Annotated in this window: 37 protein-coding genes; 28 read left to right on the top strand and 9 right to left on the bottom strand. The window is 55.7% G+C overall.

Going from position 1 to position 42,543, the window contains the following annotated elements:
• Positions 1 to 1,697 (top strand): glycosyl hydrolase family 65 protein (locus VGJ94_14405; protein HEY3277806.1); only part of this gene is annotated, 1,697 nt, incomplete at its 5' end.
• A 49-nt stretch (positions 1,698 to 1,746) separates the two neighbouring features.
• On the opposite strand, the gene VGJ94_14400 is transcribed toward VGJ94_14405, so the two are convergent.
• Together VGJ94_14400 and VGJ94_14395 are read right to left on the bottom strand one after the other, a co-directional pair.
• Positions 1,747 to 2,889: an acyl-CoA desaturase gene (locus VGJ94_14400; GenBank protein ID HEY3277805.1), complete on the bottom strand. Its 1,143-nt coding sequence runs from the start codon at positions 2,887 to 2,889 to the stop codon at positions 1,747 to 1,749.
• Positions 2,890 to 3,031: 142 nt separating this feature from the next.
• A complete protein-coding gene (locus tag VGJ94_14395; protein ID HEY3277804.1) occupies positions 3,032 to 3,247 on the bottom strand; it encodes a hypothetical protein in 216 nt (71 codons plus the stop codon).
• Between the two features lie 362 nt (positions 3,248 to 3,609).
• On the opposite strand from VGJ94_14395, the gene VGJ94_14390 reads away from it, so the two are divergent.
• The 8 genes from VGJ94_14390 (at position 3,610) to VGJ94_14355 (ending at position 12,766) form a co-directional block, all read left to right on the top strand.
• Entirely contained in the window at positions 3,610 to 4,161 is a 552-nt protein-coding gene (locus VGJ94_14390; protein HEY3277803.1) for a 4Fe-4S dicluster domain-containing protein, read from the top strand.
• A complete protein-coding gene (locus VGJ94_14385; protein ID HEY3277802.1) occupies positions 4,158 to 5,045 on the top strand; it encodes a CoB--CoM heterodisulfide reductase iron-sulfur subunit B family protein in 888 nt (295 codons plus the stop codon). Before VGJ94_14390 ends, VGJ94_14385 begins: the two co-directional genes overlap by 4 nt.
• A 42-nt stretch (positions 5,046 to 5,087) precedes the next feature.
• Positions 5,088 to 5,444, top strand: coding sequence for a hypothetical protein (locus VGJ94_14380; protein ID HEY3277801.1), 357 nt, complete (start codon positions 5,088 to 5,090; stop codon positions 5,442 to 5,444).
• A 54-nt stretch (positions 5,445 to 5,498) separates the two neighbouring features.
• Positions 5,499 to 9,923 (top strand): FAD-dependent oxidoreductase, encoded by a 4,425-nt coding sequence (locus tag VGJ94_14375; protein HEY3277800.1) that lies wholly within the window; start codon positions 5,499 to 5,501, stop codon positions 9,921 to 9,923.
• An 18-nt stretch (positions 9,924 to 9,941) separates the two neighbouring features.
• A complete protein-coding gene (locus VGJ94_14370; protein ID HEY3277799.1) occupies positions 9,942 to 10,364 on the top strand; it encodes a hydrogenase iron-sulfur subunit in 423 nt (140 codons plus the stop codon).
• Between the two features lie 46 nt (positions 10,365 to 10,410).
• Positions 10,411 to 11,079 (top strand): methylenetetrahydrofolate reductase C-terminal domain-containing protein, encoded by a 669-nt coding sequence (locus tag VGJ94_14365; GenBank protein ID HEY3277798.1) that lies wholly within the window; start codon positions 10,411 to 10,413, stop codon positions 11,077 to 11,079.
• On the top strand, positions 11,076 to 11,996 hold the full coding sequence (locus VGJ94_14360; GenBank protein HEY3277797.1) for a methylenetetrahydrofolate reductase: 921 nt from the start codon (positions 11,076 to 11,078) through the stop codon (positions 11,994 to 11,996). Before VGJ94_14365 ends, VGJ94_14360 begins: the two co-directional genes overlap by 4 nt.
• A 107-nt stretch (positions 11,997 to 12,103) precedes the next feature.
• On the top strand, positions 12,104 to 12,766 hold the full coding sequence (locus VGJ94_14355) for a PilZ domain-containing protein (GenBank protein HEY3277796.1): 663 nt from the start codon (positions 12,104 to 12,106) through the stop codon (positions 12,764 to 12,766).
• A 63-nt stretch (positions 12,767 to 12,829) separates the two neighbouring features.
• Here the strand turns inward: VGJ94_14355 and VGJ94_14350 are convergent, their stop codons facing one another.
• Complete coding sequence (locus tag VGJ94_14350; GenBank protein HEY3277795.1) at positions 12,830 to 13,714, bottom strand: homocysteine S-methyltransferase family protein; 885 nt, start codon at positions 13,712 to 13,714, stop codon at positions 12,830 to 12,832.
• Between the two features lie 241 nt (positions 13,715 to 13,955).
• Between VGJ94_14350 and VGJ94_14345 the strand changes: the two genes are divergently transcribed.
• The 10 genes from VGJ94_14345 (at position 13,956) to VGJ94_14300 (ending at position 29,184) form a co-directional block, all read left to right on the top strand.
• Complete coding sequence (locus VGJ94_14345; protein ID HEY3277794.1) at positions 13,956 to 14,498, top strand: flavodoxin family protein; 543 nt, start codon at positions 13,956 to 13,958, stop codon at positions 14,496 to 14,498.
• Positions 14,495 to 15,256, top strand: coding sequence for an ATP-binding protein (locus tag VGJ94_14340; protein HEY3277793.1), 762 nt, complete (start codon positions 14,495 to 14,497; stop codon positions 15,254 to 15,256). The genes VGJ94_14345 and VGJ94_14340 overlap by 4 nt, the downstream gene beginning before the upstream one ends.
• Before the next feature lie 213 nt (positions 15,257 to 15,469).
• Entirely contained in the window at positions 15,470 to 16,813 is a 1,344-nt protein-coding gene (locus tag VGJ94_14335; protein HEY3277792.1) for a TolC family protein, read from the top strand.
• Positions 16,810 to 17,991 carry an efflux RND transporter periplasmic adaptor subunit gene (locus VGJ94_14330; protein HEY3277791.1) on the top strand — a complete coding sequence of 394 codons (1,182 nt, stop codon included), beginning with the start codon at positions 16,810 to 16,812 and terminating at the stop codon, positions 17,989 to 17,991. Before VGJ94_14335 ends, VGJ94_14330 begins: the two co-directional genes overlap by 4 nt.
• On the top strand, positions 17,992 to 18,711 hold the full coding sequence (locus VGJ94_14325; protein HEY3277790.1) for an ABC transporter ATP-binding protein: 720 nt from the start codon (positions 17,992 to 17,994) through the stop codon (positions 18,709 to 18,711).
• Entirely contained in the window at positions 18,704 to 19,933 is a 1,230-nt protein-coding gene (locus tag VGJ94_14320) for an ABC transporter permease (GenBank protein HEY3277789.1), read from the top strand. Before VGJ94_14325 ends, VGJ94_14320 begins: the two co-directional genes overlap by 8 nt.
• Before the next feature lie 196 nt (positions 19,934 to 20,129).
• A complete protein-coding gene (locus VGJ94_14315; protein ID HEY3277788.1) occupies positions 20,130 to 21,341 on the top strand; it encodes an MdtA/MuxA family multidrug efflux RND transporter periplasmic adaptor subunit in 1,212 nt (403 codons plus the stop codon).
• Positions 21,338 to 24,457, top strand: coding sequence for a multidrug efflux RND transporter permease subunit (locus tag VGJ94_14310; GenBank protein HEY3277787.1), 3,120 nt, complete (start codon positions 21,338 to 21,340; stop codon positions 24,455 to 24,457). The genes VGJ94_14315 and VGJ94_14310 overlap by 4 nt, the downstream gene beginning before the upstream one ends.
• On the top strand, positions 24,454 to 27,573 hold the full coding sequence (locus VGJ94_14305; GenBank protein ID HEY3277786.1) for a multidrug efflux RND transporter permease subunit: 3,120 nt from the start codon (positions 24,454 to 24,456) through the stop codon (positions 27,571 to 27,573). Before VGJ94_14310 ends, VGJ94_14305 begins: the two co-directional genes overlap by 4 nt.
• Before the next feature lie 24 nt (positions 27,574 to 27,597).
• On the top strand, positions 27,598 to 29,184 hold the full coding sequence (locus tag VGJ94_14300; GenBank protein ID HEY3277785.1) for an efflux transporter outer membrane subunit: 1,587 nt from the start codon (positions 27,598 to 27,600) through the stop codon (positions 29,182 to 29,184).
• Between the two features lie 105 nt (positions 29,185 to 29,289).
• Here the strand turns inward: VGJ94_14300 and VGJ94_14295 are convergent, their stop codons facing one another.
• From VGJ94_14295 to VGJ94_14285, 3 genes are read right to left on the bottom strand one after another with little or no spacing between them, the layout of a single operon-like run.
• Positions 29,290 to 29,754, bottom strand: coding sequence for a universal stress protein (locus VGJ94_14295; protein ID HEY3277784.1), 465 nt, complete (start codon positions 29,752 to 29,754; stop codon positions 29,290 to 29,292).
• A gap of 60 nt (positions 29,755 to 29,814) precedes the next feature.
• Positions 29,815 to 31,215 (bottom strand): [FeFe] hydrogenase H-cluster radical SAM maturase HydG, encoded by a 1,401-nt coding sequence (hydG, locus tag VGJ94_14290; protein ID HEY3277783.1) that lies wholly within the window; start codon positions 31,213 to 31,215, stop codon positions 29,815 to 29,817.
• Positions 31,202 to 31,450, bottom strand: a complete 249-nt coding sequence (locus tag VGJ94_14285) for a TM1266 family iron-only hydrogenase system putative regulator (protein HEY3277782.1) — start codon at positions 31,448 to 31,450, stop codon at positions 31,202 to 31,204. Before VGJ94_14285 ends, hydG begins: the two co-directional genes overlap by 14 nt.
• Before the next feature lie 235 nt (positions 31,451 to 31,685).
• Here VGJ94_14285 and VGJ94_14280 point away from each other — a divergent pair, with 235 nt between their 5' ends.
• Both VGJ94_14280 and VGJ94_14275 read left to right on the top strand, forming a co-directional pair.
• Positions 31,686 to 32,825 (top strand): alanine--glyoxylate aminotransferase family protein, encoded by a 1,140-nt coding sequence (locus tag VGJ94_14280; protein ID HEY3277781.1) that lies wholly within the window; start codon positions 31,686 to 31,688, stop codon positions 32,823 to 32,825.
• A 5-nt stretch (positions 32,826 to 32,830) separates the two neighbouring features.
• Positions 32,831 to 33,529, top strand: a complete 699-nt coding sequence (locus VGJ94_14275) for an HAD family hydrolase (GenBank protein HEY3277780.1) — start codon at positions 32,831 to 32,833, stop codon at positions 33,527 to 33,529.
• Positions 33,530 to 33,565: 36 nt separating this feature from the next.
• On the opposite strand, the gene VGJ94_14270 is transcribed toward VGJ94_14275, so the two are convergent.
• The 3 genes from VGJ94_14270 to VGJ94_14260 all read right to left on the bottom strand — a co-directional run bounded on the left by VGJ94_14270 (position 33,566) and on the right by VGJ94_14260 (position 35,173).
• Positions 33,566 to 33,883: an isoamylase early set domain-containing protein gene (locus tag VGJ94_14270; GenBank protein ID HEY3277779.1), complete on the bottom strand. Its 318-nt coding sequence runs from the start codon at positions 33,881 to 33,883 to the stop codon at positions 33,566 to 33,568.
• A gap of 189 nt (positions 33,884 to 34,072) precedes the next feature.
• A complete protein-coding gene (locus tag VGJ94_14265) occupies positions 34,073 to 34,369 on the bottom strand; it encodes a hypothetical protein (protein HEY3277778.1) in 297 nt (98 codons plus the stop codon).
• 210 nt (positions 34,370 to 34,579) lie between these two features.
• Positions 34,580 to 35,173, bottom strand: coding sequence for a hypothetical protein (locus tag VGJ94_14260; protein HEY3277777.1), 594 nt, complete (start codon positions 35,171 to 35,173; stop codon positions 34,580 to 34,582).
• Between the two features lie 184 nt (positions 35,174 to 35,357).
• Between VGJ94_14260 and VGJ94_14255 the strand changes: the two genes are divergently transcribed.
• The 7 genes from VGJ94_14255 to VGJ94_14225 all read left to right on the top strand — a co-directional run.
• On the top strand, positions 35,358 to 36,401 hold the full coding sequence (locus tag VGJ94_14255; GenBank protein HEY3277776.1) for a glycosyltransferase family 2 protein: 1,044 nt from the start codon (positions 35,358 to 35,360) through the stop codon (positions 36,399 to 36,401).
• A gap of 537 nt (positions 36,402 to 36,938) precedes the next feature.
• Entirely contained in the window at positions 36,939 to 38,102 is a 1,164-nt protein-coding gene (gmd, locus tag VGJ94_14250; protein HEY3277775.1) for a GDP-mannose 4,6-dehydratase, read from the top strand.
• Positions 38,103 to 38,156: 54 nt separating this feature from the next.
• On the top strand, positions 38,157 to 39,269 hold the full coding sequence (locus VGJ94_14245; protein ID HEY3277774.1) for a GDP-L-fucose synthase: 1,113 nt from the start codon (positions 38,157 to 38,159) through the stop codon (positions 39,267 to 39,269).
• A 148-nt stretch (positions 39,270 to 39,417) separates the two neighbouring features.
• On the top strand, positions 39,418 to 40,428 hold the full coding sequence (locus tag VGJ94_14240) for an NAD-dependent 4,6-dehydratase LegB (GenBank protein ID HEY3277773.1): 1,011 nt from the start codon (positions 39,418 to 39,420) through the stop codon (positions 40,426 to 40,428).
• On the top strand, positions 40,425 to 41,603 hold the full coding sequence (locus tag VGJ94_14235) for a LegC family aminotransferase (protein ID HEY3277772.1): 1,179 nt from the start codon (positions 40,425 to 40,427) through the stop codon (positions 41,601 to 41,603). The genes VGJ94_14240 and VGJ94_14235 overlap by 4 nt, the downstream gene beginning before the upstream one ends.
• A gap of 131 nt (positions 41,604 to 41,734) precedes the next feature.
• Positions 41,735 to 42,325, top strand: a complete 591-nt coding sequence (locus tag VGJ94_14230; protein ID HEY3277771.1) for a NeuD/PglB/VioB family sugar acetyltransferase — start codon at positions 41,735 to 41,737, stop codon at positions 42,323 to 42,325.
• Between the two features lie 31 nt (positions 42,326 to 42,356).
• A partial coding sequence (locus tag VGJ94_14225) for a WbqC family protein (GenBank protein HEY3277770.1) occupies positions 42,357 to 42,543 on the top strand: 187 nt, incomplete at its 3' end.

The raw sequence follows: 42,543 nt of genomic DNA, 5'->3' as shown, positions 1-42,543 counted from the left end.
CAGGCAGGGTAGGGGCCGGCCTTGACCCGTGCGGGGCTATCCAGACTGCCTTTGAGCTGGCTGACGGGGAAGAGCGCGAGATTGTCTTCACCCTGGGCACGGGGTATGATTCCGACGATACGGGCAATCTGGCGCGCCGTTTTCGTGGACCGGGTGCGGCACGGGAGGCACTGGAAGCGATTTGGCAGTACTGGAACCGCACTCTCGGTGCGGTGCAGGTGGAGACACCGGACCCCTCCATCAACGTTCTGGCAAACGGCTGGCTCTTATATCAGACCCTGGCATGCCGCGTGTGGGGGCGGAGCGGCTTTTATCAATCGGGAGGCGCATTCGGCTTCCGGGACCAATTGCAGGATGTAATGGCCCTCATCCACACCGAGCCGCAACTCGTACGGCAGCACCTCCTTCTCAGTGCGTCGCGGCAGTTTACGGAGGGCGACGTGCAGCACTGGTGGCATCCGCCTGCAGGGCGGGGCGTCCGCACCCATTGCTCAGATGATTTTCTCTGGTTGCCCCTGGCTACCTGCCGCTATGTGCTGGCTACCGGAGACACGGGAGTGCTGGATGAGCCGGTAGGTTTTATCAAGGGGCGTCAGCTGAACGCCGAAGAAGATTCTTATTATGATCTGCCCAGCCCGTCGGAGGAAAAGAGCGGCCTTTACGACCACTGTGTACGGGCAATCCTCAGGGGCCTCAGGTTCGGTGAACACGGCCTTCCCCTCATGGGCTCCGGCGACTGGAATGACGGCATGAATATGGTGGGTAAAGACGGCAAAGGCGAAAGCGTCTGGCTCGCATTTTTCCTCTACGAAGTGCTCGTCAGGTTCAGCGAGCTCGCCCGCGTGCGCGGGGACCTCGCCTTCTCGGAACAGTGCAGGAGAGAAGCGGTCTCCCTCAAGCAGAGTATCGAAAAGAACGGCTGGGATGGCGGGTGGTATCTCCGGGCCTTTTTTGATGACGGCTCTCCCCTGGGTTCAGCACAGAGTCCGGAATGCCGGATCGATTCCATTGCCCAGAGCTGGTCGGTCCTGTCAGGGGCAGGTAGCGCCCCACGGGTGCGGCCGGCAATGGACGCAGTGGATGAGCTCCTCCTGCGCAGGGACCACGGGCTGGTCCAGCTCCTCGATCCGCCCTTCGACAAGTCGGACCTCAATCCGGGCTATATAAAAGGATATGTCCCCGGGGTCCGGGAGAATGGCGGTCAATATACACAGGGCGCAGTCTGGGCTTCCATGGCTTTCGCGGCCATGGGGGACGGAAAGCGTGCGTGGGAAATCCTCGACATGATCAATCCCGTGAATCACGGGGGAACGGTCAAGGGGATCAATACCTACAAAGTGGAGCCCTATGTGGTCGCGGCTGACGTATACGCGGTTCCACCCCACACCGGGCGCGGCGGCTGGACGTGGTACACGGGCTCAGCCGGATGGATGTACCGCTGTATCGTGGAATCCCTTCTCGGATTGAAACCGGAAGGGGACAAGCTGTATGTAAGGCCCTGCCTTCCCGCCGAGTGGACCGGTTTTTCCGTGCGCTATCGCTATCGGGAGACTCTCTACCGGATCAAGGTTATTCGGGCACCGGCAGGAGACGGCATTGCAAGGATCATTGTAGACGGACTGACGCAGGAGAACTCATGGATAACCATGGTCGACGACCATGAGCAACACTCCGTAGAAGTGACGATGCCGTCATAGGGGTGGACGCCCTCGTCCGTTGTGCCGGATCTCAATCGTAGAATCTCCCTTAGGCGCCCTTATCCGGAGCGCCCATCAGCTTCAGCCACCGGTAATGGGAGGCGATACCCGAGCGGAACGTGGGATGCTCCGCGTATTTTACCCCGTGGTCCCGGCATGTCTGTTCCACGATTTTCGTGAGTGCCGGGTAATGAATGTGACAGATCGTGGGAAGAAGATGGTGCTCGAGATGGAAATTTAACCCCCCGACGGGCCAGCGAACGATTCGGCTGTTGCGGGCGAAGTCGAGGGCGACCCGTGCCTGATGTACCGCCCAGGGGTTTTTCATGCGTCCTGTCTCTTTTTCGGGTTGAGGGAATTCCGACTGGCCCACGCAATGGGGAAGCTGAAAGACGACTGAAAGCATGATACCCAGAACGGAGACGCCCACGCAATAGAAGAGAAGAACGGCGCCCAGGGGGTGGAAAATGAAGGGAATGGCGAAGGCCCACGCGAAGAAGACCACCTTGCCGAAGACGAAAATTACCAGGTCCCATCCTTTGGGGCGTGGAAACCCGTGCCCGCCTATTCGACCCCGTATAACCCTTTTGAAATCGTCGACAAACTGCATCTTGGCCGCAAGAAACCCATAGAGGAGCCAGAGATACAGGTGCTGCCATCGATGAAAAGGGAGCCTGCGGCTATGGGGAGACAACCTGCCGAGAATACCGATGTCGACATCCGTATCGTAACCGGTGATATTGACGTACCGGTGATGGATGACCGAATGTTTCCAGAACCAGACGTAAGAGCTGACACCTGCGAGGTCCATGGTCATTGCCGCCAGTTTGTTGATCACGCGGTTTTTTGAATATGCTCCGTGGCCCCCATCATGGGCAATGTTGAACCCTATCCCCGCCACTGAAAATCCGAGCAGGATCGAGAGCGGAAGTGCCTGCCATATGCTCGAGGCCGTAAAAACAAGGAGGAGATAGAAAGTGATGAGTGAGGCGAGGATGATGCCGGTTTTGAGGTACATCTGCCGGTTGCCTTGCCTTGACTGCCCGATTACATGAGTGAAATATTCATCGACCCGGCGGCGAAGATCATTCTCAAAGGACCTGTCGTCTCCGAATTCCAGCTTCAGTATGGATCGCGTAGCTTGACCGGTCCGTTCAGCGGACGTCTGCCGGGGCCCCTCGGTTCCTGCCATCGCTGCTCCTGCGCATGGTTTCCTGAAAAATGCTGAGGATATATTAAAGGAGTGGCACAGATCTTCTGCCTTGCAAGACACCTGTGCCACCGGCGCATATTCAACGCCTTCCCGAATATTACTGTTTTAGCCGGTCACCGCGTTACTGGCGAGGGCTGCATGTTCCAAGGATATTCTCTTCCTCCAACATTTCCCAAAGTTTGGCGGCGTCATCGCCGGAAAACTTGAGCGTCCTCCACCCCTCCCCCTGGCCTCCGAAACAGACGGTGATAGGGGAGCTCTCTTCTTCACCTATTTCGATGTAGTCAACATTTTCCAAATTGAGGAATTTCTTGCCGATGGAGACGAATTTTGCCATGGTTTCCTCCTTCTTGTGAGATCGTTCTTAATGGGATTTATATATAATATGTGGAGTGAACCCCGGGCTTGTCAAGGCGAGGTCCGGACAAATTGTTCACGAAGGGGTTGAGTCCTGTGTCCGGTCTTCTATGCCTGAACCGGGTCGTGCTCGTCCATGGAGCGTTCATATTTTCAGATCTATTGATAACGGGCCGGCCGCCAGATACTTCCTCGCCGGGGTGTAAAGCTCTCCCGACAGCGGCCTCTTGGGCCCCGTCTATATTGCAAATACCCCCCTTCTCATTGTATAATGTTGCGCACACCTGATTACCAGGACAGCGATATTATTAACTTGTATTTAAGATGGGTAAAGGACATATCATGAAGGATCTTTCTTTTCTTAACGAGATGGAGAATGCCTCCGGGCAGAAGATATCCGGATGTTACCAGTGTTACCGGTGTACGGTCGGCTGCCCGGTGGTGAAAGAGATGGATATTTACCCCCACAGGGTTATACGGTACATCATCCTGGGAGAGAGGGAGCGTGTCCTCGCGTCGAAGACCGTATGGACCTGCCTCCAGTGCGTCACGTGCAGCGTGAGGTGCCCCAATGACATCGATATCGCCCATGTCTTCGATACAATCAGAAAAATTGCCATGAAAGAACGCACAGGGGCCGAGGAAGATACGTGGAAGTTCGATCGGCTTTTCCTGGAGAGTGTGCGTAAGCACGGCAGGCTCCATGAGATCGAGGCGGTCATTAAGTATAAGGTGGACAAGAAGAATTTCTTTGAAGATACGAAGATGGGCGTGGGAATGATGGTCAGGGGAAGGCTCGGGATACTCCCCCACAACATAAAGGACCGCAACGGGTTCAAGGAGATCTTTGCCCGTATAGAAGCCGAAAAGAAAGAGAGGGGTCAGGGCATATGAGGAAACTTACCTATTACCCCGGCTGTTCCATGAAGACTTCGAGCAAGTTTTACGAGCAATCGATCAAGGAGGTATTCTCGCTCTACGGGGTAGAGCTTATCGAGCTTGACGACTGGTCGTGCTGCGGGGCTTCGGCGGCGCCCACCATAGACGACACACTCTCTTATGCCCTTACGGCGCGGAACCTCAGCCTCGCCGAGGGCCTTGACCGGCCTTTCTTTGCCCCCTGCTCGGCCTGCTACAACAAATCGAAGATTACCAACGAAAAACTCCGGACGGACAAAACGCTGAGGGACGAGGTCAACCGCGCCATCGCACCGCTGAAATGCCTGGGCTCCGCAGAGGTTAGGAACATCATGGAGGTTTTCCACGAATATGTGGGTATAGAACGGATTGCCGGAAGCATCGTCTATGACCTGTCGGACCTGAAAGTCGTGCCCTACTACGGGTGCGTGCTTACCCGCATCATGGGAATGGACGCCTTTGACGACAAGGAGAACCCGGAGAGCATGGATACCCTCCTGTGGGCGGCGGGCACGGAGGTAGTGCCCTGGCCCTATAAGATGGAGTGCTGCGGGGCGAGCAAGACCCTCACGAACAAGGATATGACGCTGAGGCTTTCGGGCAAGATTATGGACATGGCGCTCAAGGTCGGCGCGGACGCGGTGGTCACGTCCTGCCCGCTGTGCCAGCTTAACCTCGATATCCTTCCCTACCTCGGGAGGGAGCAAGGGAACCTGCCTGTCCTCTTTCTCTCCGAGATCTTCGAGCTTGCCCTCTTCGGAAGGCTTTCCGGAAAAGGCTCCCATATCATAGCCCCCTCCGGGATCGCGGAGAAGGTGAAGAAAATCGTCCCGGAGGTCTCCCTTCGAACTCCGGCATAAGAACCCGATTTTTTCCGGAAGAAAGAAATAGGATAGTGAGAAATGACGGATATGCAAGAAAAACTTGATTTCATCAAAAAATATGACCCTGAAGGGGCTGACAAGCTGACGAGGCTCCTCGAGAGAAAGACCGCCCTCAAAGAGGGGAACGTCTATGGGGAGAAATTTACGGACAGGCAGTTCTCCCTGGTCTTCGATCCCCTTCTCGCCATGTCGCTGGAGAAGGCGAGAATCCTGGAAGCGCTGCAGGGCGGCGATGATACGGTCAGGGGCTTGTCCGCGAAGCTCGGGCTCAGGGAGGACCTCTGTTTCCGTCACCTGAAGGAACTTATGAGGAGAAACCGGGTCGAGATATCAGGTCACGTGGGAAGAGATGCATCATTCAGAACAAGAGCGTAGGAAGGCGGGAAAACCGGTTGCCTTTCAGGCGCAGGGAGTTTTAGGCAGGAGGATATGGAAAAGGTAGGAAAGGTACTCGTAATCGGCGGCGGCATAGGCGGGATGGAGGCATCCCTCGATCTCGTGGAAGCGGGGTACAAGGTGTATCTCGCCGATGAGAAGCCGAATATCGGCGGTAAGATGTCGCAGCTCGACAAGACGTTCCCCACCAACGATTGCTCCATGTGTATCATGGCGCCCAAACTGGTGGAGGTGGGCCGGAACCCCAATATAGACCTTCTTATGAATACGGATGTGGTGGGTCTTGAAGGTGAGCCGGGTAATTTCAAAGTAACTTTGAGGCGGAGGCCCCGCAGAGTGATGCCGGAGAAGTGTACCTCCTGCTCCCTGTGCGCCCCCCAGTGTCCGATCGACGTGAGCAATGACTATAATGTGGGTCTTTCCAGGAGGACCGGCGCCTATATCAGCTTTCCCCAGGCCATACCCTCGACCTATGCCATCGACAGGGAGATCGCGCCCTGCGTGAACAGGTGCCCCGTAAATCTCAACGCGAGAGATTACGTGGGTCTCATCGCCGAGGGCAGATTTCTTGAAGCCCTCGACCTTATCAGGGAAAGGCTCCCTTTCCCCGGCGTCATAGGCCGCATATGCGCCCACCCCTGCGAGGAAGAGTGTCTGAGGGGACGAAAGGTGGATCAGCCGGTCGCCATATGCGCCCTGAAGCGCTTCGTGGCCGATTACGAGGCGGGCGTGAGGGATATTCCCGTACCCGCGACAGGGCCCGATAAGGGAAAGAAGGTCGCCGTAATCGGCGGAGGGCCCGCGGGACTCGAATGTGCCCTGGAGCTTCGCAAGGCCGGCTATGGCGTGACCGTCTTCGAGGCCCACGACAAGCTGGGCGGCATGCTCTACGTGGGCATTCCCGCCTACAGGCTTCCCAAGGAAGAATTGGCCCGCGAGGTCTCCATCGTCGAGAAGATGGGCATCGAGGTCAAATATAATACACGAGTAGGCAAGGATATAGGGGTCAACGAGATCCACGACTCCTATGATGCGGTCTTTATCGGCGCGGGCGCCCATGGCGGCCGGAGCCTCGGCCTCGATAACGAGGACGCCCGGGGAGTGATCGGAGGCATCGCCTTTCTCCGGTCCGTGGCAACAGGCGAGCCCGTGGAGATGGGGGAGAAGGTCTTCGTCATCGGCGGCGGCAACGTGGCCATAGACGTGGCCCTTACGGCCCGCAGGCTCGGAGCCAAAGAAGTCCATATGGCGTGCCTCGAAACATGGGACCAGATGCCTGCCCACAAGTGGGAGGTCGACCAGGCAGTGGAGGAAGGCGTGAGGGTCCACACGTCGTGGGGCCCGAATGAGATACAGGTGAAGGACGGCGCAGTGAAAGGCGTCGAGTTCAGAAGGTGCACGGATGTATTTGACGAGGCGGGCAGATTCAGCCCCCGCTTCGATGAATCGGTCACCATCGCTTACGACGCGGACACGGTCATACTCGCCATCGGGCAGAGCATGGATACGGGCTTTTTAAAAGACCTGCCGGGTCTTGAGGTCCTGAGGGACGGGCGGGTGAAGGCGGACCCGGTGAGCCTCGAGACCACGGTCGCCGGGGTGTTTGCCGGCGGCGATGTGGTAACAGGGCCGAAGATGGCCATCGACGCCATTGCCCAGGGCAAGGAAGCATCGGAATCGATCATCCGCTTTCTCGAAGGTCGCAACCTCAAAGCGGGCAGAAGGGCGAAAGAGGATAAGCTCGTGGAGGACATTCCATCCTTCATAGAGAAGCGGGCAAGGGTGGCCATACCGTCCTTGCCTGTTCCCGAACGTTCCGGTTTTCAGGAGGTCTTTCACCCCCTGACGGCGGAGGATGCCAGGCGCGAGGCGGAGCGCTGCCTCAACTGTCGGAAATGTCTCGGATGCAGGATCTGTGAAGAGTTCTGCAAGCCCGAAGCGATAAATTATTTCGAGACCCCCACGGAGGAGACCATCGAAGTGGGGAGCATCATCGTGTCGAGCGGTTTTGAGCCCTATGACGCGACGCAAAAGCCCGAGCTGGGGTACGGCATATATCCCAATGTGGTGACCAGCGTGGAATTCGAGAGGATTCTCTCCGCCACCGGCCCCACGGCGAGTGTCATCATGAGGCCCTCCGACGGGAAGATACCGAAAAAGATCGCCTTTCTCCAATGCGTGGGGAGCAGGGACAAGGTGAACGAATACTGCTCGTCCGTCTGCTGCATGTATGCCACCAAAGAAGCGGTCATCGCGAAAGAGCACCAGAACGATATCGAGCCCACCATCTTCTATATGGACGTCCGCGCCTTCGGGAAAGGGTTCGACCAGTATTACGAGAGGGCGAAAGGCGACCACGGGGTGAGGTACGTGAAATCCCTCGTATCCCGGGTGCTCGAGGATTATGAGACGAAAGACGTGGAGATCGTCTATGTCGATGAAGCCGGGGAGCTTCAAACGGAGTCGTTCGACCTCGTGGTCCTCTCCGTAGGCATGAGGCCCGCCGAGCACCTTGCCGGGCTCGCGTCCGTACTCGATCTTGATCTTAACGAATACGGCTTTATAAAGACCGACCGATCGAACCCGCTCACTACGTCCCGTCCGGGCATCTATGTGAGCGGCGCCTGCGAATCACCGAAAGACATACCCGAAACCGTGATCCAGGCAAGCGGCGCCGCGTGCGAGGCGGGGTCGATCATCTCGGAGGCGCGCGGTAAAGACCTTACCATTAAAGTCCTTCCCGAAGAGAAGGACGTGGAAGGGGAAGAGCCCCGGATCGGCGTTTTCGTCTGCAACTGCGGCGTCAATATCGGGGGCGTGGTCAATGTCCCCGAGGTCCAGGCCTACGCGAGGAGTCTCCCGAATGTAGTGCTCTCCGACGAGAACCTTTTCACCTGCTCCCAGGACACGCAGGAGAAGATGAAGAAGCTCATCGACGAGCACGGCATAAACAGGGTCGTCGTTGCCTCCTGCTCCCCCAGGACCCACGAGCCTTTATTCAGGGCTACCATTCGGGATGCGGGACTCAATAAATACCTTTTTGAAATGGCGAATATCAGGGACCAATGCTCCTGGGTCCATATGCAGGATAAGCCGGGCGCAACCCGGAAGGCAAAGGACCTGGTGCGGATGGCGGTCACGAACGCCAACTATATCAAGCCCCTCAAAGAAGTGATGCTCGATGTAAACAAGAAAGCCCTCGTGGTGGGAGGCGGCATCGCGGGTATGACTGCGGCACTGCACCTGGCCAACCAGAATTTCGAAGTTTTTCTCGCTGAAAAATCGGAGGCCCTGGGAGGGAACCTGAGAGGCCTCTTCCATACCGTGGACGGTCTCGATCTTCAGGAATACCTTGCCGGAACAATGGAGCGGGTTACAAGCCATCCCCTGATCCATGTGATCACGAATGCCGAGGCGGTCGACCATTCCGGCTTCAAGGGAAGTTTCGAGACGGGCTTCAGAATCGGTCCGGAGAGAAGATACGAAAAGATCGCTCACGGGGTGGTCGTCCTCGCCACGGGCGGGGAGGAGCTGAAGCCCGCGGGGACCTATCTTTACGGTGAAGACGAGCGGGTCATGACGCAGATGGAGCTGGAAGAGAGGCTCGAGGGCAGGGGACTTTCCAATGCGACGAGGATCGCCATGATCCAGTGCGTGGGCTCCCGTAATGATGAAAGGCCTTACTGCAGCCGTATCTGCTGCACAAGCGCCGTGAAAAACGCCATCGCGATCAAGGAGAAAACGCCGGAAACGGACGTGGTGATCTTTTTCAGGGATATGATGACTTATGGGTTCCTCGAAAAATATTACCTCAAGGCACGAAGGCTCGGGGTGCGGTTCATCCGTTTCGAAAAGCAGGCGCCTCCTGTAGTCGAGGCGCGGGAAGGCGGCCTCTTCGTGGCCTCCCACGACCCTTCGGTAGGCGAAGAAGTGGTATTTCAGGCCGATTTCATAGCCCTGAGCAGCGCGATCATACCGAGAGAGAATAAGGAGCTCGCCACCCTTCTCAAACTACCCAGGACCAACGAGGGCTTTTTCCTCGAAGCCCACATGAAGCTGCGCCCCGTCGATTTCGCCTCTGACGGCATGTTTGTCGCGGGCCTTTGTCATTCACCGAAGAGCCTGAAAGAGTCGATTGCCCAGGCGGAAGGCGCGGTAGCAAGGGCGCTCACCATCCTGTCGAAGGAGCAGGTGGCCGCGGGCGGTATCGTGGCCCATGTGGATGCCGAGCAGTGCGCGGCCTGCCTTACCTGCGTCAGGGTTTGCCCCTATTCGGTGCCGGTAATAAACGAGAAAGGCGAGGCGGAGATAGATATTACCAAGTGCAAGGGCTGCGGCTCATGCGCTGCCGAGTGTCCCGCGAAAGCGATAGACCTGATGCACTATAGAGATGTGCAGATTATAAAGAAGGAACAGGCCCTGTGCGAAGAGGAACCGGACGAGGCTGCCGTATTATAGACGGGATAAGGAGAGGGAATGGAAAGGTTCGAGCCTGAGATAATCGCCTTTTGCTGCGAATTTTGAGGATATACCGCCGCGGACCTGGCAGGTTCGATGAGATTGACGTACCCGACGAATGTGAAGATCGTAAAGGTCCCCTGCACGGGCAGGGTCGATATAATCCATATATTGAAAGCCTTTGAAAGCGGGACGGACGGGGTCTGTCTCGTGGGGTGCCTCGAGGGGGACTGCCATTATCTGAAAGGCAACCTCAGGGCGAGAAAACGGGTGGAGTATGTGAAGCAGCTCCTCGACGAATGCGGGATCGGGGGAGAGCGGGTCGCCATGTTCAACTTGTCCTCCGCTCAGGGCCAGCGGTTCGCCGAGATTGCACGGGAAATGACGGCAAAAGTAAGAGACCTGGGGCCAAGCCCCGGGAGAAAGCGCCTCGATCCATGATGAGCCGGGACAGGCGGATAAAGAAGGAAGCAATAAAGGAGTCGAAATGATAGTAGCGAACCGAAAACCTTTTGAAGAGATCCTCGCCATGGTTAAGCCTTACTCGAAGATACTTCTCCTCGGCTGCAACGAGTGCGTGACGGTCTGCGCGGCCGGAGGCGCCAAGGAAGTGGCGGTCCTCGCATCCGAGATAAGACTCGCCAGACAGAAAGAAGGATCGCCGGTAGAGGTAAAGGAGCACACCCTCGAAAGAAACTGTGACCCTGAATATGTAGAGAGCCTGAAGCCGATAATAAAGGAGTACGAGATTATCATATCCATGGCCTGCGGGTGCGGCATCCAGTTCGTGGGGGAGCACTACAGGGAGAAGATCGTGCTGCCCGCGGTCAACACCACTTTCGACGGAGTGACCGAAGAACACGGCGTATGGACCGAGCGTTGCCTCGGCTGCGGCAATTGTATCCTCGACCGGACCCTGGGCATCTGCCCCGTGACCCGGTGCGCGAAAAGCATCTTCAACGGCCCCTGCGGCGGCTCCCAGGGGGGGAAGTGCGAGATCAATAAGGATACGCCCTGCGCATGGCAGCTCATAGTCGACAGATTCAAAGAGATGAATATGCTCGACAAGTACCTTGAGGTCCAGCCTTTGAAGGATTGGTCCACGAGCAGGGATGGGGGACCGAGAAAAAGGATCAGGGAGGATTTAAAGATATGAGCACAGCGAGCAATCTGGAGAGAGTCCTTGCCAGCGGGGCCTTTGCCGTCACGTCCGAGTGCGGTCCTCCCCGGGGAACAGATCCGGAAGTGGTTAAGAAGAAGGGCGGCTTCCTTAAAGGGTACGTGGACGGGGTAAACGTCACGGACAACCAGACGAGCGTGGTAAGGATGAGCAGCTTTGCCGCGTCCTTAATCCTGAAACAGATGGGGTTCGACCCGATCATGCAGATGGTCTGCAGGGACCGGAACAGGATTGCCGCCCAGAGCGACATCCTGGGAGCGGCGGCATGGGGCATCAATAACCTCCTTTGCCTCTCCGGCGACCACCAGAGCTTCGGGGACAACCCGGGCGCAAAAAATGTCTTCGACATAGATTCCATGCAGCTCATCCAGACCGTGCGGCGCATGAGGGACGAGGGGAAGTTCGTAAACGGGGAGGAGATCAAGGCGGGCAGACCCGGTATGTTTGTCGGGTGCGCGGAGAACCCCTTTGCTGATCCGTTTGAAATAAGGGCCATGCGTCTCGCGAAGAAGGCAGCCGCCGGCGCCGAGTTCGTTCAGACCCAGTGTGTCTTTAATGTGGATAAATTCGAGAAATGGATGGAGCAGGTCCGGGACCTTGGGGTCCATGAGAAGATCTATATCCTTGCCGGTGTTACCCCCTATAAATCGATCGGCATGGCGCGCTATATGAAGACCTCCGTGCCCGGCATGGATGTGCCCGAGGAGCACATAGAGCGCCTGAAAGGTGTGGCCAAGGAGAAGGTGGCGGAGGAAGGCATCAACATATGCCTCGAGATCATCGAGAGGATGAAGGGCATTAAAGGCGTGGCGGGTGTGCATATCATGGCCATCGAGTGGGAGGAGAAGGTTCCCCAGATCGTGGAGCGGGCAGGACTCTATCCGAGGCCCTAAGGGCCGGGTCGAAAGAGGACGGAGCAATAGAGGCCACGCCGGCTGTTGAGTCAAAAGTTTCTCAAATTATCTTAATTTATCGAGGCCTTAAGCCGATCAAGTAGATAATGACCATCACGCGAGGCATGAACATAAAGATCATTACAGGGGAGGACGCGGCGACCGGGCAGGTTCAGGTCGCAAACTCGGTGGTCTATGATATTGCAGGGGGCAAGGCGGTCCTCGCCCAGACGGACCCCCCGATTCATTCATCGATGGTCCAGAAAGAGCTTGTCGTCACCTATGTGGTGCGCGAGGAGAAAGGCACTGTCCGATACGGGTTATCCGTCGGCGTAATCGAGTTCCTTGAAGATTACAGGCTCGCTTCCTCCGAGAAGGTCAGGGCATTCCGTGTTTCCCTCAAGACCGACCCCGAGCCGTACAACATCAGGATGTATTTCCGGGCGGAGCCTTCGAGCCGGAGCAATATCTCCATGACGGTAGACGGTAAACAGGTCACGGTCATAGATCTTTCCCTGGGAGGCGCAAAATTCAGCCATGACAAGCGGCTGGTTCTGGTGCATTACGAGACCGTTCACTTTGTGTTGGCCATGGATGGAATATCATTAAATATCGAGGGACGGGTCCTCAGGACGTGGGGTGGAGGGGATGAGAGGCTGAAAAACGGTCTCATGTTCGCTTCCGCGGAATTCCGGAACATGGACAGGGCCGTCGAAGACCGTCTCTATCGCAAATTAATCGAAATAGAAAGGGAGAATCAAAGGATATAATCGTCTCCGCCCCGTGCGGGGCGAACCTCGATCACGCTGCCATCAGGCCTTAATCGCCTATACTTATGAAAGGCGGAACTCGGCAAGCTTTTCCGCAAGGGCACGGATATGGGCCGGGGAGGTCCCGCAGCATCCGCCTACCAGCCTGGCCCCAGCCTTAATGCATTCGGCCACGCCTTCGGCGAATTCGGCAGGAGACATGGTGAAAAAGGTGCGGTTATCCACGAATTGCGGTTTCCCGGCATTCGGCTGGGCCACGATCGGCAGTGCGGTATTCCCGCTCATGACCACCACTATTTCCGCTATCTGGAAAGGGTCCAGGTTTCCGCAGTTTGTACCCACCGCGGAGACTCCCGCCTCCGTGAGAGCCGCTACACAGTCTTTGGCTGAATTCCCCATGACGGTTTTTCCACCCCCCACCAAGGTATTGAAGGTCATGGAGGCTATGACGGGAAGACCGGAGGCGTCCTTGCAAGCCCGCACCGCGATGAGGGCCTCTTTGAGCTCGAACATGGTCTCGATGATGAAGCCGTCAACCCCGCCTTCGGCCAGAATGGCCGCCTGCTCCCGGAAGGACTCGTAAGCCTCGTTTTCAGGAAGAGGACCGTAGGGTTTGAGCATCTTTCCCGTGGGGCCCATATCTCCTAATATATAACGGTCTTTCCCCGCCGCGTGCCTGGCGAGTCGGACACCGGCGAGATTCGCCTCTCTCACGTCGAGAGTCGATTTGTGAAATTCCATGTTGGCACGGTTAAGGGTGAAGGTATTCGTGGTAACGAAATCGACCCCGCAATCCACATACTGCCGGTGGATTTCGAGCACCGCATCAGGATGAGTGAGGTTGTTGGAAGCCCCCATCTCGAGACCCTTCTCTGCCAGTTGAGTACCCATGGCGCCGTCAATGAGGATAATCCTATCTCCTGAGGATATAAATTCCGAAAGGTTCATAATTTTCACTCCAGTACTCGCGATGCTGCGCGTTGTGCATTATTTTACAACGGGAATATACGAAAGGGCAAGCCCAAAGGCCGTTTCAGCCCGAGCGGTCTTTTTTGTGCGGGACGTCTCCTTGACCGTATTCTCAAAAACCGGGTATAATGAGTCAATAATGCCGAAGGTGTCCGACCGGCAACCGGGTCAGTCGCGGTGCGAGGGACACCCGTCGTAACCCACACAAGGAGGGTATGCTTTGAAAACAGTCATTCTCTTTGGAAGTCCGCGCAAAAAAGGTAATACGATTCAGCTCGCCCGGGCAGTTTCCGATACGTTGAAAGCCAGGGGCGGCAACGTCCGGATGCTCTACCTCAACGATCTCAATATCCGACCTTGTCAGGGCTGTTACTCCTGCTTAAAAACCGGGCTATGCAAGATCAATGACGACATGAAGGATATAAGAAAATATGTCCTCGAATCGGACCTTGTCGTCTATGCCACGCCGGTGTACTGGTTCGGGCCGTCGGGCCAGCTCAAGCTCGCCATGGACCGCTCCATAGCTTTTATGGATGAGGAATACAAATCGAGAGTGAAGGGGAAGAGTGCCATTACCCTTATGACCTGCGGTGATGCAGATCTTGAGACCTGCGGGCCCTCTCTCGGCATATTTCAGAAAACTTTCGATCTTCTCGGGATGAAGTGGCTGGGGAGCGTGGAAGCTCCGGGATGTGACGATAAAGGACCGGTGAAGCCCGAATATTTAGAGAAGGCGGTACAGCTCGCCGAATCGGCGGTATGAACGTAGCGAAAGGGCTCTATTCCATCACGAAAAAGGTGGGCAAGGCCGTCTGGGACTACCAGATGCTCAAGGAAGGCGACAAGATCATGGTCGCAGTCTCGGGAGGGAAAGACAGCCTCTGCCTGCTCAGGATTATGCAGGAGAGGATGAAATACGTGCCCGTCCGCCACGAGATAGTCGCCTGTCACGTGGATATGGGGTTCCCCTGGATGGATATCGCCGGCCTTGTCAAATATTTCGAGCAGGAGGAGGTCCCTTACGTGATCGCCCACCCATCCGAAAAATGGAGGGGCGACGAAGAGGCGCCCGGCTGCTTCTGGTGCAGCTGGAACAGGAGGAAAGCCCTTTTTGACGAGGTCCGCCACAGGGGGGCCACAAAACTCGCATTTGCCCATCACATGGATGATATCGTGGAGACCATGCTTCTCAACCTCTTTTTCCAGGGTGAGATAGGCACCATGCAGCCTTGCCAGGAGATGTTTCACGGGAAGCTCCATATTATAAGACCTTTGGCTTATGTGGAGGAAAAAGAGCTTGTCCGTCTGGCAACGCGCCTCGAGTTGCCTGTTATCGCTTCGAAATGCCCTCACGGCGATACATCGAAGAGAAGCATGGTGAAGGGGCTCGTGACGGAGCTGAAGAAGCATAACCGGAACGTAAAAAAGAATATTTTTCGCAGCCATACCCGCATCAGGACCGATTACCTCCTCGATAAAGCGGATCTTCCCCTCCGGGGCACTGTCGAAAAGAAGGGGTAAGAGGACTCTCTTGCAGCCCCAAACCCATAGTGACACCGGACATTCGAAAGAGGGCATCGTTGACAATTCAGAGACCCTATTATATACTGAACGTAAGTTCACATGAACCATCGTTCAATAATCAGAAACCTCGTCAGGCTCACCCCTTCTTCTAAATATTTATTTTCCGGATGGGCCCAAAGAGAGAAAAGAGAAGGAAAGAAAGAGGAGCGGATGATTTTATCAAGGGCCCGGCTGGGTCTTTTTTGTTTTATGACGGCCCTTATTTTTCTCCCCCATTCGGCGTGGACCGCCGCAATCGCCCCGGGAGAAGCCCTGACCCTGTCGCGGGCGGTCGAGCTTGCCGTGACGAAACATCCGGTTATCATTGCAGGCATCAACACGGTAAAGGTGAACGAAGCAAGGATAGGCGAGGCGAGGGCCAACTACTATCCACAGCTCAGTATCACGGAGAACTACCTGAGATCTCTGCCTGCTTCACGGGGAACCACCTCGGTCACCTCCACCCCCGGGCTTCCCTCCGGCACGACCTATTCCACGACATCGACCGGTGTGTTCGACCAGTATACGACCAGCGCAAACCTGACCCAGACGATCCTCGATTTCGGCAAGACGGCGAGTCAGGTCAGGATTCAGACTCTGACCACGGACTCGACCCGGGCGGACTTGGAAAATGCAAGAAATCTCGTGGCCTTCAATGTGAAACAGGCATATTTCAATCTTCTTCAGGCACAGAGGAACAGAGAGGCGATACTGGAGACGGTGCGCCAATTCGAGTCCCATCTTCGCCAGGCCCAGGGGTTCTACAAGGCGGGGACCCAGCCGAGGTTCGCTATTACCAAGGCCGAGGTAGATCTCAGTAATGCCAGGGTCAACCTCATTAAAGCGGAGAACCAGGTGAGGCTCGCAAAGGTGACCCTCAATAACGCCATGGGTGTACCCGACGCACCCGAAGATTACCGGCTGGCCGATTCCCTTGCTTTCGAGTCCTACCCGATGTCATTCGAAGAAGCCCTTCACAGGGCTTACGGCGGGCGCTCCGACCTCCGCTCGATCGTAAGGAAAAAAGATGCAGCGAAAGAATCGATCAATCTGTCGCACAAAGGTTTTTTACCGGTGGTGACCGGCAATGCAACGTACTATTATACGGGCTCTTCCTTTCCCTTGAACGAGGGCTGGTCCGTGGGTGCGATCCTCAGCCTGCCGATCTTTTCCGGGTTTCTCACAAAATACCAGGTCCTCGAAGCGGTATCGGCCAGGGATGTGATCTCTGCAAACGAGCAGGCCCTGAAGCAGGACATACTCCTCCAGGTCCAGCAAGCCTATTCGAATCTCAGGGACGCGTCGGAGAGAATTACCGCTACCCGGATAGGTGTGAGACAGGCCAGGGAGAATATGGACCTCGCACAGGGCAGATACAAGGCGGGTGTAGGCAACCCCATAGAGATAACCGATTCGGTGGCGGCCTTCGGCACGGCGGAGATCTCTTATACCCAGGCCCTCTACGATTATAGAGTCGCGGTGGCAGCAATTGAAAACGCTATAGGTGGGCGATGAAAAAACGGATCTTCGCAGGGGCATGTATTCTTGTTCTCATCGGGGCGTCAACATGGTATTTTCTTGCGGGAAGGAAGGGCGCGCCCCAATACAAGACCGCACCGATAACCGTGGGCGCCATACGGGCCACCGTGACCGCCACGGGTACGGTGAATCCCGTGGTGACGGTCAATGTGGGCACCCAGGTATCGGGTACGATCAAAGAGATCCATGCCAACTATAACTCTGTAGTGAAGAAAGGGCAGATTATCGCCCGGATCGACCCCTCCACCTTTCAGGCCCAGGTCGACCAGGCGCGGGCCAATCTGAGACAGGCGGAGGCGACCCTCCTCAGTCTCAAGGCAACGGCGCTCAATACGAAGAGGACCCGGGACCGGAATAAAGAGCTTATCTCCCGGGAGCTCATCGCCCAGGCCGACTTCGATACGGCGGATGCCGCCTGGCTCTCCTCGGAAGCCCAGGTGAAGGCCCAGGAGGCACAGATCGCACAAAATAAAGGCGCTCTCGATTTCGCGGAGACAAACCTCCGATATACCAAAATACTTTCCCCGGTGGACGGCATAGTGATCACCAGGAATGTGGATGTGGGCCAGACCGTGGCGGCGAGCTTTCAGACCCCCACGCTCTTCTATATCGCCCAGGACCTGACGAGGATGCAGATCGACACCAATGTGGACGAGGCGGATATCGGGAAAATAAAGGTCGCCCAGGATGTCGATTTCAATGTAGATGCCTATCCGGATATTCTCTTTAAAGGCAAAGTCGCCCAGGTGCGGATCTCGCCCATTACCGTACAGAATGTGGTCACCTATGATGTGGTGATCCAGGTGGAGAATAAGGATCTCAGGCTGAAGCCGGGCATGACCGCCAACGTCTCCGTGATTACCTCGGTCAGGGAAAAGGTGCTGCGCCTGCCGAACGGGGCCCTCAGGTTCCGGCCCCAGGAGAAGGAGGTCCGTCAGGGGACCCCGGGGACGGGAGCACGCAAGGGCCGGGCGGTGTGGGTCCTCTCGGAAGGAAAGCCGAAGCGGGTGCAGGTCAGGACCGGCATCAGCGACGGCGCGTATACTGAAATAGAGGCCGGGGATCTCGCGATAGGCCAGGAGGTCATTACCGAATCCCTCACGAAAACGCCCAATGGCGCACCTGCCTCACTCGTCCCGAGGGGCCGGAGATAAATGGCACTTATCGATATCCACCAGATCAGCAAAATCTATCAGGTGGGCGATATGGAGGTGCGAGCCCTCGACGCCGTTTCCCTGACTATCGGTCAGGGAGAGCTGATGGCCATTATGGGCCACTCCGGCTCAGGCAAATCTACCCTCATGAATATCCTGGGTTGCCTCGATACGCCTACGGAAGGACATTATTTTCTCGAAGGTACGGATGTGGCCGGCCTTGCGCGAGATGAGCTCTCGGAGATCAGAAACAGGAAAATAGGCTTCGTCTTTCAAGGGTTCAACCTTCTTTCCCGCACATCGGCCCTGGAGAACGTGGAGCTTCCCATGCTTTACGGCGGAGTAGGCGTCAAGGAGAGAAGGGAAAAGGCGCTCACGGCCTTGCAGAAGGTAGGATTGGAAGGCAGGGAGCACCACAGTCCGAACCAGCTCTCGGGGGGGCAGCAGCAGCGGGTCGCGATCGCACGGGCCATAGTGAACAGGGCGCCCATCATTCTCGCGGACGAGCCCACGGGCAATCTCGACAGTAAAACGAGCGTAGAGATCATGGAGCTTTTTCAGCAGCTCAACAGTGATTCGAATATCACCGTCATCCTCGTCACCCATGAGCCCGATATTGCCGCCTTCGCAAAAAGGGTGATACGATTCACCGACGGCCGCCTCGTGGCCGACGGACCTGCCGACGCGTTGCGCCCCGGATGTGAGCCCTCCCATGATTGACGTACCCTGGACCGCGCGTATTGCCCTTCGGGCCTTGCAGGTAAACAAGATGCGCTCTGCCCTCACTATGCTGGGCATTATTATCGGAGTGGGGGCGGTGATCGCCATGCTGGCGGTGGGCACAGGGGCAAGCAGGCAGATCGCACAGCAGATATCGAGCATGGGGAGCAATCTTCTCATCGTGATGCCGGGAAGCTCCACCTCGGGCGGCGTGAGGATGGGCTCGGGCAGCCAACCCACGCTCACGGTGGGCGACGCGGAGGCGATCCTCAGGGACTGCCCGGCCGTGGCAGAGGCGGCGCCCTTGTTGAGCGGCACCGCACAGATCGTCTACGGCAACATGAACTGGTCCACAGGCGTGTGGGGCACCTCTCCGTCCATGCTTATAGTGAGGGACTGGCCCCTGGCCGAAGGGCGGTCCTTTACCGAAGAGGACGTAAGGAGCGCGACAAAGGTGGCCCTTATCGGCAGGACTGTGGCGGAGAGCCTTTTCGGGGGAATCGAGCCCCTCGAGCAGATTATCAGGATAAAGAAGATACCCTTCAGGGTAATCGGCATTTTGGAGACGAAAGGCCAGTCAGCGCAGGGACAGGATCAGGACGACACGATCATGGTGCCTGTCAGTACGGCCCAGAAGAAACTCTTCGGAATGGCATTTCCGGGTATGGTGCGCACCATAATGGTGAAGGCCAGGAGCCTCGAGGACCTGGGCAATGCCGAGCAGCAGGTGCAGGCCCTCCTGCGGCAGAGGCACCATATAAGCTTTAAGCAGGAACAGGATTTTACCATAAGGAACCTGACCCAGATGATGCAGGTGACGGAACAGTCGGCCCATGTAATGACCCTCCTTCTGGGGGCCATCGCTTCCGTCTCCCTGATCGTGGGAGGCATCGGGATTATGAACATCATGCTTGTGTCGGTGACTGAAAGGACAAGGGAGATAGGGATACGTATGGCGGTGGGAGCGAAGATCTGGGATATACGGCTCCAGTTTATTATGGAGGCGGTCATTCTGTCCCTTATCGGAGGAGTCGTGGGAGTGATTATGGGGATCTCGGGTTCGGAGATACTTTCCATGGCAGCGGGCTGGCCCACGGCTGTATCGGTAACGGCAGGGGTAATCGCTTTTGTCTTTTCCGGCGTGGTGGGTATATTTTTCGGATTTTACCCTGCCTACAAGGCATCGCTCCTGAACCCCATCGATGCACTTCGCTACGAATAAGCCCTGAGGGAGAAAAACGGTTTTTCTTGACCCCTTTTATCGTTTCGATTAGCATAAGGAAACAGGACGACAGGCGAAGAAATGCGTCGGACTTCGATAACCCCTGATCGCGTGGGGGAATGACGGGAGACGTTAAAAGAGAAAATCAGGCGCCGGTCTTTGAAAGACGGTATTGATCTAACGGAGGCACAAAAGAATGGATGGAGACGTGACAGAAAAAAGGGAAATCACCGGGACGGGTAATCCCGTGAAATCGAGGAAGATGTGGTGGATATTCCTTGTCGCGGCATGTCTTGTGGCGGCGGCAGTCTACCTGTTCCTCATCAGGCCCGGCATCGGGTCTAAAGCGCAGGGTCAGGGTGCGCAGGGACGCCCGGTTTCCGTGGTGGCCGTACCTGCCCGGCAGGGCGACATGGGGATATACGTGAACGGTCTCGGCACTGTCACGCCTGTGTACACGGTAACAGTCCGGACGAGGGTGGACGGCCAATTGATGGAGGTCTATTACCGGGAAGGGCAGACCGTCAACAAGGGCGACCTCCTTGCCCTCATCGACCCGAGACCTTTTGAAGTGCAGCTGGCCCAGGCCGAGGGGCAGCGTGCCCGTGACGTCGCCATTCTCGCCAATGCCCGGGTTGACCTCAACCGTTACCAAACGCTCTGGAAACAGGATTCCGTTTCCAAACAGCAGCTCGATACCCAGGGGGCCCTCGTGATCCAATATGAAGGGATAGCAAAAGCCGATCAGGCGGCCATCGACGCGGCCAAGCTCCAGCTTGTCTACTGCCGCATCACCTCTCCCATCAGCGGACGTATAGGGCTGCGTCTCGTGGACCCCGGCAATATGGTGCATGCCGCCGATGCCAACGGTCTTATCGTCATTACCCAGCTCCAGCCTATTACGGTAATTTTCCCGATTCCCGAAGATAGTCTCGGTGAAGTGCTCCGCCGGTTCAGAAAAAATGCCCATCTCGAGGTGGAGGCCTTCGACCGCGAGCAGAAGGTGCGTCTCGCTCTGGGCTCCCTTCTCACCATCGATAATCAGATCGATACGGGCACGGGCACGGTGAAGCTCAGGGCCACCTTTCAGAATAAAGAGAATGAATTATTCCCGAACCAGTTCGTAAACGCCCGCCTTCTCGTCGACACGAGAAGGGGCGTTACCATCGTGCCCTCCGCGGCGGTCCAGCGCGGTCCCCAGGGCTCGTTCGTATATGCGGTTAAAGACGACAAAACCGTGAGTGTCCGGCCGGTAACCGTGGGGGAGATTCAGTCGGGCGATGCCTCGATTCGCTCCGGGGTCGCGCCCGGTGAACTGGTCGTCACCGACGGCGCCGACAGGTTGAGGGAAGGAGCAAAAGTGGAACTCAGGCAGTCGCGGGTTGCCCCGAAGAAAGGCCGCCCGTGAACATCTCCCGCCTCTTCATCACCCGGCCCGTTGCGACCACGCTCCTCATGGTCGCAATCTTCTTAAGCGGGGCGGTCGCATATAAGCAGCTTTCCGTATCGGCCCTCCCCCAGGTGGATTATCCTACCATACAGGTGCGTACCTTCTATCCCGGCGGGAGCCCGGAGGTGGTAGCCTCATCCATCACCGCTCCCCTCGAGCGCCAGTTCGGGCAGATGCCCGGTCTCACCCAGATGACCTCCACGAGCTCGAGCGGCTCTTCCATAATTACCCTTCAGTTCACCCTGGATCTCAGTCTGGATGTGGCCGAGCAGCAGGTGCAGGCAGCGATCAACGCCTCCTTCACCTACCTGCCGAAAGACCTGCCGATTCCGCCTGTATACAGCAAGGTGAACCCGGCGGACGCACCGATTATCACCCTCGGCCTCACGTCGAAGACCCTGCCCCTTACGCAGGTTGAAGACCTCGCCGATACCCGCTTTGCCCAAAAAATATCGCAGCTGCCCGGTGTGGGACTCGTGAGCATCAGCGGCGGACAGAGGCCCGCGGTCCGGGTCCATGCCAATCCCGTGGCACTCGCGGCCTACGGGCTGACCCTCGAAGACCTGAGAGTTGCCATTGCGACCGCCAACGTGAACCAGGCGAAAGGGACCTTTGACGGCCCGCGCCTCTCCTACATCATCGGCGCCAATGACCAGCTTTTCAAAAGCTCTGACTATCGTGCCCTTGTGATTGCTTATAAGAACGGCTCTCCCGTGATGCTCTCGGATGTGGCCGATGCCGTGGACGACGCGGAGAACGTGAAGCAGGCGGCCTGGATGAACGGCGAGCCCGCGGTGATAGTGAACATCCAGCGCCAGCCCGGGGCGAACGTCATCGAGGTGGTGGACCGGGTCAAGAACGTCCTGCCTCAGCTCAGGGGCGCCCTGCCGCGGGGGATAGAGGTATCGGTACTGACCGACCGGACCACCACGATCCGCGCCTCTGTCCATGATGTCCAGTTCGAGATGATGCTTGCCGTAATTCTGGTCGTCCTCGTCATGTTTCTATTCCTGAGAAATTTTGCCGCCACCGTCATCCCCAGCGTGGCAGTCCCCCTTTCCCTGGTGGGCACCTTCGGCGCCATGTACCTTTTGGGGTTCAGCCTCAATAACCTCTCTTTGATGGCCCTGACCATATCGACGGGGTTCGTGGTGGATGACGCCATCGTGATGATAGAAAACGTGTCCCGTTATATCGAAGCGGGAGATCCACCCCTGCAGGCAGCTCTCAAGGGCTCCAAGCAGATCGGGTTTACCATCCTGTCCCTTACCGTTTCTCTCATTGCCGTGCTTATTCCTCTGCTCTTCATGGGCGACGTGGTGGGCCGACTCTTTCGGGAGTTCGCCATCACCCTCGGGATTACGATCGTCATATCGGCCGTGGTCTCTCTTACCCTCACGCCCATGATGTGCGCCAAGCTGCTCCGCCGCCGGACCGAGGCGGAGGAGGGAAGGTTTTACCGTGCATCTCAAAAGGCCTTCGACCGTATTATAGCCTTCTACGGCAAGACCCTGACCTGGGTGCTCCGCCACCAGGGCCCGACCCTCTGGGTGGCGATGGGAACCCTCGTACTCACCTTTCTCCTCTTCTACTGGGTACCGAAAGGGTTTTTTCCGAGTCAGGACACCGGGGTGATCCAGGGAATATCCGAAGCGCCCCAGTCTGTATCTTTTGCGGCAATGGCCGAGCGGCAACAGGAGCTGGCCCGCGTGATACTCAAGGACCCGGCAGTGGAAAGCCTCTCTTCCTTCATCGGAATAGACGGGACGAATGTGACCCTCAACAGCGGCCGAATCCTCATAAACCTGAAGCCCCTCTCGAAAAGAAACGCGAGCGCCTCCGAGGTGATAAGGCGCATTCAACCGACCCTCGCCGATGTGGAGGGGATCAGCCTGTTCATGCAGCCCGTGCAGGACCTCACGGTGGACGCGAGGGTGACGCGCACCCAATACCAGTATACCCTTGAAGATCCCGATATCAACGAGCTGAATAACCTTGCTCCGAAACTCGTGGAGTCGCTGCGCGCCAATCCCGAGCTGCGCGATGTGAGCAGCGACCAACAGGATAAGGGACTGCAGCTTGCCATGGTCTTCGACCGCATCACGGCCTCCCGTCTCGGAATTACACCTCAGATGATCGATGACGCCCTCTACGATGCCTTTGGCCAGAGGCAGATTTCCACGATTTTCACCCAATTGAACCAGTACCGGGTCATCCTTGCGGTGAAACCCGACTTTCAGATGACCCCCGATGCCTTCAAATCCATTTATCTACGGGGGATAAATAATGGACAGGTCCCCTTAAGCGCCATTACGAAGGCGACCGAGACGACCGGACCCCTCGTCATTTCCCGGCAGGCGCAATTTCCCGCGGCCACGATCTCCTTTAATCTGGCGCCCGGGGCGGCCCTTGGCGATGCGGTGACGGTGATCGAATCGGCGGAGAGAAAAATGGATTTTCCTCCCAGTATCAGGGGCAGTTTCCAGGGCACCGCACAGGCCTTCAGGGTATCCCTTGCAAATGAGCCGATCCTGATCCTCGCCGCCCTGGTGACCGTATATATCGTGCTGGGGATCCTCTACGAAAGCTATATCCACCCGATCACGATCCTTTCCACCCTTCCCTCAGCGGGGGTCGGTGCGATCCTCGCGTTGCTCATCTGCCGCTCCGAGTTCAGCGTGATCGCCCTTATCGGCATCATTCTTCTCATTGGAATTGTGAAGAAGAACGGCATCATGATGGTCGATTTCGCCCTCGAGGCGGAGCGGAAAGAGGGTAAGAGCCCGCTCGAGGCGATCTACCAGGCCTCCCTTCTTCGGTTTCGCCCCATCATGATGACCACCATGGCCGCCCTTCTGGGCGCACTCCCTCTTGCATTAGGCACGGGTGTGGGCTCCGAGCTTCGCAGGCCCCTGGGTATCACCATCGTCGGAGGCCTTATCATCAGCCAGATGCTCACCCTTTATACTACCCCAGTGATCTACCTCGCCTTTGACCGGGTGGCGGCAAGGGTGCGCAGGCGAAAGACGACGGGAGTGGAAGCCCCGGAAGGGGGCCAGCCTCCGACACTATGAATATCTCGTCCCTCTTTATCCACAGGCCGGTCGCCACCACCCTCATCACCCTGGGGATAGTGCTTGCCGGCATAGTCTCCTTCCGTCTCCTGCCGGTTGCTCCCCTACCGCAGGTTGATTTCCCGACCATTCAGGTCTCGGCCGGTCTTCCCGGCGCCGACCCCGAGACTATGGCCACCGCGGTCGCGGCCCCACTGGAGCGCCAGTTCGGACGTATTGCGGGAGTGACGGAGATGACGTCCACCAGTTTCCGCGGTACCACGAATGTCACCATGCAGTTCGAGCTGAACAGAAATATCGACGGGGCTGCCCGTGACGTGCAGGCAGCGATCAATGCGGCGAGGGGTTTCCTGCCGCCCAACCTGCCGAACAACCCCATTTACCGGAAGGTAAATCCGGCGGACGCGCCGATCCTCATCGTGGCGCTCCAGTCGGAGGTGCTCACCCAGGCGCAGCTTTATGACGCCGCGTCGAGCCTGATGCAGCAGAAGCTGTCACAGGTAAAGGGGGTGGGCCAGGTGTTCGTGGGGGGAAGCTCCCTGCCTGCGGTCCGGGTCGAGATGAACCCCACTACCCTCAATAAATACGGGATCAGCCTCGAAGACGTGAGGGGAGTTATCGTTTCGACGAACGTAAACCGGCCGAAAGGGCAGCTTTCAGACGCGACGAGGACGTGGGAGATAACGGCGAACGACCAGCTACGGCGGGCCCGGGACTATAAAGAGGTGATCGTAGCTTACCGGTCGGGCGCCGCGGTGCGTCTTGCCGATGTGGCCACCGTGGAAGATTCGGTCGAGGATCTGAGGACTGCGGGCCTCACGAACGGCAAGCCGGGGGTCATGGTGGTTATTTTCCGCCAGCCGGGGGCAAACATTATCGAAACGGTGGATCGCGTACGCGATCTTCTCCCTCAATTGGCAGGGGCTTTGCCGGGCGCGGTGAGGGTCACGGTCGTCCAGGACCGGACGCCGCCCATACGAGGGTCACTCAAGGATGTGGAAAAGGCCCTCTTCATTTCCGCTGCCCTCGTGATCCTCGTGGTCTTCGGGTTTCTTCGCCATGTGCGCTCCACCATAATCCCGGCGGTTGCGGTGGGCGTCTCCCTCGTAGGCACCTTCGGCGTCATGTATCTTTTTGACTATAGTCTGGACAATCTTTCCCTCATGGCCCTTACCATAGCGACAGGGTTTGTGGTGGACGACGCTATAGTCGTCCTCGAGAATATCACCCGGCACATGGAACAGGGCATGGCGCCCTTTCAGGCGGCGCTCAGAGGTTCGCGAGAGATCTCTTTTACCGTCATATCGATGAGCATCTCCCTCGTCGCCGTCTTTATTCCGATCCTCTTGATGGGGGGCATGGTGGGCCGTCTTTTCCGGGAATTCGCCGTGACCCTTTCGGCGGCGGTCATAGTCTCCCTCGTCGTCTCCCTTACCACCACGCCCATGATGTGCGCCGCCTTGCTGAAGCCTGAGATCGGGCACCATCACAGGTGGCTGTACAAGGCGAGCGAGAGGGCTTTCGACCGCGTCAGGGATCTCTATGATGTGACCCTGAGATGGGCTCTTCGCCACTCGGGACTTATGCTCTGCCTCACCCTCGCCACGGTGGCAACGAATGTGGCACTCTTCTTCATAGTGCCGAAAGGATTTTTCCCTGAAACCGATACGGGACGAATCCGGGGAACCATCCAGGCGGACCAGGACATCTCTTTTCAGGCCATGAAAGCGAAGCTCGCGACGGTGGTCGATATCGTCAGGGAAGACCCCGATGTCGAGCATGTATCGGGCTTTACCGGCGGAGGCGGAGGCGGAGGCAGCGCCGCAAACACGGCGTCCATGTTTATCTCATTAAAACCTTTTGAGCAGCGCAAAGCCACAGCAGGCGAGGTGATCGGAAGGCTCAGAAAGAAACTCGGCGCCCTTCCCGGCGCGCCGACCTACCTTCAGCCCGTCCAGGACCTGAGAATAGGAGGAAGGATGGGCAGTGCCCTCTATCAGTACACCCTCCAGGCAGGGGATTTCGGTGTGCTCAACACATGGGGGCCGCGAATCGTGCAGAAGATGAGGACCCTGCCGGAGCTGGTCGATGTGAGCAGCGACCAGCAGGTGAAAGGCCGTGAAGCAAGCGTGGTGATCGACCGGAGCACCGCCTCCAGGCTCGGTTTGACTACGGCAGCCATCGACAATACCCTTTATGATGCCTTCGGCCAGCGTCAGGTCTCCATTACCTATACCCTTCTCAACCAGTATCGCGTGATCATGGAAGTAGATCCCCGCTACCTCCAGAGCCCTGATACGCTTAAAGAGATCTATCTCAAATCCGCATCGGGAGGCATGACGCCGTTAAGCGCCTTTTCGCGCTTCGAGCGCAAAGCCACCTCTCTCGCGGTAGCCCACCAGGGCCAGTTTCCCTCCGTCACCGTGTCATTCAACCTCTCGCCGGGAGTGCCGCTGGGGCGTGCGGTGGAGGCGGTCGAGGAGGCCGAGCGGGAGCTCGGATTCCCCTCCACAATAAGGACACGGTTCGCAGGAACGGCCCAGGCGTTTAAAGACTCGGTGGCAAATCAGCCCCTTTTGATCCTTGCGGCCCTGATGACGGTCTATATCGTGCTGGGCATGCTGTATGAGAGCTATATCCACCCCGTCACGATCCTTTCCACCCTGCCTTCAGCAGGGGTCGGGGCGCTTCTCGCCCTGTTGATCACCGGTACGGACCTGAGCCTTATCGCCCTTATCGGCATCTTTCTTTTGATAGGACTCGTGAAAAAGAACGGCATCATGATGGTCGATTTTGCCCTGGAGGCGGAGCGTAAAGAAGGGAAAGGCCCTGAGGAAGCTATTTACGAGGCGTGCCTGCTCCGGTTTCGCCCCATCATGATGACCACCATGGCGGCCCTCCTGGGCGCCCTCCCTCTGGCACTGGGAACGGGCGTAGGGTCGGAGCTTCGCCGGCCCCTGGGTATCACGATTGTGGGGGGTCTTGCGATCAGTCAGATGATGACCCTTTACACGACGCCGGTGATGTATCTCTATCTGGACCGTTTCAGGTTCTGGGTAAAGAGCAAGCGACGGGGGCGTACGAACCTGGCGGACAATGGGATAAACGGACTGTAAGGTCCCCGATATTATGAGGTGAACATGATGTTGCGCATCATACATGCAATAGTGAACGAAATAGAAAGAGCCATACACCGGGGGAGGAATCTTTTCTCTCCCATGATCTTTGCGGCCGGCCTGTCTCTTTTGGCCCTCGCCGTCCTTGCGTCCTGCGCCATAGGTCCTGACTATATGAGGCCGGGGGCCGCGGTGCCCGTTGATTACAAAGAAGATAAGGGATGGAAAGTCGCCCAGCCTAAAGATGAGACATCCCGGGGTCCATGGTGGGAGGTCTTCGACGATCCCCTCCTTAATAGCCTGGAAGAGCAGGTCAACGTCTCGAATCAAAACATCGCCTCCGCGGAAGCACGCTTTCGCCAGGCAGCAACCCTTGTCCAGTCGGCACGGTCGAACTTTTTCCCCCTCATCACGGCCAACCCCAGTGCCGTGAGATCTTTAAGGTCCTCGAACGTCACCACGAGCGGCATTCCCACCGGGACGAATACCGTCTATAATGCCCCCCTCACCCTTGCACCCTGGGAGATCGATGTGTGGGGGAGGATACGGCGCCTCGTGGAATCGAACAGCGCGACTGCCCAGGCGAGCGCCGGAGACCTTGAAGGCGTCCGTCTGAGCATGCAATCTTCCCTGGCTCAGAACTATTATCTCCTGCGCTCAATGGACCGCCTGAAACAGCTCCTCGACGAGACGATCATTGCATACCGGAGGTCTCTTGCCCTCACCACCAACCAGTATGAGAGCGGCGTGGTCTCGAAGGCCGACGTGTTTCAGGCAGAGACCCAACTCAAGAGCACCATCGCCCAGGCCATCGATGTGGGGGTTCAGCGGGCCCAGGCCGAGCATGCGATTGCGCTTCTGATTGGCAAGCCCGCCTCCGATTTCTCTCTTCCCGTCTTACCCCTTGATGCACTTCCCCCTCCCGTACCGCGAGGCCTTCCTTCGGACCTTCTCGAGCGCAGGCCCGATATAGCCGCCGCGGAAAGGCGGGTTGCCGCGGCGAACGCCCAGATCGGAGTAGCAAAGGCAGCGTATTTTCCCACTATCACGCTCGGCGGGTCGATCGGTTATCAGAGTATCGATACCTCGAATTGGCTCACCTGGCCGAGCCGGTTCTGGTCCCTTGGACCGACGGTGGCGCAGACGATCTTTGACGGCGGTGCGCGGGCGGCGCTCAACGAGCAGGCGCGGGCAGCGTACGATCAAAGTGTGGCCGATTACCGGCAGACCGTGCTCACGGCTTTTCAGCAGGTCGAGGACAACCTCGCGACATTGCGCATCCTTGAGGAGGAAGCAGCGGCACAGGGTGACGCGGTCATATCGGCCCGAAAGTCGCTGGAAATTTCCTTGAACCAGTACAAGGCGGGAACGGTGAATTACCTCACCGTAGCGGTCATTCAGGCCGCGGTTCTCATCAATGAGAGGTCCGCCCTCAATATCAGCAGCCGCCGGATGGCTGCGTGCGTGCTACTCATCCAGGCCCTGGGAGGGGGATGGAGCGCGTCGCAACTGCCTCAACAGGGGGAGATACTGGAGAGGGCAAAGGAAATGAAATCTTCTGTTGAAAGACAGGCACTCCCGGCGAATAATCTCACCTCCGCCGGAAAATAAGAATTTGCCGCCCCTAAGGCGCCTCTCCTGTTTCTGCTCCCTTGCGGAAAGAGAGCGTGGAGGGGGTCCGCCCGGAGATGGGGGAATTGCTCCGCGCGGTAAATCTCAGGAAGAGGAGGCGACCCCGGGGCTCCTGACCAGGAGTACCGGACAGGCAGCGGCTTGAGCGACTTTGCCGGCAACGCTTCCCACAAGTATACTCATCAGCCCGGTCTGGCCATGGGAGGCAATGACGATGAGGTCCGCCTTCAAATCCCTTTCCGCCCGGCCAATCTCTTCATGGGCAACGCCGGAACGCACTATGGGTTCCACCTCCACATTCCTGCTTCCTGAAAATTTTTCAACCTCCCCATGAAGGCTTTGCGCCGCGGCCTCGAGTCTCTGCTTTTTGAGAGCATCGACCATCTCGATGGTAATTGTGTGGTCCGAGTAAACTTTAGGAGGAAGGACGTGGATCACGAATACTTTTGCCCCATATTGGGCTGCAATATCGAGTCCGTATTGAAGGGCATTATCGGAGAATCGGGAAAAATCCGTGGGAACGAGAATCCTTTTCGGTGGAACGAACATGGTGCTCCTCCTTAATCAGCCGGTGTGGCTGGATAAGAGTTCTTTCGGGCAAAATGACGCTCAGAAATATAAATCCCTGGCCCCTTGGTCCAGGTCCTCCAGGGCCTGGTTCATTCGCTTCTTGAGGGATTCCCTCTCCACCTCGGAGACTATCTTGTCGATAAGCTTGAGCCCCCTTTCCTTTGTGGCGGGGGAGGCGAAATCCATCAGGTATTCCTTGAATGTGAATATTGCGTTGGGCATACAGAATTCCTTGATGAGACCGGGCTTGGCCAGATCCATGAAATCGTTGCCCACCCGGCCTTTGCGGTAGCACCCGGTGCAGAAGGAAGGGATGTACTCCTTGTCGATTATGGTCGAGATCACCTGATCGAGGGTCCGATGGTCCCCAAGGGAAAACTGGCTTCCCGTGTCCTGCCCTTCTTCGGAGTAAGCCCCGGGGTTCGTGCGGGAACCGGCGGATAGCTGGCTCACCCCATGGTTGAACAGCTCTGTGCGCATCTCCTCACTCTCTCTCGTGCTCAGGATGATACCCGTATAGGGGAGGGCAATACGGATTACGGCGACGATCTTCTTGAAATCGTCATCACTTATGGCGTTGGGGATACTCGCCGTGAGAGGGGCGTTGTCCGCCGGCTCGATCCTCGGGACGCTGATGGTGTGGGGGCCGCACCCGAAGACCTCCTCGAGGTGGCGGGCGTGCTCCATGAGTGCGAGGACCTCGAACCGGTAATCGGCAAGGCCGAAGAGCACCCCAAGGCCCACGTCGTTTATTCCCGCCTCCATGGCCCGATCGAATACGGTGATCCTGTAATCATAATCCGATTTAGGGGTGCCCGCGGGGTGAAAATCCTTATAGAGCACCGAATCATAAGTCTCCTGGAAGCAGACATAGGTGCCGATCTTCTCGTTCTTGAGCTTGGCGAACTCTGAAACGGGCATAGGGGCCAGCTCCACGTTGATCCTTCTGATATAATTACCACTCTCCCTTACGCCGTAGGCGGTGCGGATCGCATCGACCATATAGTCCGTATTGTTCCGCGGCGACTCTCCGCATATGAGCAGTATCCTTTTATGACCCTCTTTAAGGAGAGAGGAGACCTCACGGGAGATCTCCGGCATGGTGAGCACCTTGCGCTTAAGGGTCTTGTTGTCCCTTCGAAAGGCGCAGTAGACGCAGTTATTGACGCACACATTGCCCGTATAGACAGGGGCGAAAAAGACGAGGCGCTTGCCGTAGATATGCTCCTTCACACTCCTTGCCGCATTCATGATCTGCCGGATCTGCGCGGGCTCGCTCACCCTGAGGAGGGCAGCTACCTCGCTGAGGTTAAGCCCTTTGAATTGAAGGGATTTATTGAGGATCGACTCCAGCTCGGCCTGTGAAGGCGTCTTCTCTTCGATGAGACCGTACAGCTTCTCCCGGTCTATAAAAGGTTTTTCTTTTTCATGTGTGGCCATCTCCGTTCTCCTTATATTTCGTGAGAACAGATTTTACCTCCGCGCCGTCAAGCTTGCCGATCTTGCCTGTGAGAGCGTTGATCTGATCCGTGCTTCCTTCGACCACAAGAGAGATCACATTAATCCCCCTGTCACGGATAGGGATACCCTGCCGCCCCAGAATCAGTTCCCCATAGTCGCTCAATAGGGTGTTGATCTTCGGAACGCTTCCTTTGTCAGACAAAAGAATGATTATTGCTCCCAGTCTCTTCTCTATCGGACATCTCCTTTAGATCAGAATCAAGTTTGACACTTCGAAAGAGATAAAATCTTTTTCTCAGTCTATCTATAGTATAGGACGAGAGAGGCTGGAATGCAAGCCGGAATGCAAGTTCGGCGGAGGTCCCGTTCTTCAAAGCGGGTCTTTACGGTTGACCCGTCTGTGTGATATCTGGTACATACTTTATAATTGTCATGTGAGGAGGAAAGAGATGGAGAAACGATACTTGCTGGCGCCGGGGCCCACGGCTATTCCGCCTGAAGTTCTTTTAAAGATGGCCGAGCCCATAATACATCATAGAAATCCCCTTTTTGAGACTGTCGTGGAAGAGGTGAGAGAGAATCTCAAATATCTCTTCGGGACTAAGAACGAAGTCCTCATATTTACCTCTTCGGGCACGGGAGCCATGGAGGGGGCGGTGACGAACATGCTCTGCCCGGGAGATAAGGCCCTTGTGGTAAGGAGCGGAAAATTCGGCGAGCGCTGGACGGAGATCTGCACGGCCTACGGAGTGCATGCCGTAAATATCGACATCCCCTGGGGTGAAATCCTCGAACCCCAGACCGTGAGGAAGGCGTTAGATGCGGACCCGGATATCAAGGCCGTCTATATGCAGGCAACGGATACCTCCACGGGCGCCGTCTTTCCCGTAAAGGAAATCGCGGCGATTGTGAAAGATTATCCTCATACCCTCATGGTGGTGGACGGCATAACGGGTGTAGGGGTTTTTGAGCTACCCCAGGATGCGTGGAATATCGATATTCTCATAAGCGGATCCCAAAAAGCCCTGATGCTGCCGCCGGGGCTCGCCTTCGCGGGGGTAAGCGACAAGGCGTGGGAGATGAGTAAATCCTCCACCATTCCGAAGTTTTACTTCAATTGGGCGAAGGAGAAGAAAAACCTCGAGAAGAATCAGACCAATTTTACACCGGCCATCTCGCTTATTATCGGTCTTAGGGAATCTCTGCGTCTCATACGGGAGGAAGGACTCGAAAACGTCTATAGAAGGATCGACCTCCTCGCAAGGGCTACCAGGGAGGCGGCCCGGGCCCTCGGTCTTGCTGTGTTCGCCAAGGCCCCGAGTCCCGCGGTGACCGCAATCGTGGCGCCTGAGGGCATAGACGGGCAGGTAATCTACAAAACGCTCTGGAAAAAATACGGAGTGACAGGGGCCGGGGGCCAGGACCAGCTGAAGGGCAAGGTGTTCAGGATTGCCACCCTCGGATATGCGGATAAGTACGATGTGATCACCGCCATAGCCGCCTTGGAGTTTACGCTGAGCGACCTGGGATACGCATTTACCATGGGGGCCGGCGTGACAAAGGCGCTGGAGTGCCTCAAGGGCCTGTAGGCGCAATGGCGGGGATTAAAGGCGTAATATTCGATTTCGACGGCACCCTCACGGAGCTGACCCTCGATTTCATCAACATGAGGACCGAGATAGAGGAGATTGCCTTTCGATATGAGTCGAAGGAGGCGGTCGCCGCGCTGGAAGGAGCGTACATCATAGAAATGATCTACGCGATCTCGGATAATCTCGGCAATGGAGGCCGGCAGTTTAAAGAGGAGGCCTTTGACCGCCTGAGAGAGCTCGAGCTCTCCGCGTCAAGGGGGAAGGGTGTGTACCCTTACACGAGAGATGTATTGAGGCGAATAAGGCAAGAGGGGGTCAGGCTCGGTGTGATCACGAGAAGCTGTATCGATGTATTGAGGGCCGTCTTCCCTGATATCGATGAATACGCGGAGGCTATCGTAACCAGGGAGCATCTCAGGGAGGTAAAACCCCATCCCCGCCATGTCCTCACCATTGCCGGGCTCCTTTCTCTTTCGCCGGGAGAGGGAATCATGGTGGGCGACCACCCGACGGACATAGAAGCCGGCCGGACCGCGGGAATGGAGACCGCGGGAGTACTCACGGGCAGGACCGCAAAGGAAGATTTCGAAAGGACCGGCGCTACCTATATATTTCAGGATATACGGGGAGTATCCGCTCTCCTCGGCGGGGAAGGGCCGCGCGGAGCGTCCCGGAGCGGAGTCATTTCCGGCTCCACCTGATGTCTGAATAAATACCTTTGTCCGGGCGCAGACTGATTATTTTCGCGGTTTCTTCTTTTTTCCTTGAGGGCTTTCGGCCTCAACACAGACCACGGAATTGAAGGAGCCGAACTCATTTGCAAACCTTTCCTGACAGAGGGGATCGTCACACCATGCGCCATCCACCACAAAGCGGTATTGATAAGTCCCCGGTTCGAAATACATGATCCGTTGCCAGGCGTGGGGTTCCTCCGCTGCCTTGAGGGGTAAGGACGATGGATCCCAATTATTGAAATTTCCCGCCAGACACACATTTTTGGCTCCGGGGGCATGAAATTTAAAGGTCACGCGTTTTTTTGCTTTCTTTTCATCCATTACAAACCTCCTAAATTAATACCACCTTTTTTTGTATTCAGGACCGACCTGTTTCTTTGACAATATCATACAGCAAGAATTTCATAATTTCCATGAAAGGGTATTCCATCGCGTGGAACAGGGGACGCAAAACTCAGCTGTTGATTCAACGATAGAAGAAGCACGAAATTGGGAGCTGTGTTTCAGGACCTATGCATAGACTGAGATGATCGAACCGGGGGGGTTGAGGCGGGAGTTTGCCTCCACGGCCTGATAAATCGCGGCTCCGTAAGGCCGGGGAAGCTGGAAATCGCCGTTGCGGTCAAAGGTGGCGCTCTTCTTATAAGGGGACGGCTCCATAAGGACGAAAGGGCTTGTCTTTAAAAGGGCCCGATCCGTCGTATCCCCGGACTTAGACGGATTGCCTTTGGTGAGTGCAATTCCGGAGCGCACCACGAGGGTATTTCGTAAGTCCCCAAGATTCGATGGAACCTGCTTTATTCCCAAGGCACGGCTCCCTTCGCCGCTATTTATGTGGATAGCCGGCACGATTAACCCTGATAAATGTTAAGCGGCCTGACACGAAATGTCAAGCCGCTTACGTATAATATCATTATGTTACGTCAAAAAGATTACGGAGGCTCCCGGTCTTCTCCCGGCGGGATGACTCGTGCCGGGAGACAGGGAGCCTCCGTAATCTCCAATCCTGATGGGTCCTTACTTTTTGGGCGCCGCCGCCGGGCCTGACAAAGCGCTGATGGCTTCATCTTTCTTCGCGCCCAGATCCTCTTTTATGGCTTTTAGGCTGTCCGCGCCCTCTTTCACCTTCGTTTGAAGCTTCTCTTTTGCCGCCGCGAAATCTGCCTCCCATTTCGCGATCATTGCCTGGATCTCCTCACGCTTCTGGGTCAGGGCCTTCTTCTTAGCAGACCCTTCTACGGCTGCTTTTAACTCGTCCATGCCCTTCTGTATATCCAGGACGGCCTGGTCTGCATCCGCCTTGATCTTTGCCTTGGCCGGCTCGATAGCGGTGATAGCCTGCTGTGCCAATCCCTCGGTCTCTACGGCTGCCTGTTTCGCTTCTTTATATTTTTTTCCGGTTACGAAATCCTTTGCTTTCTTCAGAGATTCATCCGCCTTGGCGAAAAGATCGGGCACATATGCCGGGGCTTCCTTCTGGCGCGCATCCTCCACAGCCTTCTCGGCCTTTGCTATCTCCTCGGTCGGAGGCTTAGAGCAACCAGCCGAAATAACAAAGGGAAGAGCGATCAGAGCGGCGAAAAATCCATAATAAAGACGTTTTTTCAACATTCCACTACCTCCTACGGCTATTTTTGTTGAAATTCTAGCACACTGTCGCGGGAAAGGCGAGACTCAAAATCGACGTGTGGCGATGATTTTTTCGTAAATCTCCCCTATCCGCTTATGGTATGATAAAACGTTTGAAGCAAAATTCAAGGGGTCCGGTGAACCCCTGTCAGGAATGGTACGGTAAATGTTGCATGAGGACAACAGGAGAAATATCGCGGGTAATGCTGCCCTTCTCTCGATCATCATAATCACGAAAGATACGAAGGAGCTGCTCGGGGATTTGCTCCGATCAATCGAGCAGGACATCTCTCTCACTCCTTTTCTTAAACAAATAGTGGTAGTGGATAACGCATCCTCGGACGGCACTGAGGTGATGGTGAGGAGGGAGTTCGGCTCTGCCCTTTTTCTACGGAATGAGACAAATATGGGGTTTGGGGCATCCGCAAATTCGGGGTTCAGGAAATCCACGGGGGAATTGATCTTTTTTCTCAATTCCGACACCCGTCTCATAAAGGGTGAACTCTTGAAGCTTGTCCTTTTTATGCGGGGAAATAAAAGCGTGGGAATATGCGGGCCCCAGCTCGTATATCCTGATATGCGTCTCCAGAGATCGTGGGCAGAGATTCCGGGACCGGCATCCGAGATCATCCCGAAAGCACTTCGTAATCTTTTATTCAAGAAAGCTTCCAAAGCCGGACCGGAGGGAAAAGGCCGGAAGCCATCCGCATCCGGAGAAGACGCAAGTGCCGGCGGTGCCTATGACGTTGAATCCCTGATCGGGGCTGCAATTCTCGTAAGAAGGGAGGCCTTCGAAAAAGTCGGCGGCTTCGATGAAAAATATTTCTTTTTTCTCGAGGAGACGGACCTGTGCATGAGAATAGGGGAAGCCGGATTTCGGTTGGTCCTTTTTTCCGGGGCCAGAATAATCCACCTCCAGGGCAGCACGGTAAGAAAGAATTGGGTGAGGGGCAGGATTGAATATAATATTTCCATGTATAAATTCATCCGCACCCATTATCCTCCATTCCAGTACCGGACCTTTCAAGCTGTGCGATTCATCAAGGCTGCGGTCTTTCTCCTGGTGCTCACCTGCGTGCCTTTCCTGCTCCTGGGAAAGCGGACCCGAAGGACCTATCGATATTATTCCGCCCTCGTCGGCTGGCACCTGAGCGGTTGTCCGGATGACGCCGGATTAAGAAAAAAGGAGCAGGGAGAAACGATGGGGTGAGACGCCGGTCCTCTGCCGTGAGGTCTTCGGAAAGCATCGGTTTCATGGCCGGTGATAGAGCTTGGGGGTACCGGAAGAGGAAGCTCCTTATCTTGTAAGATAGTTAAAAAATTACACTTTTTATTTTCTATTTTTACGTTTTCAGTCATGGTGGGTGAATGGCGTCGTGAAAGAGATGGGAATCTTTATTTTTCAGGCTTTTAGGGCAGGGTTTTTCTTGACAAAAATGCTATGCGCCGATATAGTATGTACGATTAAGCCATGAGACGAAAAGGTAAAAGAACGACCGGAGGAGTAGCCCATCCATTTCAATAAATCAATTGAGATAGGATGCGGAATATTTCCTCCATGCATATCAGTCTGAGCTGTAAATCATTGGACATTGAGGCCGATTGCCTCTTCAAGAGAATACAAGGTCGATTCTTAGGGCTTCTTCGGTAGCCAATGGCGGTAGCATACTCGTAACACCGGCCCCATCCCCCCATTCCATTACCGATTGAGCAATCCCGGCAGGCAAAAAAAGAAAGGGAGTAAAGAATGAAGCGTGCATTAATTACCGGAATTACCGGTCAGGACGGCAGCTATCTGGCAGAGTTTCTTTTAAGCAAGGGATATGAAGTTCATGGGCTTATAAGACGGGCAAGCACCTTCAATACAGGGCGCATCGATCACATCTACTCCGACCCTCATACGCCCGATGTAAGGCTGTTCCTCCATTATGGCGATCTCACCGATTCGGGCCAGATCATGAACCTCATCTACAATATCAAACCCGATGAAGTATATCATGTGGGAGCCCAGAGCCATGTGAAGGTAAGTTTCGATATGCCCGAGTATACGGGAGACGTAACCGGACTCGGCACCACGAGGTTCCTCGAGGCGGTCCGGAGAAGCGGGATCACCACCCGGTTCTATCAGGCATCGTCATCGGAGCTTTTCGGCGCGTCTCCGCCCCCCCAGAGTGAAAATACCTCCTTCTATCCCAGGAGTCCTTATGCGGCAGCCAAAATATATGCCTACTGGATGACTGTAAACTACAGGGAAGGGTATGGAATATTTGCCTGCAACGGCATTCTTTTTAATCATGAGTCGCCCCGGAGAGGGGAGACTTTCGTCACGAGAAAAATCACGAGGGCCCTCGCCAACATCCTCGCGGGAAACCAGCAACGCCTCTACCTCGGCAACCTGAATGCCAAGAGGGACTGGGGATTCGCTCCGGAATACGTGGAGATGCAGTGGCTCATGCTCCAGCAGGATAAGCCGGACGACTATGTGGTGGGGACAGGGGAGAGTCATTCCATAAGGGAGTTCGTGAACCTTGCATTCGGTTACGTGGGAGTGGAGATGGAATGGCGAGGCAACGGGTCGGACGAGAAGGGGTACATCCGTTCCCTGTCGCCCCGTGCGTCGGCATGCGCACCTCATCTCCATGCGGGTGACGTGCTCGTCGAGGTGGATCCCCGTTATTTCCGTCCCACGGAAGTCGATTTCTTGCAGGCAGATATTACGAAGGCGAAAAAGCAGTTGGGATGGCAGCCCCGGACCACCTTCGACGATCTGGTGAGGATCATGGCCGATTACGACCTCAAAATGGTAAAAATCGAGCCCCCCGGTGAAGGGGTCCATGCGTGCCTTGAAAAAGGCTTCGGATATACAAGCCATGATTTTTCTCTTTACCAGAGTATCAACCTGAGAGACTAGCGCCTCTACTCGTGAGGCACTAGTCTCCTCCGCAATAACCACAAGATATAGAACATGACCTCTTTACTGGCAGATAAAAGAATTGTCGTGACCGGCGGAAAAGGCTTTCTGGGGACTCACCTCGTGAGAAAGCTCAGGGAGGACCGCGGCTGCCGCGATATATTCATCGCGGATTTGCCCGAATACGATCTCGTAAATATCGCGGACATCAAAAGAATGTATGTCGATCTCCGGCCCGATCTGATAATCCATCTCGCCGCTAAAGTGGGGGGTATCGGATTTAATCAGGAGAACCCCGCAACCCTTTTTTATGAAAATGCCCTGATGGGAATACAACTGATCCACGAGGGCTATATGGCGGGAGTCGAGAAATTTCTCGCCCTGGGAACCATCTGCGCCTATCCGAAGTTCACCCCCGTACCTTTCAGGGAAGAAGATATCTGGAATGGGTATCCCGAAGAAACGAACGCCCCTTACGGGCTCGCCAAAAAGATGATGCTTGTCCAGTCGCAGGCGTACCGGCAGCAATACGGCTTCAACTCTATATTCATCCTTCCCGTGAACCTCTATGGCCCCGGCGATAATTTCAGTTTCATATCCTCCCATGTAGTGCCTGCCCTTATCCGGAAGTTTCACCTGGCCTACCTCCTTGCAAAGGATGATTTACAAGGCATTCGAAAGGATTTCCGCATAAACGGAGATTATCGCTTCTCGGTTGATGAAAAGGGAAAAAGCGAGGATGAATCGAGAAAAGAGACCATATCGGTACTTGCCCGGTATGGCATCTATTTCTCGGGCGATAGCCATGACCAGGAAGATGTCGCTATCGAAGTATGGGGTGCGGGAAATGCGACCCGTGAATTCTTTTATGTAGAGGATGCCGCCGAAGCCATCATTCTCGCTGCGGAGCGATACAACCGGAGCGATCCAATAAACATAGGTGCAGGTTTCGAGATATCGATCAAAGACCTGGTCGGGCTGATTTCCCGCATCTTCTCTTTCAAAGGCAGGATCGTGTGGAATAAGAGCAAGCCGGACGGTCAGCCCCGGAGGATGCTCGATACCACAAAAGCAAAAGTGGAATTCGATTTCCAGGCCAAAACCTCCTTCGAAGAAGGGCTGCGGACTACGATAGCATGGTATGTAGCACGGGCGCAGGCGGGGTAAGCCGGGATAGGGGCGCCGTAAAGAAACCGGGACCTCAGATTTCAATCAAAACAATTTTCTTCAAACCCAGTCGTGGCAGAATCGATACACATAATAGGGAAGCAGATCACCGCCGGCACACAGGCGAACGATTAAAGATGGATATTCAATGAACCTAAAAGGGAGTAAAATTCTCGTCACAGGCGCCGACGGCTTCATCGGCTCTCATCTCGTCGAGAAATTGGTGAGACAGGGCCGCAAGGTACGGGCTTTTGTGCTCTATAATTCATTCAACAGCAACGGGTGGCTCGATCACTCGGAAGCAGAGATCAGGAAGAACATCGAGATCTTCGCAGGAGACGTGCGCGATCCTCACGGTGTGAAGGAGGCCATGAAAGGATGCGACGTGGTCTTCCATTTGGCCGCATTGATATCGATTCCTTACTCATACCACTCTCCTGACACTTACGTGGATACCAACGTGAAAGGAACCCTGAATATCATGCAGGCCGCGCGCGACCTTGGGGTATCGAAAGTTATCCATACCTCGACGAGCGAAGTTTACGGCACGGCCCGATTTGTGCCCATCACGGAAGAGCACCCTTTGCAGGGCCAATCCCCCTATTCCGCAAGCAAGATAGGCGCCGATCAGATTGCCCTCTCCTTCTACCACGCCTTCGATTCGCCCGTTGCCGTTGTCCGTCCCTTCAATACTTACGGGCCGAGGCAATCGACCCGCGCCGTCATCCCTGCGGTCATCACCCAGATCGCCTCGGGCGCCTCAAAAATAAAATTGGGCGCCCTTCACCCCACCCGGGATTTCAATTTTGTGAAAGACACGGTCTCGGGTTTTATCTCGGTGGCTGAATCGGACCGGACAAAGGGGGAAGTGGTCAATATCGGCAGCAATTATGAGATCTCGATTGGAGACACGGTCAAGACGATTGCCGGGATTATGAATGCCGAAATCGAGATCGAGAGCGATGAGCAGCGGTTCAGGCCGGAAAAGAGCGAGGTGGAACGGCTGTGGGCGGATAACGGCAAAGCGAAGGAGCTCGCAGGATGGGAGCCTCTTTACGGCGGATTTGAAGGGTTGAAAAGAGGCCTGGAGGAGACCATCCGCTGGTATATCGATCCCGAGAACTTAAAATGTTACCGCCCGGGTGAATACCACATATGACGACTCCCCTCGACATGGACCGCATTGTGAAAGCCATAAGGAGCGTAATCCCGGAGAGCGGCGCGGTCGCCCTCCATGAGCCGTGCTTCCGCGGCAATGAATGGGCCTATCTGAAGGACTGCCTTGATTCGACATTTGTTTCCTACGTCGGCGCCTATGTCGATAAATTCGAATCGATGCTCGCGGAATTCACGGGTACGAAGAGGGCCGTAGCGGTCGTAAACGGCACGGCGGCTCTTCATATCGCCCTCAAGCTGGCCGGCGTGGAACCGGGCGATGAAGTCCTTGTCCCGGCCCTTACTTTTGTGGCCACGGCGAACGCGGTCACCTATTGCGGCGCCATCCCCCATTTTATCGATAGCGAGGAAGGGACTCTCGGCGTCGATCCCCACAAGCTGGCAGATTATTTAAAGGACGCAGTTCGGATGAGCTCCGGCGAAAGCTTTAATAAATTCACCGGAAGGAGGATAAGGGCGATTGTTCCCGTCCATGTATTCGGTCATCCCGTAGATATGGACCCCCTCATGGAAGCGTGCCGCGAATACAGTATAGAAGTCGTCGAAGATGCGGCCGAGGCCCTGGGCTCTTATTACAAGGGAGAACATACGGGTAACAAGGGGAAGATTTCGGTTCTGAGCTTCAACGGCAACAAAACCATCACGACCGGCGGAGGCGGGGCGATCCTCAGCAATGACGAAAAACTGGCAAGTCATGCAAAATATATTACCTCCACCGCCAAGGTCCCCCACCGGTGGGAATATACCCATGATTATATCGGGTACAACTATCGCCTCCCCAATATAAATGCAGCGGTTGGATGCGCGCAGATGGAGCAGCTTCCCGGGTTCCTGAAACAAAAACGCCATCTCACGGGCCTCTATGAGAAGGCATTCGAAGGGATAGGAGGAATCAGGCTCTTCCTGGAGCCGCCCCTCGCGAGGAGCAACTACTGGCTTAATGCGCTGGTTCTGGACGAGATATATGCAGGCACGCGGGATGAATTACTCGATTATACCAATAATAACGGGATTATGACCCGTCCCGCATGGACTCTCATAAATAAGCTGGTCCCCTTTAAAGACTGTCCGGCAATGGATTTGTCATGTGCCGAAAGGCTTGCAAAAAGGCTGATAAATATCCCCAGCAGCCCTTTCCTGGGAAGAGGGCATGAATAGACGTAAAATCTGTGTAGTCACGGGCTCGCGCGCCGAATACGGACTCCTCTATTGGCTCATGAAGGAGATTCCTCAACAATGTAAAGCAGTTGGAAGAACAGAACAGTCAAGCCGAGGGTTAGCGTAACGATTTGAAAAAAGTCCTTGTTCTTATAGGCGGAGGCGGACATTGCCGGTCTTGTATTGATGTAATAGAGCAAGCCGGAGAATTTCGGGTAATTGGTATCGTCGATATGAAGAATAAAATAGGAGAAAGCATTTTAGGTTATCCAATCTTAGCGAGCGATGATCAGCTAACGGAATTAGCCGAGAAACACCGCAATTTCCTTATTACGATCGGTCAAATCAAAAGCTCGGAGCCGCGGATCAGGTTGTTTAATCAAATTAAAAATATGAATCCAATTTTTCCTATCGTGATTTCTCCAAGATCGTACGTTTCAAGACATGCGTCGCTCGGTGAAGGAACTATCGTTATGCATGGTGTAACGATCAATGCTGGGGCAGTTATAGGGAGAAACTGCATCATTAACACCGGCGCCATTATTGAGCACGATGCGGAGATTGGAGACCATTGTCATGTATCGACAGGAGCAATTGTTAACGGCGGCGCAAAAATAGGCTCCGGCTCCTTTTTCGGTAGCGGCTCAGTAGCAAAGGAAAACGTATTACTCTCTTCTAACTGTTTCGTTAAGGCGCATAGTCTAGTAAAAAACGATAGATGAAAATTTTTATTGATCGGATAAGGGACTAATCATGATTCTTTCAATACATCAACCAAGTTATTTTCCTTGGTTGGGACTTTTGGATAAAATAGCGAAAAGCGACGTATATATGGTGATGGATGAAGTGCAACTGACAGATGCTGCGTATCAACATAGAAATATTTTTTTAACGGCGGACGGGAAAATAAAGTATCTCACGATACCCTTCAAGAAAACCG

The organism is Syntrophorhabdaceae bacterium (assembly GCA_036504895.1).
Lineage (GTDB): Bacteria > Desulfobacterota > Syntrophorhabdia > Syntrophorhabdales > Syntrophorhabdaceae > PNOM01.
This window is presented reverse-complemented; position numbering and strand designations above follow the sequence as displayed.

What these genes read in the sequence shown, in the direction of transcription:
- VGJ94_14400 (HEY3277805.1), bottom strand. Translation starts at nt 2,889, where the DNA reads ATGGCAGGAACCGAGGGGCCCCGGCAGACGTCCGCTGAACGGACCGGT.
- VGJ94_14395 (HEY3277804.1), bottom strand. Translation starts at nt 3,247, where the DNA reads ATGGCAAAATTCGTCTCCATCGGCAAGAAATTCCTCAATTTGGAAAAT.
- VGJ94_14390 (HEY3277803.1), top strand. Translation starts at nt 3,610, where the DNA reads ATGAAGGATCTTTCTTTTCTTAACGAGATGGAGAATGCCTCCGGGCAG.
- VGJ94_14385 (HEY3277802.1), top strand. Translation starts at nt 4,158, where the DNA reads ATGAGGAAACTTACCTATTACCCCGGCTGTTCCATGAAGACTTCGAGC.
- VGJ94_14380 (HEY3277801.1), top strand. Translation starts at nt 5,088, where the DNA reads ATGACGGATATGCAAGAAAAACTTGATTTCATCAAAAAATATGACCCT.
- VGJ94_14375 (HEY3277800.1), top strand. Translation starts at nt 5,499, where the DNA reads ATGGAAAAGGTAGGAAAGGTACTCGTAATCGGCGGCGGCATAGGCGGG.
- VGJ94_14365 (HEY3277798.1), top strand. Translation starts at nt 10,411, where the DNA reads ATGATAGTAGCGAACCGAAAACCTTTTGAAGAGATCCTCGCCATGGTT.
- VGJ94_14360 (HEY3277797.1), top strand. Translation starts at nt 11,076, where the DNA reads ATGAGCACAGCGAGCAATCTGGAGAGAGTCCTTGCCAGCGGGGCCTTT.
- VGJ94_14355 (HEY3277796.1), top strand. Translation starts at nt 12,104, where the DNA reads ATGACCATCACGCGAGGCATGAACATAAAGATCATTACAGGGGAGGAC.
- VGJ94_14350 (HEY3277795.1), bottom strand. Translation starts at nt 13,714, where the DNA reads ATGAACCTTTCGGAATTTATATCCTCAGGAGATAGGATTATCCTCATT.
- VGJ94_14340 (HEY3277793.1), top strand. Translation starts at nt 14,495, where the DNA reads ATGAACGTAGCGAAAGGGCTCTATTCCATCACGAAAAAGGTGGGCAAG.
- VGJ94_14335 (HEY3277792.1), top strand. Translation starts at nt 15,470, where the DNA reads ATGATTTTATCAAGGGCCCGGCTGGGTCTTTTTTGTTTTATGACGGCC.
- VGJ94_14330 (HEY3277791.1), top strand. Translation starts at nt 16,810, where the DNA reads ATGAAAAAACGGATCTTCGCAGGGGCATGTATTCTTGTTCTCATCGGG.
- VGJ94_14325 (HEY3277790.1), top strand. Translation starts at nt 17,992, where the DNA reads ATGGCACTTATCGATATCCACCAGATCAGCAAAATCTATCAGGTGGGC.
- VGJ94_14320 (HEY3277789.1), top strand. Translation starts at nt 18,704, where the DNA reads ATGATTGACGTACCCTGGACCGCGCGTATTGCCCTTCGGGCCTTGCAG.
- VGJ94_14315 (HEY3277788.1), top strand. Translation starts at nt 20,130, where the DNA reads ATGGATGGAGACGTGACAGAAAAAAGGGAAATCACCGGGACGGGTAAT.
- VGJ94_14305 (HEY3277786.1), top strand. Translation starts at nt 24,454, where the DNA reads ATGAATATCTCGTCCCTCTTTATCCACAGGCCGGTCGCCACCACCCTC.
- VGJ94_14300 (HEY3277785.1), top strand. Translation starts at nt 27,598, where the DNA reads ATGATGTTGCGCATCATACATGCAATAGTGAACGAAATAGAAAGAGCC.
- VGJ94_14295 (HEY3277784.1), bottom strand. Translation starts at nt 29,754, where the DNA reads ATGTTCGTTCCACCGAAAAGGATTCTCGTTCCCACGGATTTTTCCCGA.
- hydG (HEY3277783.1), bottom strand. Translation starts at nt 31,215, where the DNA reads ATGGCCACACATGAAAAAGAAAAACCTTTTATAGACCGGGAGAAGCTG.
- VGJ94_14280 (HEY3277781.1), top strand. Translation starts at nt 31,686, where the DNA reads ATGGAGAAACGATACTTGCTGGCGCCGGGGCCCACGGCTATTCCGCCT.
- VGJ94_14275 (HEY3277780.1), top strand. Translation starts at nt 32,831, where the DNA reads ATGGCGGGGATTAAAGGCGTAATATTCGATTTCGACGGCACCCTCACG.
- VGJ94_14270 (HEY3277779.1), bottom strand. Translation starts at nt 33,883, where the DNA reads ATGGATGAAAAGAAAGCAAAAAAACGCGTGACCTTTAAATTTCATGCC.
- VGJ94_14260 (HEY3277777.1), bottom strand. Translation starts at nt 35,173, where the DNA reads ATGTTGAAAAAACGTCTTTATTATGGATTTTTCGCCGCTCTGATCGCT.
- VGJ94_14255 (HEY3277776.1), top strand. Translation starts at nt 35,358, where the DNA reads ATGTTGCATGAGGACAACAGGAGAAATATCGCGGGTAATGCTGCCCTT.
- gmd (HEY3277775.1), top strand. Translation starts at nt 36,939, where the DNA reads ATGAAGCGTGCATTAATTACCGGAATTACCGGTCAGGACGGCAGCTAT.
- VGJ94_14245 (HEY3277774.1), top strand. Translation starts at nt 38,157, where the DNA reads ATGACCTCTTTACTGGCAGATAAAAGAATTGTCGTGACCGGCGGAAAA.
- VGJ94_14240 (HEY3277773.1), top strand. Translation starts at nt 39,418, where the DNA reads ATGAACCTAAAAGGGAGTAAAATTCTCGTCACAGGCGCCGACGGCTTC.
- VGJ94_14235 (HEY3277772.1), top strand. Translation starts at nt 40,425, where the DNA reads ATGACGACTCCCCTCGACATGGACCGCATTGTGAAAGCCATAAGGAGC.